General features: G+C 60.0%; 63 protein-coding genes, 1 tRNA gene and 1 pseudogene (1 of these 65 cut by a window edge). 38 read left to right on the forward strand and 27 right to left on the reverse strand.

Going from position 1 to position 55165, the window contains the following annotated elements; genetic code table 11:
- The first annotated feature begins 90 nt into the window (after positions 1-90).
- Together O3A94_08700 and O3A94_08705 are read left to right on the forward strand one after the other, a co-directional pair.
- Positions 91-1596, forward strand: a complete 1506-nt coding sequence (locus tag O3A94_08700; GenBank protein ID MDA1356335.1) for a hypothetical protein — start codon at positions 91-93, stop codon at positions 1594-1596.
- A gap of 18 nt (positions 1597-1614) precedes the next feature.
- Positions 1615-2142: a hypothetical protein gene (locus O3A94_08705; GenBank protein MDA1356336.1), complete on the forward strand. Its 528-nt coding sequence runs from the start codon at positions 1615-1617 to the stop codon at positions 2140-2142.
- A gap of 61 nt (positions 2143-2203) precedes the next feature.
- Here the strand turns inward: O3A94_08705 and zapE are convergent, their stop codons facing one another.
- The 8 genes from zapE to O3A94_08745 form a co-directional block, all read right to left on the reverse strand.
- A complete protein-coding gene (gene zapE, locus O3A94_08710) occupies positions 2204-3367 on the reverse strand; it encodes a cell division protein ZapE (protein MDA1356337.1) in 1164 nt (387 codons plus the stop codon).
- Positions 3368-3376: 9 nt separating this feature from the next.
- A complete protein-coding gene (gene hspQ, locus O3A94_08715; GenBank protein MDA1356338.1) occupies positions 3377-3709 on the reverse strand; it encodes a heat shock protein HspQ in 333 nt (110 codons plus the stop codon).
- Between the two features lie 190 nt (positions 3710-3899).
- Complete coding sequence (locus tag O3A94_08720) at positions 3900-4307, reverse strand: nitrile hydratase accessory protein (GenBank protein ID MDA1356339.1); 408 nt, start codon at positions 4305-4307, stop codon at positions 3900-3902.
- A gap of 7 nt (positions 4308-4314) precedes the next feature.
- The gene (locus O3A94_08725; GenBank protein MDA1356340.1) at positions 4315-4665 is read right to left on the reverse strand and encodes a nitrile hydratase subunit beta; all 351 of its coding nucleotides are present in this window, start codon (positions 4663-4665) and stop codon (positions 4315-4317) included.
- Positions 4665-4985 carry a nitrile hydratase subunit beta gene (locus O3A94_08730; protein ID MDA1356341.1) on the reverse strand — a complete coding sequence of 107 codons (321 nt, stop codon included), beginning with the start codon at positions 4983-4985 and terminating at the stop codon, positions 4665-4667. The genes O3A94_08725 and O3A94_08730 overlap by 1 nt, the downstream gene beginning before the upstream one ends.
- Position 4986: 1 nt before the next feature.
- Positions 4987-5316, reverse strand: coding sequence for a nitrile hydratase subunit beta (locus O3A94_08735; GenBank protein ID MDA1356342.1), 330 nt, complete (start codon positions 5314-5316; stop codon positions 4987-4989).
- Position 5317: 1 nt separating this feature from the next.
- The gene (gene nthA, locus O3A94_08740) at positions 5318-5917 is read right to left on the reverse strand and encodes a nitrile hydratase subunit alpha (GenBank protein ID MDA1356343.1); all 600 of its coding nucleotides are present in this window, start codon (positions 5915-5917) and stop codon (positions 5318-5320) included.
- Between the two features lie 82 nt (positions 5918-5999).
- Positions 6000-7505: an AMP-binding protein gene (locus O3A94_08745; GenBank protein MDA1356344.1), complete on the reverse strand. Its 1506-nt coding sequence runs from the start codon at positions 7503-7505 to the stop codon at positions 6000-6002.
- A 133-nt stretch (positions 7506-7638) separates the two neighbouring features.
- On the opposite strand from O3A94_08745, the gene O3A94_08750 reads away from it, so the two are divergent.
- Positions 7639-8577 carry a tetratricopeptide repeat protein gene (locus O3A94_08750; protein MDA1356345.1) on the forward strand — a complete coding sequence of 313 codons (939 nt, stop codon included), beginning with the start codon at positions 7639-7641 and terminating at the stop codon, positions 8575-8577.
- 159 nt (positions 8578-8736) lie between these two features.
- Positions 8737-10302 (forward strand): peptide chain release factor 3, encoded by a 1566-nt coding sequence (locus tag O3A94_08755; protein ID MDA1356346.1) that lies wholly within the window; start codon positions 8737-8739, stop codon positions 10300-10302.
- 143 nt (positions 10303-10445) lie between these two features.
- Here O3A94_08755 and O3A94_08760 read toward each other — a convergent pair whose 3' ends face one another.
- Entirely contained in the window at positions 10446-10883 is a 438-nt protein-coding gene (locus O3A94_08760) for a pyridoxamine 5'-phosphate oxidase family protein (protein MDA1356347.1), read from the reverse strand.
- A 10-nt stretch (positions 10884-10893) separates the two neighbouring features.
- On the reverse strand, positions 10894-11301 hold the full coding sequence (locus tag O3A94_08765) for a DUF983 domain-containing protein (protein MDA1356348.1): 408 nt from the start codon (positions 11299-11301) through the stop codon (positions 10894-10896).
- Between the two features lie 102 nt (positions 11302-11403).
- On the opposite strand from O3A94_08765, the gene O3A94_08770 reads away from it, so the two are divergent.
- Complete coding sequence (locus O3A94_08770; protein ID MDA1356349.1) at positions 11404-12156, forward strand: SDR family oxidoreductase; 753 nt, start codon at positions 11404-11406, stop codon at positions 12154-12156.
- 6 nt (positions 12157-12162) lie between these two features.
- Here the strand turns inward: O3A94_08770 and O3A94_08775 are convergent, their stop codons facing one another.
- Positions 12163-12489: a hypothetical protein gene (locus O3A94_08775; protein MDA1356350.1), complete on the reverse strand. Its 327-nt coding sequence runs from the start codon at positions 12487-12489 to the stop codon at positions 12163-12165.
- Positions 12490-12838: 349 nt separating this feature from the next.
- Here O3A94_08775 and O3A94_08780 point away from each other — a divergent pair, with 349 nt between their 5' ends.
- The 6 genes from O3A94_08780 to O3A94_08805 all read left to right on the forward strand — a co-directional run bounded on the left by O3A94_08780 (position 12839) and on the right by O3A94_08805 (position 17872).
- Positions 12839-13465, forward strand: a complete 627-nt coding sequence (locus O3A94_08780) for a TetR/AcrR family transcriptional regulator (GenBank protein MDA1356351.1) — start codon at positions 12839-12841, stop codon at positions 13463-13465.
- 129 nt (positions 13466-13594) lie between these two features.
- The gene (gene pxpA / locus O3A94_08785; GenBank protein MDA1356352.1) at positions 13595-14308 is read left to right on the forward strand and encodes a 5-oxoprolinase subunit PxpA; all 714 of its coding nucleotides are present in this window, start codon (positions 13595-13597) and stop codon (positions 14306-14308) included.
- 31 nt (positions 14309-14339) lie between these two features.
- Positions 14340-15701 carry an ATP-grasp domain-containing protein gene (locus O3A94_08790; protein ID MDA1356353.1) on the forward strand — a complete coding sequence of 454 codons (1362 nt, stop codon included), beginning with the start codon at positions 14340-14342 and terminating at the stop codon, positions 15699-15701.
- 68 nt (positions 15702-15769) lie between these two features.
- Positions 15770-16642 carry a carboxyltransferase domain-containing protein gene (locus tag O3A94_08795; GenBank protein ID MDA1356354.1) on the forward strand — a complete coding sequence of 291 codons (873 nt, stop codon included), beginning with the start codon at positions 15770-15772 and terminating at the stop codon, positions 16640-16642.
- Between the two features lie 12 nt (positions 16643-16654).
- Complete coding sequence (locus tag O3A94_08800) at positions 16655-17626, forward strand: biotin-dependent carboxyltransferase family protein (protein MDA1356355.1); 972 nt, start codon at positions 16655-16657, stop codon at positions 17624-17626.
- 30 nt (positions 17627-17656) lie between these two features.
- On the forward strand, positions 17657-17872 hold the full coding sequence (locus tag O3A94_08805; protein MDA1356356.1) for an acetyl-CoA carboxylase biotin carboxyl carrier protein subunit: 216 nt from the start codon (positions 17657-17659) through the stop codon (positions 17870-17872).
- Positions 17873-18012: 140 nt separating this feature from the next.
- Here the strand turns inward: O3A94_08805 and O3A94_08810 are convergent, their stop codons facing one another.
- On the reverse strand, positions 18013-18597 hold the full coding sequence (locus O3A94_08810) for a glutathione S-transferase N-terminal domain-containing protein (protein ID MDA1356357.1): 585 nt from the start codon (positions 18595-18597) through the stop codon (positions 18013-18015).
- A 27-nt stretch (positions 18598-18624) separates the two neighbouring features.
- Complete coding sequence (locus tag O3A94_08815) at positions 18625-18957, reverse strand: DUF1491 family protein (GenBank protein MDA1356358.1); 333 nt, start codon at positions 18955-18957, stop codon at positions 18625-18627.
- A gap of 113 nt (positions 18958-19070) precedes the next feature.
- Here O3A94_08815 and O3A94_08820 point away from each other — a divergent pair, with 113 nt between their 5' ends.
- Both O3A94_08820 and O3A94_08825 read left to right on the forward strand, forming a co-directional pair.
- Positions 19071-19715 (forward strand): class I SAM-dependent methyltransferase, encoded by a 645-nt coding sequence (locus O3A94_08820; GenBank protein ID MDA1356359.1) that lies wholly within the window; start codon positions 19071-19073, stop codon positions 19713-19715.
- A 48-nt stretch (positions 19716-19763) separates the two neighbouring features.
- Positions 19764-21587: an ABC-F family ATP-binding cassette domain-containing protein gene (locus tag O3A94_08825; protein MDA1356360.1), complete on the forward strand. Its 1824-nt coding sequence runs from the start codon at positions 19764-19766 to the stop codon at positions 21585-21587.
- Positions 21588-21619: 32 nt separating this feature from the next.
- Here O3A94_08825 and O3A94_08830 read toward each other — a convergent pair whose 3' ends face one another.
- Positions 21620-22378, reverse strand: coding sequence for an SDR family NAD(P)-dependent oxidoreductase (locus O3A94_08830; GenBank protein MDA1356361.1), 759 nt, complete (start codon positions 22376-22378; stop codon positions 21620-21622).
- A 17-nt stretch (positions 22379-22395) separates the two neighbouring features.
- Positions 22396-23646 (reverse strand): D-amino acid dehydrogenase, encoded by a 1251-nt coding sequence (locus O3A94_08835; GenBank protein MDA1356362.1) that lies wholly within the window; start codon positions 23644-23646, stop codon positions 22396-22398.
- A 97-nt stretch (positions 23647-23743) separates the two neighbouring features.
- Here O3A94_08835 and O3A94_08840 point away from each other — a divergent pair, with 97 nt between their 5' ends.
- Positions 23744-24586 carry an alpha/beta hydrolase gene (locus tag O3A94_08840; GenBank protein MDA1356363.1) on the forward strand — a complete coding sequence of 281 codons (843 nt, stop codon included), beginning with the start codon at positions 23744-23746 and terminating at the stop codon, positions 24584-24586.
- Positions 24587-24644: 58 nt separating this feature from the next.
- Here the strand turns inward: O3A94_08840 and O3A94_08845 are convergent, their stop codons facing one another.
- The 5 genes from O3A94_08845 to O3A94_08865 all read right to left on the reverse strand — a co-directional run bounded on the left by O3A94_08845 (position 24645) and on the right by O3A94_08865 (position 28368).
- Entirely contained in the window at positions 24645-25556 is a 912-nt protein-coding gene (locus tag O3A94_08845; GenBank protein ID MDA1356364.1) for a DMT family transporter, read from the reverse strand.
- A gap of 76 nt (positions 25557-25632) precedes the next feature.
- Positions 25633-27045: an amidase gene (locus O3A94_08850; protein ID MDA1356365.1), complete on the reverse strand. Its 1413-nt coding sequence runs from the start codon at positions 27043-27045 to the stop codon at positions 25633-25635.
- A 146-nt stretch (positions 27046-27191) separates the two neighbouring features.
- Positions 27192-27524, reverse strand: coding sequence for a putative quinol monooxygenase (locus tag O3A94_08855; protein MDA1356366.1), 333 nt, complete (start codon positions 27522-27524; stop codon positions 27192-27194).
- A gap of 105 nt (positions 27525-27629) precedes the next feature.
- Complete coding sequence (locus O3A94_08860; GenBank protein MDA1356367.1) at positions 27630-28163, reverse strand: cupin domain-containing protein; 534 nt, start codon at positions 28161-28163, stop codon at positions 27630-27632.
- A gap of 130 nt (positions 28164-28293) precedes the next feature.
- Positions 28294-28368 (reverse strand) — tRNA-Thr (locus O3A94_08865).
- A gap of 82 nt (positions 28369-28450) precedes the next feature.
- Here O3A94_08865 and O3A94_08870 point away from each other — a divergent pair.
- The 8 genes from O3A94_08870 (at position 28451) to O3A94_08905 (ending at position 35136) form a co-directional block, all read left to right on the forward strand.
- Positions 28451-28633, forward strand: coding sequence for a hypothetical protein (locus O3A94_08870; protein MDA1356368.1), 183 nt, complete (start codon positions 28451-28453; stop codon positions 28631-28633).
- A 194-nt stretch (positions 28634-28827) separates the two neighbouring features.
- Complete coding sequence (gene murA, locus O3A94_08875) at positions 28828-30120, forward strand: UDP-N-acetylglucosamine 1-carboxyvinyltransferase (GenBank protein ID MDA1356369.1); 1293 nt, start codon at positions 28828-28830, stop codon at positions 30118-30120.
- Positions 30117-30701, forward strand: a complete 585-nt coding sequence (locus O3A94_08880; protein ID MDA1356370.1) for a DUF2948 family protein — start codon at positions 30117-30119, stop codon at positions 30699-30701. The genes murA and O3A94_08880 overlap by 4 nt, the downstream gene beginning before the upstream one ends.
- 7 nt (positions 30702-30708) lie before the next feature.
- Entirely contained in the window at positions 30709-31140 is a 432-nt protein-coding gene (locus tag O3A94_08885; GenBank protein ID MDA1356371.1) for a hypothetical protein, read from the forward strand.
- A gap of 9 nt (positions 31141-31149) precedes the next feature.
- Entirely contained in the window at positions 31150-32082 is a 933-nt protein-coding gene (locus O3A94_08890) for a hypothetical protein (GenBank protein ID MDA1356372.1), read from the forward strand.
- 72 nt (positions 32083-32154) lie between these two features.
- On the forward strand, positions 32155-32820 hold the full coding sequence (gene hisG, locus O3A94_08895) for an ATP phosphoribosyltransferase (GenBank protein MDA1356373.1): 666 nt from the start codon (positions 32155-32157) through the stop codon (positions 32818-32820).
- Positions 32801-34105, forward strand: a complete 1305-nt coding sequence (gene hisD / locus O3A94_08900) for a histidinol dehydrogenase (protein ID MDA1356374.1) — start codon at positions 32801-32803, stop codon at positions 34103-34105. Before hisG ends, hisD begins: the two co-directional genes overlap by 20 nt.
- A gap of 131 nt (positions 34106-34236) precedes the next feature.
- Positions 34237-35136: an aminotransferase class IV gene (locus O3A94_08905; protein MDA1356375.1), complete on the forward strand. Its 900-nt coding sequence runs from the start codon at positions 34237-34239 to the stop codon at positions 35134-35136.
- Positions 35137-35208: 72 nt separating this feature from the next.
- Here the strand turns inward: O3A94_08905 and O3A94_08910 are convergent, their stop codons facing one another.
- On the reverse strand, positions 35209-35616 hold the full coding sequence (locus tag O3A94_08910) for a nuclear transport factor 2 family protein (protein ID MDA1356376.1): 408 nt from the start codon (positions 35614-35616) through the stop codon (positions 35209-35211).
- Between the two features lie 155 nt (positions 35617-35771).
- On the opposite strand from O3A94_08910, the gene O3A94_08915 reads away from it, so the two are divergent.
- The 6 genes from O3A94_08915 to O3A94_08940 all read left to right on the forward strand — a co-directional run bounded on the left by O3A94_08915 (position 35772) and on the right by O3A94_08940 (position 39812).
- A complete protein-coding gene (locus O3A94_08915) occupies positions 35772-36929 on the forward strand; it encodes an NADH:flavin oxidoreductase/NADH oxidase (protein MDA1356377.1) in 1158 nt (385 codons plus the stop codon).
- A 226-nt stretch (positions 36930-37155) separates the two neighbouring features.
- The gene (locus tag O3A94_08920; GenBank protein ID MDA1356378.1) at positions 37156-37434 is read left to right on the forward strand and encodes a hypothetical protein; all 279 of its coding nucleotides are present in this window, start codon (positions 37156-37158) and stop codon (positions 37432-37434) included.
- 14 nt (positions 37435-37448) lie between these two features.
- Positions 37449-37889, forward strand: a complete 441-nt coding sequence (locus O3A94_08925; GenBank protein ID MDA1356379.1) for a RimK/LysX family protein — start codon at positions 37449-37451, stop codon at positions 37887-37889.
- A gap of 43 nt (positions 37890-37932) precedes the next feature.
- Complete coding sequence (gene rimK, locus O3A94_08930) at positions 37933-38838, forward strand: 30S ribosomal protein S6--L-glutamate ligase (GenBank protein ID MDA1356380.1); 906 nt, start codon at positions 37933-37935, stop codon at positions 38836-38838.
- Positions 38831-39403: a succinylglutamate desuccinylase/aspartoacylase family protein gene (locus tag O3A94_08935; GenBank protein ID MDA1356381.1), complete on the forward strand. Its 573-nt coding sequence runs from the start codon at positions 38831-38833 to the stop codon at positions 39401-39403. The genes rimK and O3A94_08935 overlap by 8 nt, the downstream gene beginning before the upstream one ends.
- Positions 39384-39812: a succinylglutamate desuccinylase/aspartoacylase family protein gene (locus O3A94_08940; GenBank protein MDA1356382.1), complete on the forward strand. Its 429-nt coding sequence runs from the start codon at positions 39384-39386 to the stop codon at positions 39810-39812. Before O3A94_08935 ends, O3A94_08940 begins: the two co-directional genes overlap by 20 nt.
- Before the next feature lie 132 nt (positions 39813-39944).
- Here the strand turns inward: O3A94_08940 and O3A94_08945 are convergent.
- A pseudogene (locus O3A94_08945) lies at positions 39945-40043 on the reverse strand (winged helix-turn-helix transcriptional regulator).
- 23 nt (positions 40044-40066) lie between these two features.
- On the opposite strand from O3A94_08945, the gene O3A94_08950 reads away from it, so the two are divergent.
- Complete coding sequence (locus O3A94_08950; GenBank protein MDA1356383.1) at positions 40067-40261, forward strand: hypothetical protein; 195 nt, start codon at positions 40067-40069, stop codon at positions 40259-40261.
- A gap of 78 nt (positions 40262-40339) precedes the next feature.
- Here the strand turns inward: O3A94_08950 and O3A94_08955 are convergent, their stop codons facing one another.
- Positions 40340-41437, reverse strand: a complete 1098-nt coding sequence (locus O3A94_08955) for a ResA-like WAxxUGC motif-containing protein (GenBank protein ID MDA1356384.1) — start codon at positions 41435-41437, stop codon at positions 40340-40342.
- Positions 41438-41568: 131 nt separating this feature from the next.
- On the opposite strand from O3A94_08955, the gene O3A94_08960 reads away from it, so the two are divergent.
- A complete protein-coding gene (locus O3A94_08960) occupies positions 41569-42951 on the forward strand; it encodes an FAD-dependent oxidoreductase (protein MDA1356385.1) in 1383 nt (460 codons plus the stop codon).
- Positions 42952-43032: 81 nt separating this feature from the next.
- Complete coding sequence (locus O3A94_08965; protein MDA1356386.1) at positions 43033-43323, forward strand: hypothetical protein; 291 nt, start codon at positions 43033-43035, stop codon at positions 43321-43323.
- Between the two features lie 36 nt (positions 43324-43359).
- Here O3A94_08965 and O3A94_08970 read toward each other — a convergent pair whose 3' ends face one another.
- The gene (locus O3A94_08970; GenBank protein MDA1356387.1) at positions 43360-44400 is read right to left on the reverse strand and encodes an NAD-dependent epimerase/dehydratase family protein; all 1041 of its coding nucleotides are present in this window, start codon (positions 44398-44400) and stop codon (positions 43360-43362) included.
- Positions 44401-44562: 162 nt separating this feature from the next.
- Here O3A94_08970 and O3A94_08975 point away from each other — a divergent pair, with 162 nt between their 5' ends.
- Positions 44563-45198, forward strand: coding sequence for a flavin reductase family protein (locus O3A94_08975; protein MDA1356388.1), 636 nt, complete (start codon positions 44563-44565; stop codon positions 45196-45198).
- 136 nt (positions 45199-45334) lie between these two features.
- On the opposite strand, the gene O3A94_08980 is transcribed toward O3A94_08975, so the two are convergent.
- Positions 45335-46264 (reverse strand): sulfotransferase, encoded by a 930-nt coding sequence (locus O3A94_08980; protein MDA1356389.1) that lies wholly within the window; start codon positions 46262-46264, stop codon positions 45335-45337.
- Between the two features lie 45 nt (positions 46265-46309).
- The gene (locus O3A94_08985) at positions 46310-47653 is read right to left on the reverse strand and encodes an aminotransferase class III-fold pyridoxal phosphate-dependent enzyme (GenBank protein ID MDA1356390.1); all 1344 of its coding nucleotides are present in this window, start codon (positions 47651-47653) and stop codon (positions 46310-46312) included.
- Between the two features lie 140 nt (positions 47654-47793).
- Here O3A94_08985 and O3A94_08990 point away from each other — a divergent pair, with 140 nt between their 5' ends.
- The 3 genes from O3A94_08990 to O3A94_09000 all read left to right on the forward strand — a co-directional run bounded on the left by O3A94_08990 (position 47794) and on the right by O3A94_09000 (position 50404).
- Positions 47794-48798: a Gfo/Idh/MocA family oxidoreductase gene (locus tag O3A94_08990; GenBank protein MDA1356391.1), complete on the forward strand. Its 1005-nt coding sequence runs from the start codon at positions 47794-47796 to the stop codon at positions 48796-48798.
- Positions 48799-48845: 47 nt separating this feature from the next.
- A complete protein-coding gene (locus tag O3A94_08995; GenBank protein ID MDA1356392.1) occupies positions 48846-49799 on the forward strand; it encodes a sulfotransferase in 954 nt (317 codons plus the stop codon).
- Between the two features lie 311 nt (positions 49800-50110).
- Positions 50111-50404 carry a hypothetical protein gene (locus O3A94_09000; protein MDA1356393.1) on the forward strand — a complete coding sequence of 98 codons (294 nt, stop codon included), beginning with the start codon at positions 50111-50113 and terminating at the stop codon, positions 50402-50404.
- A 185-nt stretch (positions 50405-50589) separates the two neighbouring features.
- Here O3A94_09000 and sthA read toward each other — a convergent pair whose 3' ends face one another.
- Entirely contained in the window at positions 50590-52023 is a 1434-nt protein-coding gene (gene sthA / locus O3A94_09005) for a Si-specific NAD(P)(+) transhydrogenase (protein ID MDA1356394.1), read from the reverse strand.
- A gap of 205 nt (positions 52024-52228) precedes the next feature.
- On the opposite strand from sthA, the gene O3A94_09010 reads away from it, so the two are divergent.
- The 3 genes from O3A94_09010 to O3A94_09020 all read left to right on the forward strand — a co-directional run.
- Entirely contained in the window at positions 52229-52804 is a 576-nt protein-coding gene (locus O3A94_09010; GenBank protein MDA1356395.1) for a thermonuclease family protein, read from the forward strand.
- Between the two features lie 24 nt (positions 52805-52828).
- A complete protein-coding gene (locus tag O3A94_09015) occupies positions 52829-53200 on the forward strand; it encodes a PP2C family serine/threonine-protein phosphatase (protein MDA1356396.1) in 372 nt (123 codons plus the stop codon).
- A 228-nt stretch (positions 53201-53428) separates the two neighbouring features.
- On the forward strand, positions 53429-55165 hold the 5' portion of the coding sequence (locus O3A94_09020) for a PAS domain-containing protein (GenBank protein MDA1356397.1). It continues 684 nt past the right edge of the window; only the first 1737 of its 2421 coding nucleotides appear in the window; the start codon lies at positions 53429-53431; its stop codon lies beyond the right edge, outside the window.

Below are 55165 nucleotides of genomic sequence, written 5' to 3' on the forward strand. Positions count from 1 at the left end.
CGATGAGACAGAAACCCTCCCTTATGCAATCCGACTAGTTTGTTCCATAGGCGCTGACGTCAGACAGTCGCCAATCGTGGAAACCGGGACATGCGAATCTCCTTAAAACCCGCTCATCTCGCGCCTGCACTCTTTCTAATCTTGGCCGCGGCGCTGGCTGCACCCGTGGCTGCGCCGGCGGCGGCACAGGATATTGCGACCGCGGAAGCAGCCTATAAGCGCGGCGATTACCCGGCGGCTTTGCGCGAAATTCAGCCGCTGGCCGAGCACGGCGATGCCGCTGCCCAGACCATCCTCGCCGCTATGTATCGCACCGGACGGGGTGTCGCAAAGGACCCGGGAGAAGCGCTAAAATGGTACCGTAGAGCGGCCGACCAGGGCTTCGCCAAGGCACTTTACAGCCTTGGGCTAATGTACGAATCTGGCCAGGGTGTTACTGCTAACGAGAGCGAGGCGCTGCGCTGGTACCGAAGGGCAGCAGACGCGGGCGACGCCGCCGCGCAATCCAATATCGGGCTGTTATATTATGAAGGCCGCGGCGTAGCCGAGAATATTGCCGAGGCGCTCCTCTGGCTCCGGCGGGCCGCCGAACAGGACTACGCCGTCGCCCAATTTAATCTCGGGCTCCTGTACGTTAAAGACCGAGGCATACCGGCAGACCCTGTTCAGGCCTATATGTGGTGGAGCCTCGCGGCCGACCAGGGCGTCGAGCAGGCGGCCACTTACCGCGATGAGGTGGCCCTCGGGATGTTTACCGAGCAAATCGCCGAAGCGCAGAAACTTGCCCTCGAATGGCGCGCCACGCACAGCGCCGCGAAGGCGGATAGCGCGACCAAGGCAGAGAATGCCGCGAAGGCCACAGAAACCAAGAGAGCCGCGAAGGCCACAGAAACCAAGAGAGCCGCGAAGGCCGCAGAAACCAAGAGAGCCGCGAAGGCGGCAGAAACCGAGAAAGCCGCGAAGGCCGAGAAAGCCGAGAAAGCCGCGAAAGCCGAGAAAGCCGCACAAGCCGAGAGGGCCGCGAAGGCCGAGAGCGCCGTCGCACCCCCAACTCAGACATCGCCAGCCGCTGGCGATGCGGTGGCGGATTTTGCCGTTGGAAAAGAAGCCTATCAGCGCGCCGACTATGAAGCGGCGCTAAAACAGTGGCGGCCACTTGCGGAACAGGGTCTCGTCACTGCCCAGTTCGGCCTCGGAGTGTTGTACGCCAAAGGCCAAGGCGTCGCCAAAAATTTCGGCGAAGCGATAAAGTGGTACCTGAAAGCGGCCCAACAGGGCGACGTCTCGGCGCAATATAATCTCGGCAATTTGTACCGCCGCGGCGACGGCGTGCCCGAGGACCCTGCTGCCGCAGTCAGGTGGTACCGCGCCGCTGCAGATCGCGGCCAAGCCGCCTCCCAGGCCATCTTGGGAGTCATGTACGCCAACGGTTTGGGCGTCCCTGGCGACGTGGTGCAGGCCTATGTTTGGCTGACCCTTGCAGCTGGCCAGGGCAATCAGGCCGCGGCCCAAAACCGAACGATTATGGCAAGCCGAATGGCTGCCGCGCAGATTGCCGAGGCCGAAAATCTGGCCCTGGAATGGAAGCCCAAATAACCCCGCAACATCTCGCCCGTGAAACCTGCCGAACAGCCAGTCTATCCGGATTGGGGTTGTCGCCATGGCAAATGCACCTATATGCAAGGGATGCGTATTTTTCTCACCACTGCCGTGGTCGCGCTGGCACTGACGGGCCTGGCGATCACCACCGGCCCCGGCGCAAGGGCCGAAATGGCTGCCCCCGAAGCGTCGCGCCATAGCGGCGAAGTTCAGATTGCGCAGGTCGTGCGTGAGAAAGGCGCCAGCAACCGCTACAAAGAGCAACTCCGGCGAAACCTGTTCAAGGGCCAGCACGGCGACGCCGCGGCGCTGCGCCAAATCGGCTTTCATTATGCCAAAGGCTGGGGCGTGATACGCGATATGACGAAAGCCTATATGTGGTTCACCCTAGCCGCCCAGGAGGGTAGTGACGATGCCCTGGAGAACCGCAAAACCATCGCCTATCGCTTAAGCGATACACAGATCGCCAACGCCGAAGCCATGGCTGCGCGCTGGCTACAAACCTATGAATGGGAAATCGAAGCCGGCTCCTTCGGCGGCTAACCAGTTTGGCGGCTAGCCGGCGCTCTTGCGACGCCGAGTTTACGGCGCTTCGGCCATTTTTCTAGATGCGGTGTGCCTCGGCGATATAGCCTGAGGTTTGCATTTCATTGAGGCGGGACGTGGTGCGGGCGAACTCAAAAACACCGGCGCCTTCGGAATAAAGCACATCTGGTTCCGCCGCCGCTGAGCAGATGAAATTGACGCGGTGTTCATAGAGCACATCGATCAAGGTGACGAAGCGCTTGGCCTCGTTGCGCATATCCGGCCCCATACGTGGGATATCGCTGACGATCACGGTGTGGAACGCGGCCTGCAGTGCGATATAGTCGGCCGGGCCAAGAGGGCGCGCACAGAGCTCCTCGAAGCTTGCCATCGCCACGCCACGCGCAGTGCGCGCAATGGTGAGCGTGCGGCCCTTTACGGTGAAGGTTTCCGGCTCCGGCGGAATACCATCGCTTAGATGCCGGAACATGCGCTCAAGCTCCACCGTCGCCGCCGCCGTGAGCGGCGTGTGATAGAGGCGCGAGCGGCTGATGAATCGGGTGCGATAATCCGTCGGCCCATCCAGCGCAACCAGTTCGAGGCGCGCCTTGACCAACTCAATAAACGGCACGAAGCGCGCGCGGTTGATGCCGTTTTCGTAGAGCGTATCGGGTGTGCGGTTGGAGGTCATCACGACGATCACGCCGGCCTCGATCAATGCCGTGAACAGCGGCCCGAGCACCATTGCGTCACCTATATCGGTGACGTGAAAATCGTCGAAGCACAGCAGCCGCGCCCCTTCCGCGAGGCGCTGGGCGTAGCGCACCAAGCCACCGTCACCGCCGGTCTCCTGGCCGCTGACCAGCGCACGGTTGATCTCTCCATGGGCTTCCTGCATGAAATGATGGTGGTGGACGCGGCGCTTGGGCGTCACCGGCGCGGTCTCAAAAAATATATCCATCAGCATGGATTTGCCGCGCCCGACACCGCCATGGATATAGACGCCACGCGGGCCGTCCGTAGCCTCGCGCGACATGCGGCCGAAAAGTTTGAAGCCGCGCCGCGCCGGCGCAGCGAGCCCCACCGCCAAGCGATCATGCAGCGCCTGCAGGCGCGCCGCCGCCGCTTCCTGGTCAGGGTCGGCAAGGATGCCTTCGGCCGCGTCAGAAAGCAGTGCGCGATAGGCCGCCAATGGTCCGGCCGCGCCGCCCTTAGGCGCCGAATCTTCCGGCCCGGCGCTCACGATTTCGCGTTAATGCGACTGATGATCGACCACTTTATAGTGGCCGTCGCGAAGTTCACCGAACATCATCGACACTTCGGGGTGGGATATCGGTAACCCCGTATCGTCGATCAGCAGATTCTGCTCCGACACATAAGCTTCGTAGGCGATCTCATCGTTCTCGGCCAGGAGATGATAATACGGCTGCTCCTTGGCGGGGCGGATATCCTCTGGGATCGCCAGCCACCATTCCTCGGTATTACTGAACTCCGGATCGACGTCATAGATGACGCCACGGAACGAATAAACGCGGTGTTTGACGACTTGTCCTAAGGCGAATTTTGCGGCTTTCACGGCTTCTATCCAGGCTGTTCGCTCAATTTTAGCGCCTCATTTGCGCCAGATAGCATGATCTTAGCAAATGATTAGTGAATATTCCCCCCACGCCAGAAATAAATTCTAGCTGGCCCGGCGTGGTATCAGCCGCTCGACGACTTGCGTATCGACTTCTAAGAGTTGGTGATCAGCCCGGGCCTCCCTCGGCCACAATAGATTAGTCCGGCTCGGATTTCGCGGCACTGAGTTCGATCGCCTGGCCATGCGGTGTATTCAGATAGGCGTGCCGCCAATCATCCTTACGCCCGGTCATTTCGGCTCGCGAAGCCAGGCCTTTGTCGGCCACCAACTTTTCCAGCGCCGCCAACCATTGGCGGTAGTAGGTGCTGATCGCCTCTTCCGCCCCGCCTCCAGCACCGCCATCAGCTCGCGCGGCCCTTTCACCAGGCTCCGCAGCGATCTCGGCGCTCAGATATTGTGCCCATTCGGGCCAGCTAAAATGCCCCTCGGCGGACAGCCGCACCGCCATGGCAAAGGCCTGGGCCTGCCATGGCTCGGCGAATAGCGGGCCATCTTCAGTGAGAGGAAGCGACGGGGTTGCCGTCAGTTGTGCCTTATCCACCATCTCAGGCTCAGGCCGGGTCGAGATAATCGTCCCACATATCGACATAGAGGCTGTCCCGGGCCGAAGCCTCGGCGCCCCACAATTCCCGCGCCGTAAAGCGCACGCTATAGATATTCTGCGGCGTCTCGCCCCGGCCGTGCGCCATGGTATCGGGTAAACCGAAGACGCCATGCACCTTATGGACGATGCCGCGCTTGCCGCGCAGATAACGCGGCAGGCGGGTGTGGCCGGCCGGATTGATGTTGCGCGCGACGACATCATCACCGGCTTTGAACTTAGGCGCCACGTCGGCGTCGATGCGCGCCGATCCACCGGTCATGAACAGGGGGACGACATCTTCTGCTTTCAGCACCCGCATCAGACGGCTCCTTGGGCAGCTTGGGCAGCTTGGGCCCAAGACGCATGCAGCTCGGCGCCGCTAAATTGGCCTTTCTCGATCATCACTTGCTCCATGGCAATCAGCCAGTGTTCGTAATAGCTGGTCGAGAGATATTCCCCCGGTGCGATGCGCTCGATGGCGTGGCGGAATTCATTGTCGTCATAAATGCCGCAGGCGAACGCCGCCATCCAGAGTGCAAACATGCGGCGCTCCCAATCAGCATGAAACACCGGTTCATCGGTTTCCACATCGATCGGTCCCATGCCGTGCATGCCGCCGAGATCATGAATGCCGTTCATCTCATACCGCCTCTGCCGCAGCCGCGGCCGCAGTCTCTGCCCCAGCCCAAGCCGCTTCCAATTCAGCGCGGCTGATTTGGCCTTTTTCGATCATCACCCGTTCCAGCGCATGCAGCCAATGTTCGTAATAGCTGGTGCTAAGGTATTCCGCCGGCGCCATGCGCTCGACGCTGTGGCGAAACTCATCGACATTAAAGATATCGCTGGAAAAGGCGGCCATCATCACCGCAAACATCCGGCGCTCCCATGGCGCAGAAAAGAGCGGCTCATCGGTGATGGGATCAATCGGTCCCATGCCGTGCATGCCGCCGATATCATGAATACCGTTCATCTTATGTCGCCGCCACGAGCGCGGTGCCGATCATTGAATCTCGTGACACCAATGCCGCCAGCTCCGCTTCACCGAGGCCTTCGGTGCCGGCCGGGCGTTCCGGCAACACCATGTAGCGCACCTCCGCCGTGCTGTCCCACACGCGAACCTCGACATCTTGGCCGATATCGACGCCGAATTCGGCCAACACAGTGCGCGGCTCACTGACGGCGCGGGCGCGGTAAGGCGCCGCCTTGTACCAAACCGGCGGCAGGCCGAGCACCGGCCAGGGGTAACAAGAGCAGAGTGTGCAGACGAGAAGGTTGTGCACTTCCGGCGTATTCTCCACCACCACCATGTCCTCGCCCTGGGCGCCACTATAGCCAAGCTCGGCAATCGCAGGTGTCGCATTCTCCAGCAGGCGGGCTTTGTATTCCGGATCCGTCCAGGCGCGTGCCACCACATGGGCGCCGTTCTGCGGCCCGATATTATGCTCATAAAGATCGATGATAGCGTCGAGCGTATCGGCTTCGACCAATCCCTTCTCGAGCAACAGCGATTCGAGCGCTTTAACGCGGAGCGCGATGTCGGATGGTGGTTCGGTATGATCGTGACCGGCCATGAAGGACCTCCCTTGCGCCGCGTTTCCAAAATAGCGGTGGAAAAAGTTTCACCTATCAGCGCCGCACCCGTCAAGCCACCGCTTAACTGATTTGCCCTTCGCGCCCAGCCCAATAGGGTTTGCGCAGTTCGCGCTTCAATATCTTGCCGGGGCCGGACAACGGCAGCGGCTCATCCCAAAAATCGATTCCCTTCGGCACTTTGTAGCCAGCGATCTTGCCATGGCAAAAAACGATCAATTCCGCCGCCTCGACCGGATAACGCAATTGGATGGCCGCATGTACCGCCTCGCCCCATTTTTTATCGGGAATGCCGAACACTGCGGCCTGCAATACCGCCGGATGCTGGTGCAAAACCTCCTCCACTTCGGCGCAATAGACGTTTTCAGCGCCGCTGACGATCATGTCCTTGGCCCGGTCCATCAGAAAGATGTAGTTGTTTTCATCCGCATAGCCGAGATCTCCGGAGAAATACCAGCCGTCGCGGAGAACTGCCGCCGTCTCCGCCGGTTTGTTCCAGTAGCCCTGCATGACGTTCGGGCCCCGCACCGCGATCTCGCCAACTTCATGCGGCGCGCATTCGCCGTCCGTCTCGTTAACCACTCGCACCGCCACCCCGGGCACCGCCTGGCCGCATGAACGCAGCATATCGGAGTGCGGCATGCGCTCCTCATGGCGCAACCCTGTGGCCAGTGGCGCCAGTTCCGTGGCGCCGTAAAGATGGATGAATTCGGCGCCAGGAAACGCTGTGATGGCGCGCCGGATCACTTCCGTGGCAATCGGCGAAGCGCCATGCGCCACCGTACGAACGCTCGATACATCGCGCGGATTGGCGTGTTGCTCCTCAGCCAGGGCGGCAATCATGATCGGCACGCCGAGCGTCTGGGTGGCGCGTTCGCGCGAAATTTGGTCCAGAATATCGCCAGGATTGAACGCCGGGATCACCAATTGAGCGCCGCCGCTCCATATGCTGGCGATGACGGAATTCGACCCGGCGGCATGAAACAACGGCGCCATCACTGTCGATATATCTTCAGATGTCGGCTGCGTGATGGCTGTCCAGTTATGGCAATTGGCGATCAGATTGCGGTGGCTCAGCATCACGCCCTTGGACGCGCCGGTGGTGCCGCCGGTGTAAAATAGCCCGGCCAGGGTTTGCTCGGTAACGCCCACACCCAGGTCGATTTCATCGGCCTCGCCGATCAAGGACTCGTAGCCGTCGGGGATTTGGATAACGCGCTCGACATGCGCCGCCAAACCGCCAGGCTCGCGGTCGATCAAGAGGATTTTGGCGCCCGAATCTTGCAGCGCATAGACAAGCTCTGCTTCGGCATGGCGGGTGTTGAGCGGCACCACGGCAAAGCCGGCCGCCGGTACCGCCATATAGGTCTCGATATATTGATGTGAATTGGCGGCGAGGATGGCGACCCGATCGCCCGGCGCCAAGCCGAGCGCCTTCAGCGCCCCAGCCAGGCGGCGGCAGCGCGCCGTCATTGCGGTGTAATTCATGCGGACATCGCCGCAAATAATCGCCGGATTATCAGCGTAATGGCGGGCGGCGTGACGCAGCGGATCGGCGAGTGTGTGCATGTTGGGGCCAAAGCTGATTGCAGCGGCTTCAAGCTAACCTGTTCTGCCCCACATCTCCAGATGCTGCGTCATTCATAATTTTGGAACAACGCGCCGAGAAGTGGCAAGCTGGGGCAATTCCGGAAAGAGATAAATGCGAAGACTGCACGCCACGCTGAGCGCCCTTTTACTGATTGCGGCACTGATCGCACTGGCGCTAGCGGCGGCACCAGCTGCGGCCGATTTCGAAACCGGGCGCGCGGCTTATCGCGCCGGCGAATATTCCGCCGCGATCGATGCCTGGCGCGCGCCGGCGGAAGCTGGTGAACCAGCAGCGCAGTTCGCGCTTGGCACGCTTTATGTTACCGGTGAAGGGGTCGAGCAGGATTTTGCCGAAGCCGCTTCCTGGTTCCAAAAAGCTGCCGAACAGGGCCATGCAAGCAGCCAGTATAATCTTGGCCTGATCCTCGATCAGGGCTGGACGGGCATGCCGGATTCCGAGGTCGCTGCGGAATGGTGGCGTAAAGCGGCAGCCCAGCACCATGCCGGCGCAGCCTATCAACTGGGGCTGCAAAACGAGCATGGCTGGGGTGTTGAGCCCGATATCACCGAAGCGATCCGCTGGTATGAGCAGGCGGCGGGTCATAACTATGCCAGCGCGCAATATACGCTCGGCCTGATTTACGCTACGGGCCGCGGTGTCGTGCCCGACGCCGCCATGGCGGCTGCCTGGTACCGCAAGGCCGCCGACCAGGATTTGGCCGAGGCCGCGTACAATCTCGGTGTGCTCTATTTTAACGGCGAGGGCGTGGCTGAGGATCACACCGCCGCCGCGAGGCTCTATCTGCAAGCGGCAGAAAAAGGCCATATCGAAGCGCAGAACAATCTTGCTGGCATGTATGCGCTGGGCATCGGCATCGCGCAGGATTTAGTACACGCCTACATGTGGTCCACCCTCGCGGTCGATGAAGACGCCGATTTGGCGGAGGAAAACCGCGCCCGCCTGGCCAAACTCATGAGCGCCGAACAAATCGCCCATGGCGAGCGCTTGGCGCAAGCATGGCAGCCGCGCCAGCCGGCCGCCGGCGAATAAAACCTCGCCCTGAACAACGGCGCCAGCCGCCTTGCTTGGCGGTTGGTGGTTGCATGCACGCGCTGATGCGCTTATGTGAGCGCCATCGCATTTTCACTTTTCCCTGTTGCACCGCTGCCGCCTATTGCCCTGGCGACAGACGGCGAGGAATGAACTCACGTGTCGCCACGTAAGACGTTTGCCATCATCTCGCATCCGGACGCCGGCAAGACGACGCTGACCGAGCGTCTGCTGCACGCTGGCGGCGCCATTCACTTGGCCGGCGACGTCAAAGGGCGCGGCGAGCGCCGGCGCACGCGCTCGGACTGGATGACGATCGAACGCGAACGCGGCATCTCAATTTCAAGCTCGGTGATGACCTTCGAACATGCGGGAATCACCTTCAATCTTTTGGATACACCGGGCCATGAGGATTTCAGCGAAGATACTTATCGCACCCTGACGGCTGTCGATTCGGCGGTCATGGTGATCGACGCCGCCAAAGGCATCGAGAGCCAGACGCGAAAATTGTTTGAAGTGTGCCGTCTGCGCGATATCCCGATTCTCACCTTCATCAACAAAGTTGACCGCGAAGGCTTGAGCCCGTTCGAACTGCTCGACGAGATCGAGCAGGTGTTGGCGCTTGATGTGTGCCCGATGGTGTGGCCGGTCGGCATGGGCGGCCTGTTTCATGGCTGCTTCGACCTCCGCGGCAACAATTTTCTCAGCTCGAAGACCGGCGCCACGGGGCGTTTTGACACAGTTCGCGCCACCAGCGGCGTGGATGACCCGCATTTTGACACTTGTATTTCCAACGAGGTGCTGCCGGGCTTCCGCGAGGACGCCGAACTGGTGCTGTCTGGCTACGCGGAATTCAATCAGACGAGCTACCGCGAAGGCCATCTGACACCGGTATTTTTCGGCTCGGCGCTCAAGGATTTCGGCGTCAGCGAACTGCTGCAGGCGCTCACCGATCATGCACCCACGCCGGGTCCACAGCCGGCTGAGCCGCGCGATATCCAGCCCGACGAAGACAAAGTCACCGGCTTTGTGTTCAAGGTGCAAGCCAACATGGACAAAAATCACCGCGACCGGGTGGCGTTTTTCCGCCTCTGTTCCGGGCGCTTCAAGCGCGGCATGAAGTTAAAACAGGGACGTGGCGGCAAGACCGTGGCGATCAACAACCCGACCTTCTTTTTCGCCCAAGATCGCCAATTGGCCGAGGACGCTTATCCCGGCGATATTATCGGCATCCCCAATCACGGCACGCTGCGCGTCGGCGATACGCTGAGCGAGGGCGAGGATCTGCGCATTACCGGTATTCCTAATTTCGCGCCGGAAATCCTCCGCCGGGTGCGCCTCGGCGATCCCATGCGAATGAAGCAATTGCGCGGCGCGCTCAACGATCTGGCTGAAGAAGGCGTGACCCAAGTGTTTCGCCCACGTATCGGCGCGCAATGGATCGTCGGCGTTGTCGGCCAGCTTCAACTCGACGTTCTAGTATCGCGCATTCAGAACGAATATCAGGTTGCCGTCGCCCTTGAGGCAGCGCCCTATGAGACCGCGCGTTGGCTCGCCGCTGACGACGCACAAAAGCTAAAAGAATTCGAAAAGAGCCAGCAATCCAACCTCGCCGACGACCGCGACAGCTGCCCCGTGTTCCTGGCGCGCAACGCCTGGGAACTCGACTACATCACCAAAAAATGGCCCGACATCCGCTTCAGCGAAACCCGCGAACGCGGATGAGAGATCACGTAAAGATTCCCGCAAACGGAACCCCCAACAGGAGTGCGATAGCATTCCGGCAAGCGCGACCGCGCGCCCGAGTTAGTACGAGGTAACCAAGAGAGCGAATGCGACCGCCCGGCGATTGAGGGACCAAACAAAAACTACTGCAACCGCGAGAAATTACCGTGCCAGCTCTTGAGTGTCCGAGGCCGGATGAAAATCAGCCAGCGCGGGTCCTTCATGGTGGGTTCGAGATATTTGGGACCGTCCTCGCCAAGATAACGCAGCGCCATGCGGCGCGCGATCGCCACCCATTTGCCGCCGATATTGGGCCGCTCTATGACTTCCGCCGCGCCCTGGACCAGCACTTTGCGCGGCACCGCAACGGTATCGATGCAGAGCGAGACGCGTGGATTGCGCGACATGTACTGCGACCACAGCGATTCCTCACGCCCAACCAGGTAAAACCCGCCATCGCTATATTCGTGCCAAACCGGCGCCGCGTACGGCCAGCCGTCATCGTCGAGGCATGTCGCACGGCAAATCTCGCCGCCGTCCAAAAAAAGTTGCAGTTCCGCCTCACTCATCGGACCGGCCATATTTCCCTCCCTAATGCTGTTCGTCGCCCCTGAGGCCGAGTGCCCACATCAAGCCAAGGCAAAAACCTTTGGCATGGGGCAGCAGCAGAAGCACCAGGATAACGCTAAGCGCGGCCGCGAACAGCAGAATGATCCACAGCGCCGGCGTGAACAGATAATCCACCGTGCCGAGCACCGGCACCAGAATGTGGCCGAGCAGGAGGATCGTCAGCCAGGGTGCGAAATCGTCAGTGCGGATTGCCCCAAGCGCTGCGCCGCAATGGTCGCAGGCAGAGACGGGCTTGAGATAGCGCCGGTAAATGCGCCCGGTGCCGCAACTGGGGCAGCGTTTCCTGAAACCGCGCCACAGTGAGCGTGGAATCGGACGGCGCACCTCTTCTCCGGTTAAATCTTCTCCGGCGAGATTTTTGGTGTGCATAGCAATCTCTCCTTCCCGTGCCATACGAGATAGGGTGGCGGCGGGCGATTGTACATGCGGCATTTCGTCCATGGGCGCAGGCATGGCGAGAGGAGAGAAGAAATGCGGTTGAAGGGTAGGAAAGCGGTCATTACCGGCGCGGCTGCCGGGATTGGGCTTGAGACGGCGCGGCGCTTTGCCGAGGAAGGCGCGCGGGTGGTGTTGTCGGATATCGATAGCGCCGCGGTTGAGGCGGCGGCGGCAAAAATTGAGGGCGGGTTGGCCATCGCGGCCGATGTCACCGATCAGGGGCAGGTCGATGCGCTGGTAGCCCAAGCGATTGCGGCGATGGGCGGCCTCGATATCTTAGTCAATAATGCCGGCATCCCGATGCTCGGCGGTGTCGAGACCCTGGCCGAGGCCGATTGGGACCGCGAATTGGACGTCAATCTAAAGAGCGTTTACCGCACCGGGCGCGCCGTTTGGCCGCATTTCAAGGCACAAGGCCATGGCGTGATTCTCAACACCGCGTCGATCGCCGGGCTCACCGGCAGCGCCGGTCAAGCGAGTTACGGCGCCGCCAAGGCTGGGGTGATCAATCTCACGCGCTGCATGGCGATTGACGGGGCCAATATACCGATCCGCGTCAATTGCATCTGTCCGGGATTTATCGAAACGCCGATGCTGATGGATTATCTCGCCGGTCAGGATGACCCGGCGGCGGCGCGCGCCCAAGTCGATGCGATGCATCCCTTGGGCGGCATCGGCCGGCCGGCGGATATCGCTGGCGGCTTCGTCTATCTCGCTTCCGACGAAGCCGCCTGGATCACCGGCACGGCGCTCACCATCGACGGCGGCCTGACTGCTGGAGTTTAGCGGGGTTTAATCGGCCTCGTTATGGTTTGCCAGCGTTGTCTCGCGTACCCCCAGCCTGTTGAAGCCAATATCACGCAACAGGTGATCGTTAACCACGCCAAGCGATGGCGTCCGGCGGGCTTTACGCGCCTTGCGCGCCTTGGGCGCGGCCCGCGGCGTTACCGTCACGCGCGAACCCGTCATTTGCGTCCCGATCGCATAGGCCCAAATCTGAAGCCCGGAGAGAATGTCGCCGGCCAGCGCGCCGCTCCGACGTATCCAGGGTGTTGGCTGTGCGGTCGGCCGTGGATTTGCCCGCCGAGTAAATGAACCGCCCATGCTCGTGATTGCCATGATTCTCTCCCTTTGCTTCCCATCCGGGTCTCTCGGCGCCCTCAAGCGCCGGCGGGAAACCCTGACGGATTGTTGTGGTGGCAGGCGTTGGCTTTCTCCTTGGTTCACTGCCTAGAGCCGCGACCGCACCATCAAAAATTCAATACATACCAACCAGTCTGTAATGTAATATACAGACCGGTTGGTATGCTGTCAATGCTCGACCGAAAAATATTCATCATTGGTCAAACACCACAATAATATGCCCAAACTAACGGTACTATCTGAACAAATTTATCAGCAATCTCGGCCCTTGTAATTGCTGTGACATTCTATAACATACTGATTGGTACGTTGCAGAAAGGTATAAATGATGGAACGCGGCCACGACACCAAAGAGCGCATCCTTGATACGAGCCAAGCGTTGATCCTGGAAAGAGGCTTCGCCGCCACTTCGCTCGATAACATCCTCAAGACGACCGGCGTCACGAAGGGCGCGTTTTTCCATCATTTCGATTCAAAGGCCGATCTGGCGCAGACCCTGATCCAGCGCTTCGCGGCAAATGATTTCGCCATGTTCGACGAATGGGACCGCCGCGCCGACGCGCTGTCTGACGATCCCCTTCAAGCTTTGATGCTATTTCTCAAGTTTTTCGAGGAGTGGATTGACGGTCTCAGCAAGCCATTCGCCGGCTGCATGTTCGCTGTCTATGTCTATGAGAGTACGCTGTTCAGCGACGATGTGAATGGCTTCGTCCAACAGTCGCTCGATCATTGGCAGCGCTATTACAGGAAGAAATTTGCTGCCATTATCGCCGTGCGCCCACCGAAATTAGAAGTTCGCGCCGCTGAGCTTGCCGAAATGATCGTCGCTATCCTCGAAGGCGCGTTTATTCTCTCCAGATCGAGCGGCAAGCCCGAATTGATCTCGCGCCAATCGCGGCTGTTCCGCGGCTATATCAAATTACTGTTCGACGACACGCCGGCAATCGCCTGATGCGCGCGCCCCGGCCCTCCCCGTTCAACCATCGCAATCCCTCCCCTGCCCGCTTGGCACGGCCCGGGCGCAGCCGTAAACTGTTGTCGCAATGGGGCGGCCAACGCGCCTGAAGGCTGGGAGAACGGCATGAAAGTGGACATCAATTGCGATATGGGCGAGGCCTATAGCATCTACACTTGCGGCGACGATGCTGCGATCATGCCCTATGTCAGCCAGGCCAATGTTGCGTGCGGCTATCATGCCTCCGACCCAAGCGTCATGCAGGCGACGGTGCGCCTCGCGAAAGAGCATGGCGTTGCCGTCGGCGCGCACCCGTCCTATCCGGACCGCCAGGGTTTCGGCCGGCGCGCGATGAAACTAGACCCTGATGAGTTGCTCGACTGTCTGGTCTATCAGGTCGGCGCGCTGAAGGGCTTTCTCGATGCCGAAGGCATGGCGCTCAACCATGTCAAACCGCATGGCGCGCTTAACGGCGTCGCCTGGGACGATGAGGCAACCTGCCGCGCTATCGGCCTCTGCGCCCAATCCTTTGGCGTACCGGTGATGGCGATGTCGGGAACCGGCCACGAAAAAACCTATGGCGCGCTCGGCTTGCCAGTTATCTTCGAGACCTATGTCGATCTCGATTATAACGATGCCGGCCAGGTGGTGATCACCCGCGAGCACACCGCCGTCGCACCTGAGGCAGCGCTTGCTCAAGCTCGACGCGCCGCCAATGACGGCACGGTCATGGCGCTTTCAGGCAAGCTGGTGGCGGTAAAATGCCAGTCCATCTGCGTCCATTCCGACACCCCCGGCGCCGTCGAGGTGGCCAAGGCGATCCACGCCGAACTGGCCTAACCCCCGGCCACACGAAACGAAAAAGGCACCCATGAAGAAAGTTCTCATCGCCAATCGCGGCGAAATCGCCTGCCGTATTATCAAGAGCTGCCAGGCCCTCGGGTTGCAGACCGTCGCCGTCCATTCTGAGGCCGACGCCAATGCCAAACATGTGGCCGCGGCAGACGAGGCGCGCGCCATCGGCCCGTCGGCGGCCAAGGAAAGCTACCTCGTTGCCGAAAACCTGCTCGCCGCGGCGCGCGATACTGGCGCCGACGCCGTGCATCCGGGCTATGGCTTCCTTGCAGAAAACGCTGGGTTTGCCAACGCCGTCGCCGATGCCGGCATGACCTGGATTGGCCCGCGTCCCGAAACCATCGCCGATATGGGCGACAAGGAGCGCGCCCGCATGCTCGCGCATGGCGCTGGCGTGCCGATCGTGCCCGGCAGCGCACGCTTCGCCGTGGGCGACAATGCCGGCCTGGAAGCGGCCGGGGCGGAGATTGGCTTTCCGTTGCTGGTCAAGGCGACGGCGGGCGGCGGCGGCATCGGCATGAAACGCGTGGACGCGGCGGAGGCCCTGGTCGGGACCGTCGAAGCGACCCAGAGCATGGCTGAAAAAGCCTTCGGCAACGGTACGGTTTATCTCGAAAAACTGATCGACCGGCCGCGCCATATCGAGATTCAAGTGTTCGGCCTCGGCGATGGTGGCGCGGTGCATTTATTTGAGCGCGAATGCTCGATCCAGCGGCGCTTTCAAAAGATCATCGAGGAATCGCCCGCACCCGGCCTCGCGCCCGAAACCCGCCAGGCCATGGCCGAAGCGTCGATCGCCTTGACCAAGGCGGAGCGCTATCGGGGCGCCGGCACAATCGAATTCATCATGGCGCCCGACGGTAATTTCTATTTTCTCGAGATGAATACCCGCATCCAGGTCGAGCATCCGGTGACGGAAATGATCACCGGCGAAGATCTGGTCAGTCTGCAATTGCGCCTGGCGCGCGGCGATGATTTGTCGGCGCTCAATCAAAACGACATCAGCACGCGCGGCCACGCCATCGAATGCCGCATCTATGCCGAAAACCCGGCCAAGAATTTTCTGCCCTCACCGGGCCCGCTGGAAATCTTCCGCCCGCCGGCTGAGAGCACAACCATCCGCGTCGATACCGGGTTCAGAGAAGGCGACCAGGTAACCTATTTCTACGACCCGATGATCGCCAAGCTGATCGCTCACGGCGCTGACCGTGCGGCTGCAATCGAGAATATGTTGGCGGCTCTCGGCGAATTCCGTATAGAAGGCATCGTAACGAATATTTCCTTCCTCAAGCGCGTCTTGGCCCATCCGGCATATCTGGATGGAGAGACGCATACCGGTTTTGTCGACCAGCACAAAGCCGAGTTGATGGCGGAATAGACCGCCCGTTCGGGCGGCGCGAAGGAAAGCTAGACCGCTCGTTCAGGGCGGATTGGGGGAAGCTACATATGATTTATGACGAGCCCAAATTTTTGCCCGGCGGCGACCGCTACATCACGGTCGAGTTCGGCAATGAAATGAATCTGGAACTCAATTTCAAGGCCCAGGGGCTGGCCGCTGCGCTGGCGCAATCCGGCACCAAGGGACTGGTGGAATCGGCGCCCTGCTTCGCGACCTTGCTGGTGCATTACGAACCGCGCGACATTTCCTATGACGATATGGTGCGCGAGCTTAAAAGCCTGTGCGCCTCCCTCGGCTCGGCAGAAGAGATTGAGATGGACAGCCGGCTCTTTACCTTCGAGACGCTCTATCTCGATCCCTGGACCAAAGAATGCATCGACGATTACCGCGAAAAAATTAACCCGGACAAGGATTACGATCCAGATTTCGTTGCCCGCCTGAACGGGCTGGAGGATCGCCACCAATTGGTGCGTGTCCATTCGGGCACGGAATATTGGGTCGCGTCGCTCGGCTTCTGGCCCGGCCTGCCGTTCCTGCAACCGCTCGATCCGCGCACCATGATCACCTGCCCTAAATATAATCCACCGCGCACCTGGACGCCGCAAGGCGCGGTTGGCATGGGCGGCTCGGCTTCCTCGATCTATCCGGTGGCGACGCCCGGCGGCTACCAGCTCTTCGGCCGCACGCCAGTGCCGATTTGGGACACCACCAAGCGCTTCGACGTCTTTGCCGGCGATATCGTGCTGTTCCGCCCTGGCGACCGGATCAAATTCGTGCCTGTCACCCGCGACGTTTATGACCAGGCCGAGCGCAAGATCAAAGAGGGCACGTATATCTACAACGTCATCGAGTATCAGAAATTTTCGGTGCGTAATTACAATCAATGGGTCAGCAAGCTCGATAAGAGCGAACGGTTTTAGGAGGGTCCGGATATGTTGGAAGTTATCAAACCCGGCCTGGAAACTTCGATCCAGGACTTCCCCGGCCGCATTGGATATTGGAACCAAGGCTTTCCGCCATCGGGACCGATGGACAGTTGGTCATTCCGCCTGGCCAATATATTGGTTGGTAACGACGCCGGCGCGCCCGGTCTTGAAGCCCAGTTCATGGGCCCGACCCTGAAGTTTCAGAACGATGGCGTGATCGCCGTCACCGGCGCCAATATGGCGCCGAAGGTGGACGGCGAGGAAATCCCGTTGTGGCAGAGCGTTGCCGTCAAAGCTGGCCAAACCCTGGTGATGGGCCCGGCGTTCCAGGGCGCGCGCGGTTATTTCGCCGTCGCCGGCGGCATCGACGCGCCCGAATGGCTGGGCTCGGCAGCGACCTTCCACAAAGCGAGCGTCGGCGGCCTCGACGGCAGCGCCATCAAGGCCGGGCAAGTGCTGCCGGTGAAAGCCGGCACCGGCCAGGCCGGACGCCGGGTAAAGGATTCCTGCCGGCCGAAATTTGCCAGCGACAAACAATGGCAGATCGAAGCGGTGGCCGGGCCAAATGACGATTGGATCGACGAGGCCGGTCATCAACGCTTCCTCACCACGCCGTGGAAACTAGAAGCGCGCAGCGACCGCACCGGCTACCGGCTCGACGGGCCGGATTGGACCTTCACCGAAAAAGCGACCAACAAACCGCCGGAAAACGGCGTGTTCCCGTCCAACATCGTCGACCATGGCTATCCCATGGGCGGGGTTAATCTATGCGGCCAAAAACCCATCATTTTGGTCAATGACGGGCCGTCCATGGGCGGCTTCATTGTCCCCTATACGGTGCCGTCGGCGGCGTTCTGGAAACTCGGCCAGATGAAGCCCAATGAATTTATCAATTTCAACCGGGTCAGCGTTGCCGAAGCGCAGGCGCTCCGCATCGAACTCGACGATCTTTGCGATGAAAATTCTATTGAATCGTAGCAGACCGAATCATAACAGGGAGACCGCAACATGGCAGAACAGGTAATGACCCAGGCGCCCGGCAATGTGTGGAAGGTGCTGGTCAAGGAGGGCGATAGTGTGGCGGTTGGCGATACGCTGTTCATCCTCGAAGTGATGAAGACCGAAGTCCCGCACGACGCCGAATCCGCCGGCAAAATAACCAAGCTGCACATCGCCGAGGAAGACGCCGTCGATGTCGGCCAATTGGCGGTCGAGATCGAATAGCGAGACGACCGCTCTCTGACGACAGCCGATGGCGTGGGCTGCCGTCAAACGCCGCCTCACAGCCACGGCAATATTTCGCCCTTAACCCCTCCTGCCCACGAGGGTGATTTCGAGTTCCTGCTCGAACGCCTGCGCCTGAATTAATTCGGGTCGGTCGCGGCAAAGCTTGGGCGTGCCATCGCATCGTCGTACCAGGCGGCGAGATTGGGAGCGTCACCGCGCCAATCTCCACCATGGCGAAATTCCATATGGCCGATGCCCATGACCGCACAAATCTTATCCATCCGCATCTCGCCTTCGGCCAACGCGTCGGCCTGGCCATCAAGCGCCGCTACAGCGCGCGCCATGCGCTCCGCATAGCGCGTCTTCAGCGTCGCGCTCTGCTCACCATCGGGTAGCACCTGTTGCAGACGAAGCTGCACGCTGGCCTCGGCCAGGCCATGACCGATCATCATGCGCGTGCGCCACAGCCAGCGGTTGGCTTCAGGATAGAGTGTCGGGCCGGTGCCGATGGAATCGAGATATTCGCATATCAAATGGCTCTCAAGCAGAACCGCGCCGTCATCCAGCACGAGCACGGGTATGAGCTTCAGCGGATTAATCCGCGCCAACTGATCCGATTCGAACGGATTGGTGGTTTCTTCGTCGAGTTTGATGCCGTGCTCGCGCGCGACGATCGCCGCCTTGCGCCCAAACGGCGAAGTCGGTGCATTGTAAAGCTTCATATTTTCATCTCCCTTGTGGCTCTTTATCTAAGTTAGTTCTTCGAACGGATTCTCGCCACCCGGATTTTCCACCTCAACGATCCAGAGGTCCGGATCAAAGCGGATTTCCGATTGCAGGCGTTTTTCGATGTCGGCGTCGGGCAGCCAATCCTCGCCGCTTGAACGCTGCCATTCGGTGCCGCCGGAAAACGACGTGACGCGGGCGAAGAGTGCGGCACTGCCGTCTAGGCGGTTTACTTTCACGAACAGCGCGCCGGCATCGGCGTCACCGCGCCGGCGCAGCATGGCGGTGATCAGCTTGCCTTCGCAAAAACGGATTCCCGCCTGCACCAACAGGCCGGTTTTTATGCGTGCTTCCATAAATACTCTTAACACCCGATTGCGCCGACGTTGCAAGCCCTTCCTCCTCAACGGGGAAGGAGGATTGTTAGCGTATAGCCAATCCCGCACTCCCAAGTTAGTTTGCACCCGCCATGACAAACCAACAGGACAACAGCAATACTGACGCCGCGCTGAACAGCGCGATGGCGGAGACGCTGGCGCATTACAACAGCTCGCCGGAATCCTTTTGGCAGGGCACGCGCGACCATGATGTGAGCCAGAATATCAACGCCCTGCTCAACGCCATCGAGGGCGAGGCGCCGTTCGCCATTTTGGATTTTGGCTGCGGGCCGGGGCGCGATTTAAAGCGCTTCGTCGAGCTCGGGCACAATCCCGTCGGGCTCGACGGCTCAGGCGAATTCGCCGCCATGGCGGGCGCCCATTCGGGCTGCGAGGTCCTGCAACAAAATTTCATCGCCCTCAACCTGCCGCCAACGCGCTTCGACGGCGTGTTCGCCAATGCCTCGCTGTTTCATGTACCGAGCGCTGCGCTGCCACAGGTTTTGGCCGACTTGTTTGCCACGCTAAAGCCGGGCGGCGTGCTGTTTGCGTCCAATCCGCGCGGCGACAACCAGGAAGGCATGGAGCGCGGCCGCTATGGCTGTTTCCATGATTTCGAAAGCTGGGGTGCTTATGTCTCAGGCGCCGGCTTCACGGAGATCGACCATTATTACCGCCCGGCCGGCCTGCCGCGCGAACGCCAGCCCTGGCTGGCGACCGTCTGGCGCAAACCTTAGATCGAGAATCCTTGCCCCTTGAGGGCGAGACATTGTAAAGGCGCCGGGATGGCCCCACCGCTTCTGATTCTACGTGACATCAACCTCCGCTTTGGCGCCGAGCCGCTGTTGGAGGGGGCGGAGCTATCTGTATCTGAAGGCGAGCGCTTGTGCCTGGTCGGGCGCAACGGCTGCGGCAAATCCACATTGCTGAAGATCGCCGCCGGAACGGTCGAGGCTGACACCGGCGAGCGTTTCGTCCAGCCCGGCGCGACCCTCCGCTATCTGCCGCAGGAGCCCAATTTGAGCGGCTTTGCCACCGTGTTGGCAGCGGTCGAAAGCGATCTCGGCCCAGGCGACGATGTGCACCGGGCGCGCACCCTTGTCGAGCGCCTCGGCCTCACCGGCGACGAAGACCCGGCGCATCTATCGGGCGGCGAAACCCGGCGTGCCGCGCTGGCCCGCGCGCTCGCGCCATCGCCGGATATTCTGCTGCTCGACGAGCCCACCAACCATCTCGATTTGCCGGCGATCGAATGGCTCGAGAACGAGCTTAAATCGATGCGCGGAGCGCTGGTGCTTGTCAGCCATGATCGGCGCTTCCTCGAGAACCTGTCGCGGGCCACGGTGTGGCTCTCCGACGGCGCGATCCACCGCATCGACCGCGGCTTCGCCGAATTCGAACCCTGGCGCGACGATTTCATCGAGCGCCGCGAAAGTGAGCGCCACAAACTGAAGCGCAAGATCGCGGCGGAGACCATGTGGCTGCACAAAGGCGTCACGGCGCGGCGAAAACGCAATCAGGGCCGCCTCCGGGCATTGATGTCGCTGCGCAAACAACAAAGCGAGCAGCGCGCACAGGCCGGCAATGTCAATTTGGAAGCCAGCCAGGCCGCTAGCTCCGGCAAGCTGGTGATTGAGGGCAAACATCTCACCAAGTCTTACGCTGGGGTGCCGGTGATCGAAGATCTTTCGGTGCGCATCCCGCGCGGTGCGCGGATCGGCATTGTCGGTCCCAACGGCGCCGGCAAGACCACCCTCATCAACCTGCTGTGCGGAACTTTGACGCCGGATAGCGGCACCATCCGCCTCGGCGCCAACCTCCAAATGGCCACCCTCGATCAAAAGCGCGACCAGCTCGATAGCCACGCCACCCTGCAGGACGCGCTGACCAGCGGCGGCGGCGAAATGATCTCAGTGAATGGCAAGGCGCGCCATGTGGTCAGCTATATGAAGGATTTTCTGTTTCTGCCCGAACAGGCGCGGACGCCGGTGAGCGTGCTATCCGGTGGTGAGCGCGGGCGGCTGATGATAGCGCGTGCTCTGGCGCGGCCGAGCAATCTTCTTGTGCTCGACGAGCCGACCAACGATCTCGACCTCGAAACCCTCGACCTGTTGCAGGAAACCCTTGCCGAATATGGCGGCACGGTGTTGCTGGTGAGCCATGATCGAGACTTTCTCGACCGCGTGGCGACCTCAGTGATCGCCTGGGAGGGTAGCGGAAAATGGCTCGAATATGCCGGCGGCTATAGCGACATGCTGGTCCAGCGCCGGGGCGCGGCGGCACCGGTACGGCGCGGCGTTGAACTACACAAGAGCAAGCGCCAGGCGGGGTCAACACTTGCCCCAATCGCCGGCGCCGCGCCGAGCCAGGTCAAGCTGTCCTACAAAGACAAATTTGCGCTGGACAATTTGCCCAAGCGCATCGCCACGCTGCAAGACGAAATCAAGGCACACAACAAAGCGCTGGCCGATGGCGGATTGTTCGCCCGCGAGCCAGACGCCTTCACAGCGGCAGTGAGTGGGTTAAAGCAAGCCGAAGCGGCGCTGGCAGCGGCCGAAGATCAATGGCTCACCCTGGAACTGGCGCGCGAAGAAGCGGAGAGCGCGTAGCCAGCCCTGGGCACCAAGCGCCGTGTCCGTGCCTAACGGATGTAGGAGCCGCCCGTGACATCCACCGTGATGCCCGTGGCGTGACGGGCGCGCCCGGAAGAGAGAAAGGTGATGATCTCGGCGACATCCTCGGGCGGCGTTATTTCGCCGAGCGGCATGTCCCGCACCGCCGCCGCGAGATGTTCGGGCGTCGCGCCCTGGAGCGCCATATCCGTTGCCGTCCAGCCAGGTGAAACCGCATAGGCGAGCACGCCGTCTTTGCCGAAGGCGCGGGAGATGGTGCGTGTCAGAGAGCCGAGCCCGCCCTTGGAGGCTGAGTAGTGGCAGTATTCGGGCTGCTCGCCGCGATAGGCACCGCGGCTGGTTACGTTGACGATGATGCCGCCGCCACGAGTGCGGTAATGTTGGATGGCGGCACGGCAAAGATCGCCCGGCGCCTGAAGATTGACTTGCAGGGTACGTGCCCAGCTGGCGTGCCAATCCTCAAGATTCGAATCGACAGCGGCTGGCTCATAGACCGCAGCATTGTTGACCAACACGTCGATCCGCCCCTTCCAGGCGAGCGCCTCATCCCACAAGCGGGCGACTTCCTCGGGCTTGGCAAGGTCGGCGGAGATCGCCTTGCTGCGCTCCGCTCCTGCCGCATCGACCAGGCGCGCCGCCGCGTCATGGCTCTTGCCGTAATGCAGGATCACTTCGCCGCCGGCGGCGATAGCCTGCTCGAAGGCCGCTTTGCCGATGCCGCGCGATGCGCCGGTGATAAGAATTACTTTGCCGTCCAACTCAGCCATGGTGTCGCTCCCTAACGTTACAAGAATCTGTTGATAGTAAACCCGTCCAATGAAACCGCCGGCGGGCGGCCCGAGATTATATCTGCGATTACCCGCCCAGAGCCACAGGCCAATGTCCACCCGAGGCTGCCATGGCCGGTATCGACGTAAAGATTGTCGCAAGGTGTCGGTCCAATGATCGGGGTACAATCGGGCGTCAGGGGCCGCAAGCCGGTCCATAGCTCTGCTTTCGAGGGATCGCCGCAATTCGGCAGGATCGCCATGAGATCGTCGAGCAGGGCGGCGGCGCGGCGCGGATCGGCACGTTTGTTGAAGCCGTCCAGCTCCGCCGTGCCGGCGATGCGCAAGCGGTTGCCGAACGGCGTGATGCCGGTTTTATGCGCGACATCCTGTAGCGCCATTTTGGGCGCACCGGCCCCGTCGGCTAGAAGCGTCTGGGCGTACCCCTTGACCGGATAGATCGGCACGCGAAGTCCGAGCGGGCGCAACAATTGGGCGCTGTGGCAGCCGAGCGACAGCAGCACGGTATCTGCCGTAACATCGCCCTGATCGGTTTCCACGCCCGTCACCATGGCGCCCGAATGCCGCAATCGTTTGACGGTGCAGCCATAGTTGAATGTCGCACCGAGGCGCTCGGCGGCGGCGGCCAGGGCGCGGCTGAACTTATGTGCATCGCCGGTCTGTTCCTGATGGTAGTGCAAGCCGCCGGCGAAGCGGACACGGCTAGCGCTGAGCGCCGGCTCGATGGCGAGGCATTCCTGCCACGTCATTTTCACCGGTCGGCGCGCCGGATCATCTTCGCCGAGCGCGGCATTTGTGGCGGCGGTATATTTACTGGCGTCGCGGTAGAGCCTCAGCACGCCGAGGCCGCTATGGTCAAAATCAAGCGGCTCGGCTTGGCGCAATTCCGCCAGCACCGCCATGCTGTAAACCGCGAGGCGCCGGAGATCAGCGGTGATACGCGCCACCCGCGCGGCGGTGCAATTGCGCAAAAACCTCGCGCCCCACAGCCAACGCTCGGGCGCTGGCGAAAAGCGCACCCGGTACGGCGCATCAGCACGGGCGAAATTGCGCAGCACCATACCCGGCACGTCGGGCGCCAACCACGGGTGGATGGTCTCACCAAGAAGCTGGCCGCCATTGGCGTAACTGGCCTCCAAGCCGGGTCCTTCGCGGCGCTCCAGCACCTGCACCTCATGCCCGGCGCGCACGAGATAATAGGCTGCCGCCACGCCGACCACGCCCGCTCCCAGCACCAGTACTTTCATCGCCACCGCCCCAGATCGATTTGCATTGGCGCGATGGTAGTACAGCCCTAAGATCGGCCCTAGGAAATTGCAGATAATTCAACGGGGAGACTTCAAGATGGCATTTACGGAAGTGAACGGCGCCAACCTCTGGTACGAGGTGACGGGCGAAGGCGATCCGGTGATCCATATTCACGGCGCCGGGTTCGGCCATTTCAATTTCGCCACGGCGACGCCGATCGAATCGAAATATTTCCAATGCGTCGATTTCGATCAACGCGGCTACGGCCAATCCGACAAGCCGATCCAGGATTACGATATGGAAGTGTGGGCCGACGATGTCGCCGGGCTAATGGACTTTCTCGGCCTGGAAACCGCGCATATACACGGCACCTCCATGGGCGGCATGGTGGCGCAAGTGTTTGGCGCTAAATACGGCCACCGCACGCGCCGCCTGATCATCAATTGCTCCGCCGCCAAGCTCGATCTCGCCGGCCGGCTCACCTTCAAAACCTGGATCGATATCGCCGAATCGATGGGTTGCGGCAGCCGCGCGCTGGCCGAGCTGTTGGCGGTGCAGGCGCTGTCACGCAAATTCCTCGACGGTCCTGACGGACCCGGCGCCGTCAATATGATCCAGGACATTCTCGAGCGCTCCAATCGCAAAGAGGTCTTTCAACGCGCCTGCCAGGCGATGATCGACATGGATCTGAGAGACTGGGCGACCAGCATCGCCGTCCCCACCCTGATCATCGGCGGCGATGAGGACATCATGACGCCCTGGGAAGTCGGACCCGACGGCTGCGGCCAGGAATGGCTGGCGCAAAACATCCCGGGCGCGGTGAAATATGTCGTCAAGGGCTCGAACCATTCGTCCCTGTTCGACGGCACCGAGGAAAACATGCGCGTGGTGGTAAACTTCCTCCAAGCCAACAACGACCTGACAGCGGCGTTGCGTTAGACCCCGTCAGCTCACTTGAAGGCGCCGCGGCGGGTCATTTGGGCGCGCCGCGGCGTTCTCACTTGTACGCAGCGCGGCTAAACGCGTCGCGGCGCGCAAAGACCGGGAGCGCGATGGCGGCGAGGACCAGGGCGAGGGCGGCAAACTCGGCCAGTCCAAGCGGCTCGCCGAGAACGGCGGCACCGGAAAAAACACCGACCACGGGGGCGATCATCACGCCGATAGTGGTCATGCCGACGGGAAAGATGCGCACCACCTCAAAATAGGCGTAGAAGCACAAAGCGGTGGCGATAAAAACATTGTAAAGCACGCCGAGAATCGGCCACAGGCCAGGAAACTCAACCCCGTCGTAATCCACCAAGGCCGCACCGATGGCAAGCGGCACCGAGTTCAACAGCGATTGCCACGTAACCAGCACCAGGGTCGGAATGGTCCATTCGAGTTTCTTGAGGGCGATGGTGGCGCCAGCCCAGATGAGCGCCGTCACCAGCATCAAAGCCATGCCGATCGGCGCGCCGCCCAAGGTATCGATATCTGTGATCAGCAACAGTGCCATGCCACTTAGACCGAGCAGCAGGCTGGCGAGTTTGCGCCAGGTGATCCGCTCGGCCAAGAATAACACGCTCAGGGGAATCGCCCAGACCGGCATGGTATAGGCCATCACAGCGGCGCGGCCGGAGTCGGTTAGCAGCACGCCATATCCCGACAAGACGGTAAAACCGAAGATCAGCACCGTTACCAACAGAAGCGGCGCCCACTGATCGCGCGGAACTTTCAGCGAATATCCCATATGCCGGCAAACCGCCGCCAGGCAAAGGCCGCCGAAAAATATCGCGATGGCGCGGAAGGTGAAGACCGGAATGGCCGCCATGCTGATCTTCATGATCGGCCAGTTGACGCCCCAAAACACGCCGACCGCGAGCAGCAAAATAAGCCCCCGCAACGGATAGGATGTGCCGCGCCATCTCACCGGATGGCGCGGTTCCGGCAGGTCCGGTATCACCGGGTTACTGTCCGCTGATCGAAGCGCGCGCGGGGTGGCGCTACTATTCTGCGCAGCGTGGCGGCGTTCCGAGACGCTGACGTGCGGTGCCGAGGACCTTCTCGCAGGCAAGTGCGGCGGCGAGCAGGCGTTCCTCGCGCCCACCGCAAGAGATCAACTGCAACCCAACCGGCATACCGGCGCTATCGAGCGCCACCGGCATGGTGATCGAGCACAGCTCGAGCAAATTCACCGGATGGGTGTTTTGCGTCATGCGGCCGAGATGATGCTTGTAGCTGTCCACATCCGCGACCTCCTCCACCGTCGGCGGAGTTACCGCCAAGGTCGGCGTGATCAGGACATCGACATGGCGTAGCTTGTCATTGGCGATACGGGCGAAGCCGGCGATGCGCCGCAGCGCCTTGAGATATTCGATCGCCGTGATATCGCGCCCCTCGTCGAAGCGCGCGGCGACGAACGGGTCCAGTGTGGCGACGCGATCGGGATAATACTCCTCAATGAAAGACAGCCCCTCGGCGCCGAAAATGCCGCCGCGGAGCGAACTTTCTCGCGCCAACGTGGCTTCAGGCAATGACACCGAACCCATACGCGCACCCTTGGCGCTAAGCTCGGCAATTGCCTGGCGCACGCCTTCGGCGATGCCGGGCGAACAGCCGTCCCAAAAATGCTCGTCACAGAGCGCGAATGCAATGTCGCTAACTTCCGCGCCATTGGCGTGCTGGAAGAACGCCTCGGCGTCCGAATGCGCCGGGTCGATCGCAGCAAAGGCCAGCGCCGAATCGGTAACATTGCGGGTGAGCGGGCCCGGCGTATCGAAGGTATGGCTCAGCGGCACGATGCCTTCGAGCGACCAGCGGCCGGCGGTGGTCTTCAAGCCAACATTGCCGGTGACGCTGGCGGGAATACGCACCGAACCGCCGGTATCGGTGCCCATCGCGACCAGTGCCGAGCCTTGGCTGAGGCTAACGCCGGCGCCCGAGCTGGAGCCGCCGGTGACGCGGTGATTGTCAGCGTCCCAAGGATTAACCGGCGCGCCCCAATGGGCGTTGGTGCCGATGCCGCCATAGGCGAATTCCACCGTGTGGGATTTGCCCATGATGACGCCGCGGGCCACCCGCAGCGCCTCGGTCACCGGCCCCTCTTCGCGCCATTTTTCCGGCAGTTCGGCAGGCGAGCCGCCGAATGTCGGCATGCCGCGCACGCCATACAGATCTTTTAGCGAAATCGGCATGCCCATCAGCGCGCCAGCATCATAGCCCGACGCCAGCAGCGCATCATTTGCTTTGGCCTCGCGGCGCGCCCGTTCGGCGTCCCAATATTTGTAAGCGTTGAGCGCCGTTCCATATGCCTGGTGCCGCCGTGCGGCTTCGTCGATCAGCGCCTCAGAGCTGGTATCGCCGTCCCGCATCGCGGCGGCGATGACGCGCATGTCGCTGTCTAAAATATGATCGCTCACCTTGATCTCCCATTTTGATTTGCCCGCATGTTACAGCGAAAGCGCGATCAAGCGAGTGCTTTTGCCGCGCCGCGCTTCACCGCTTCCGCCGCGCTAGGGCGCCACGGCGCCACAACATCAGCGCGCCAAAAAGCAAGACTGCCTGTTTACGCCGTCGGCAATACGAAGCCCATGTCGCGCTTGCCGGCAATATCGTAGATCTCAGCCGAATAATTCTTGATATCGCCGCGTATATTGGCCGCGCTCAGCGCCGCGACGAGGGTATCCATATAAGGATGGGTGAAATGCGCATCGAGCGCCGCCTGATCGTCCCACACCTCGAAAATAATCGCCCGGTCAGGCGCCGTCACATCGAGCGCCCAGTCATATATCCGCGCCCCTTTTTCTTTCCGCGAATTCTTGATCGCATCCAAAATCTCGCCCTTGATACGCTCGAACCCACCCGGCACAAAATCAAACACCACAGCAACGATCAGCATAAGTTATCCCCCTCGAATGATTGTTTTTTGAACGTCTTAATCACTGACTATTCCACGCTCCGCCCAAATATTCCTCTCAATTTCCCGAACCATCCAGCCTCGTCATCAATCCGCGCGCTCCGCACCGATCTGAACGGCAATGAGGCGGCATGGCACCTCGCCGGGGTTGCGCCAGGCATGGCGCGTGCCGCTTTGGACGATCGTGTCGCCGGCGGCGAGATGCACTTCGGCGCCGTCGTCGAGCGTCATGATGACTTCGCCGGAAATCACATAGATGAAATCAATGCTATCAGTGGTGTGCATGCCGGGCGTATCGGGCTCCATCACTGCAAGCAAGCCCGGCGCAAAGGCTTCCAGTTCCGCCACGGCCGCGGACTCATCGGTGATTTCGGGCGCTTCGTCCGAAGCCGGCGGCAGGGTGACGGCAAGGAAGCGAAAGCCGCCGAGCGGTGGGAACCAACCATGCTGCGGCAAAGGCGCGCCGGCATCCGGGTAGGTCGGCGCCTGATCGCCGCCCCATAGCGCATGAAACTCCATGCTGGGGAACAGTTGCGGCCGAAAACCGTCAATCACGCTATCGCTCGCGACGATTGCCTTGCCATCGCCGGAATGGCCCGTTACCACGCGTCTGATCTGCATCGCACAACTCCCACATCGGCCCAATTTCCCGCAACTTTACGCGCGCCGCCACGGCGCGTCGAACGCAGAAAACAGGTGCTGCCACGCTTGAGCGCGTTCAGGTTAAACTCTGGCAAGAACGGGGGAAGGCTGGTGCCGCCGGGGTGGATCGAACACCCGACCTCGCCCTTACCAAGGGCGCGCTCTACCACTGAGCTACGGCGGCGAATAATCGCCGGGAACATGGCATATTGGCTGCCGGGCAGCAACATTCCTGGCGACCCTCACAACATAGAAAAGAGATACCCATGAACGGCAAATGGCAAGATAAGAAGGGCCCGACGAAAGCGCCGGGGCGGGCGCAGGAGCAAAAGGAGCATAAACAGCGCCTGGCTGAGGCACTGCGCGAAAATTTGCGCAAACGAAAAGACCAAAAGCGTGAACAGGCGCAAACCCCAGCGCTTACAACGGACGGCAACGATAAAATTTGACACCACGCCGACGCATTCTGCGCCGCCATACTCACCGCCGGGCGCATCGCCGCCGCTTGTTCGGCGCATTTCCCTGACATATCTTGACTCGGCAACCGGCGCCGCATGGCAATCGACGTTGCACCGCAACCGAACTTGTAGCGCGACAGAAATTGCCCGGAAGCCAGGAAGAAGCCGAAAGGCCAGGATCAGGCATGGATAAGATTCGCATCCGGGGGGGGCGCCCACTGCACGGCGACGTAAAAATCTCCGGTGCCAAGAACGCTGCGCTGCCGCTAATGGTTGCCGCACTTCTGACCGATGAGCCCGTCACCTTGTCGCGCGTGCCCCGCCTTGCTGATATCGACACCCTGGCCAAGCTCATGGCAGAGCTCGGGGTCAACATCGAGACACGGGAAAATAGCGCTGATGACGGTGTCGGCGTTGGCGGTGGCTATGCCCTTACTCTGACCGCTGGGCGGGTCACCAGCACCACAGCGCCCTATGACCTTGTGCGGCGCATGCGCGCCTCCATTCTGGTGCTCGGGCCGCTGGTGGCGCGCTTCCGCGAAGCCGCCGTGTCGCTGCCGGGTGGCTGCGCCATCGGTACGCGGCCGGTTGATCTCCACCTCGCCGGATTGGAACGGCTTGGCGCACGCATTGATTTGGAAGAGGGCTACATCCGCGCCAGCGCGCCGGGCGGCCTCAAAGGCGCCGAAATTCATCTTGCTTCGCCGTCTGTCGGTGCCACGGAAAACTTGATGATGGCGGCGACGCTGGCGGCGGGCGAAACCGTATTGCACAACGCCGCGCGCGAACCGGAGATCACCGATCTAGCCGAATGCCTGATCGGCATGGGCGCCGTGATCACCGGCGCCGGCAGCGATTGTCTGCGCATCCACGGCCAGCCGAGTCTGCACGGCACCCAACATCAAATCATGGCCGACCGCATTGAGGCCGGCACCTATGCCATCGCCGCCGCGATCACCGGCGGCGCGGTGACGCTGCACGGCGCTCAGGCCGGGCATTTGGCATCGCCAATTGAGTGCCTGCGCCAGGCCGGAGTCACGGTCGAGGAGAGCGCCGATGGCTTCCACGTCGCGGCAAACGGGCCGCTTCGCGCAGTGGACTTAACCACGCACCCCTACCCCGGCTTCCCAACCGATCTGCAAGCTCAGATCATGGTGCTGCTGACGTTGGCCGACGGCGCCTCGCTGATCGGCGAGACGGTGTTCGAAAATCGCTTCATGCATGTCCCCGAATTGGCGCGCATGGGCGCCGATATATCTGTCAGCGGTGGCAACGCCCTGGTGCGCGGCGTCGCATCCCTGCGCGGCGCACCAGTGATGGCGACCGATCTGCGCGCCTCGTCCTGCCTGGTCCTCGCCGGGCTGGCGGCGGTCGGTGAAACGGTGATCAGCCGGGTTTATCATCTCGATCGCGGCTATGAGCGGATCGAGACCAAACTCGCGGCGCTTGGCGCCGATATCGAGCGCATCGCGTCATGAGCGATATAAGGGCGTTGAAACTGCGCGCCGTGGACGATGAAGACTTGGGTATCATTGCCGCCTGCCTGCACGGCGCCATCGGCTGCCTGAATGAAAAGGCCTACGACCGGGAAGCACGGCGCTTCGCCGCCATATTGGTGCGCCCCCTGTGGGAATCGGGGGTGGAAACTTCAGCACCGGAAACTTCAGCACCGGAAACTTCAGCACCGGAAACTTCAGCACCGGAAACTTCAGCACGGGAAACTTCAGCACGGGAACCGGCGGTTACGCCAGAAGCACCAGTAGAAATGCCGATGCTACCGCAATTGCCGGCGCTCAAGCGCATGCGCGCCGGCCTCCATTTCGATCACGTCAATGCCGTGCGCTATCGTCGCCTCGACCGGCGCGCGCCGCACGCCTTGCTGCATCTCATTTCGATCGTCTCGGCGCCCCTGTCCGAGCGTTTCGGTATAATCCTCTCTTTCCAAGGCGGCGGCGAAGTGTTCTTAGAAGTCGATAAACTGAGCGGCCAATTGCGCGATTTAGACGCGACACCGAACGAAACGCCGCCACAAGCCAAATCGCCACCGCCAGCAACATGAGGCCGATATGATCCCGAGTGACGTCCGCACGATCAAAGACCTGCACCGCATCGTTGAAGAACGCGATGCCAAAAACGTCACCATCGCGCTTACTGACACCAACGGCCTGTTGCGCGGCAAATATGTCTCCCGCGACAAGCTATATTCGGTGCTCGAAAACGGCTGGGGCATGCCACCAGTCGTGCTGGCGCTGGATTTCAGAGACATCATCATGGAGGCGCCGCTGATCGCAGATGGCTCGGACGGTTTTGCCGATACCATGACCCGGGCGTTGCCCGAGACATGCCGCGAAATCCCGTGGGAGACGCCGGGACGAAACCTTCTCGTGCTGGCCGAGTTCGCCGGAGAGCATGAGGAGATCTGTCCGCGCGGGATTTATCGGCGGATCGAGAAAATGGCCGGCGATATGGGGTATCAGCCCTATCACGCGCTGGAATAGGAATGCACCATGTTCGAAGAAACCGCGCTCAGCGCGCATGAAAAAGATTACCGCGACCTCAAGGTGGCGACCCCGTTGCTCACCTATGAAGTGATTCAGCGCCAGGCCGTCTGGTCAGAATTTTATAATGAATTGCTCGATTGTTTCGCCACCATGGACGTCGCCGTTGAGACCGCCCATGAGGAAATGGGCCCTGGTTTCATGGAGTGCAGCCTGGCACCACAAGCAGGTGTACGCGCCGGCGACAACGCCATTCTGTTCAAAACCTACACCAAGGCCTTGGCCCAGCGCATGGGGCGCTTGGTCACGTTCATGGCGCGCTGGAGCAACGATGCCGATGGCCAGAGCGGCCATATCCATATCTCGCTCAAGGATCTGGAAGGCCAGCCGGTATTCCGCGACGACAGCGCCAAAGACGGCATCAGTGCGACCATGCGACATTTTCTCGGCGGCATGCAGGCGCTGTTACCAGAACTATTGATCATGCTGGCACCGAACGTGAACAGCTTTAAACGCTACGCGCCCAATATTTTCGCGCCGATCGCCGCCACTTGGGGCTTTGACAACCGCACCTGCGCCTTACGGGTGATCCGCGGCGCCGCCAAATCTCAGCGCATCGAATGCCGTGTGCCGGGCGCCGACGCCAATCCCTATCTCGCCCTCGCCTGCGTGCTCGGCGCCGGGCTCTACGGCATCAAACATGAGCTCGAGCCACAAGCGCCGATGCAAGGCAATGTATATAACCAGGAGGTGCCGGAGGTTCAGCGCTTTCCAGAGAGCTTCCGCGCTGGCATCGAGCGTTTCCGCGCGAGCGAGGCGGCGCGCGAACTGTTCGGCACGCGCTTCGTTGAAACCTACGCCGCGACCCGTGATTTCCAAGAACGCGAATTCCGCGCCAAGGTGACCGATCAGGAATTGCGCCGTTTCTTCGAGCTGGCGTGAAAAGAATCAGCGACAAACCGGGCCAGGCCCAGTATATCCGCGTGCCATACAGACACCGGTGACGCAGACGCTATGACGGACGAGCTTATTTTCGCCCTGCCGAAAGGCCGCATCCTCAAGGAGGCCGCGCCGCTGCTGGCGCATGCCGGAATCGAACCGGAGGCGGCGTTTTTCACCGATGAAAGTCGCAAGCTGCGCTTCGACACTAATATCGCCGGCCTTAGCATCATCCGGGTGCGCAGTTTTGATGTCGCGACCTTCGTAGCCTTTGGCGCGGCGCAATTAGGCATTGCCGGCTCTGATGTGCTGATGGAATTCGATTACCGCGAGCTCTACGCGCCACTCGATCTCGGTATCGGCAAATGCCGCATGGCGGTCGCCGAGCCCACTCAATTGGCATCGGAAGATGATCCATCGCGTTGGAGCCACGTGCGTGTCGCCACTAAATATCCGCACGTCACTCAGCGCCATTTCGCGGCGCGCGGCGTGCAGGCCGAGTGTATCAAACTGCACGGCGCGATGGAGCTGGCGCCCGGCCTTGGCCTTTGCCGCCGGGTCGTCGATCTGGTGCATTCAGGCGCGACGCTCGCGGCCAACGATCTGGTCGAGGTCGAACATATCGCTGATGTCTCCGCCCGCCTAGTGATCAACCGCGCCGCGATGAAGACCCGCGCCGAGGAAATGCAAGGCTGGGTGCAACGCTTCCGGGAAGCCGTCAATGTTGCGCAGGCTCAATAGCGCCCAAGCCGGCTTCGAGGCCGAATTCGCCACATTGCTGGCGGAGAGGAGCGACGGGCCGAGCGACAATACCGCCAAGGTCGCGGAAATCATTGCCGACGTGCGGGCGCGCGGTGACGCCGCGCTGTTGGAATATACCGCCCGCTTCGACGACCTTGATTTAAGCGCGGCGGAACTCCGCCTCAAGCCAGAAGAAATCGCGGCAGCAGCAGCGCAATGCCCGGCTGAAACCCGGGCTGCACTCGTCTTCGCGGCGAAACGCATCGAAGATTTTCACCAGCGGCAAATGCCGGCCGATCTCGACTACGTCGACGCTTCGGGCGTGCGCCTCGGCGCGCGCTGGGGCGCGCTCGCGGCAGCCGGCCTCTATGTGCCGGGCGGCACCGCAGCTTATCCGAGTTCGGTGCTGATGAATGCCATTCCCGCCAAGGTGGCCGGCGTGGCGCGTATCGTCGTGACCGTGCCGACGCCGGGCGGAGCGCTCAATCCGGCGGTGATGGCAGCGGCAGAGATCGCCGGCCTTGATGAAATCTACCGCATTGGTGGCGCACAGGCGGTAGCAGCGCTGGCCTATGGCAGCGCGACCATCCGGCCGGTCGATAAAATCGTCGGCCCGGGCAATGAGTGGGTGGCCGAAGCCAAGCGCCAGGTGTTCGGCACCGTCGGCATCGACATGATCGCCGGCCCGTCGGAAATCCTGGTGGTCGCGGACGGCGCCAACAATCCCAAATGGATTGCCGCCGATCTCCTCTCCCAGGCCGAGCATGACAGCGCTGCTCAAGCGATACTCATTTGCGACGATCCGGGCTTTGCCAATGCGGTGGCGGCAGCCATAGAGAAAATCCTGGAAACCCTGCCGCGCCGCGATATCGCCAGCGAAAGCTGGCGCCAACACGGAGCGATTATACTTGTCGGCAGCCTCGACGAGGCTCCCGCCCTGGTAGACCGCATTGCGCCTGAGCATCTCGAGCTTGCCGTGGCCGAGCCTGAGGCTCTGTTCACGCGTATCGCCCATGCCGGCGCGGTGTTCCTCGGGCGCCACACGCCGGAAGCGGTCGGCGATTATGTCGCCGGACCCAACCATGTGCTGCCGACATCAGGCAGCGCACGCTTTTCCTCCGGCCTGTCGGTCTATGATTTTCTGAAGCGCACCAGCTTCGCTGCCTGCGACCCAAGCGGCCTGGCCAAGATCGGCCCCGCCGCTCACACGCTGGCAGAAGCTGAGGGCCTACACGCCCACGCCCTGTCTTTGGCGCTCCGTCTCGAAGTGGATGACGGTAAATAATTCGCGGCACGCGCCACATATTTGCGCCTTGACAAGTTCCCAACATTGGTCTGAATAATAGACCATTCAAATTCACAGCGCGCCGGAGTGACCAGTGAAGCGTCGCGCATGGCTCGCAAAGGGAGGGCACTATGTCTGCCGGTTGCGTTCATATTAATGGCGAGTTCGTCACGCTCGAAGACGCCAAGATTTCGATTTTCGATACGGGATTCCTGCACTCAGATGTGGTCTATGACGTCACCACTTCGTGGAAGGGATACATCTTTAAGCTCGATGAGCATCTTGAGCGCTTCGCCGCGTCCTGTGCCGGGTTTAAGCTAAAAAACCCCTATTCCGACGCCGAGACCAAGGCGCTTCTGGCCGAATGCACGACGCGCGCTGAATGCGAGGATGGCGCCTTCATCCACATGCATGTCACGCGCGGCGAATATGCCGAGGGCTCACGCGATCCCAGGCTCTGTGAAAATCAATTCGCCTGCTATGTGGTGCCCTATGTATGGCTGTGGGGCGAGGAAAAGAGCAAAGCCGGGATCAACATCCACATGGCCGATATCGAGCGCATCTCGAGCAAGTCGGTCGATGCACGCTACAAAAATTTCCATTGGGGCGACCTCATTCAGGCGCAATTCCAGGCCTATGAAGCAGGCCGCGACGATGCCGCGCTGCTTGCCGCCGATGGCAATCTCGCCGAGGGCCCCGGCTTTAACATCTGGGTCGTCAAAAACGGCGTGTGCGCAACACCGGACGCCAACTGCCTCTTGGGCATGTCGCGGAAATCCGTGATCGAGCTATGCGGCATGGAGGGCATCCCGTTTGAAACCCGCACCGTTCACCCCGACGAGCTACGCGGCGCCGACGAAGCGTTCGCCACTTCTTCAGCCGGCGGCGTACTGCCGATCACAAGGGTCGACGACAAGCCGCTAGGCAACGGCGGACCTGGCATCGTCACCTCGCAGCTGTTCGACGCCTATTGGCGCAACCGCGAAGCCGGTTGGTGCGGCACCAAGATCAGCGATTTGCTTGATTCCTAACCTCCCCTGACAAGCCCGTCTTCCTCTGCGGGGAAGGCGGGTTGGGGGAACGGGCAAACCAAGGGCGCGGTGCTACCCGAACGCCCGAAACATTGCGTGCGTGTCGTTATATTCTCTTACGTAAGTAAAGCGACCATCGTCGTCGGTCTTAAATATCCAAACAAACGCGATGTCTCGGCGATTACCCGTCGACAGCGATTTGCCGTTTGCCTCAACGCCGATTGCCGCACAGCGTTTCCCGTCTCCACTGACAATGACTTCGGCAATGTCTAGCGTACCGATTTCCCAGTTGTTCGCGAGCTGATCGAAATAGCGTTTCATTCCCTCCGCGCCTTCATAGCGCCCGCCAAACGGCACATTTTCGGGCAGCCGATTCTCCCATGCGAAACCATCGGCCATCATCTCGGCGGCCGCGTCCATATCGCTGGTCAACAGCGTAACGAACTGAAGGATTTTGTCTTTGAAGCCTTCCTCCGTCATGTCGTTCTCTCCTCTCGTAAATTATCGGTGCAGGCGAGTGTAGCGCGGAACCGGCGCCCGAGTTGGCGTCTCAATATCGCCGGTGCTAGCCTGCCCGCCGCAAGGGCTGCACCGGGTAACCTTCCAGAAAAACAAACCGCACAAGGGAGCATGCATTGAGCCTGTTCGAACCCCTCACCATTGGCGATGTGACGTTGAAAAACCGCATTGCCGTCTCTCCCATGAGCCAATACGCCGCCACCGATGGCGTCGCCGACGAATGGCAAATTGTCCATCTCGGCCGTTTCGCGATGGGCGGTGCCGGGCTGGTATTTACCGAGGCGGTCGGCGTCGAAGCGCGGGGCCGGCGGACCCCTGGCGACCTCGGCCTGTGGCAGGACGATCAAATCGCACCTATGGCACGCGTCGCCGAAACCATACGCATGTTTGGCGCGGTGCCGGCGATCCAACTCGGCCATGCCGGGCGCAAGGGAAGCGAGCGGCGGCCCTGGCACCGCGACCACTGGGTTGACGACGAGGATGTGGCGCTGCGCGGCGAAGCGCCGTGGCAGACCATCGCGCCGACGGATGAGCCGTTTGCCCCCGATTGGCACACGCCGACGGTTATGACGGAATCCGATATCGCGGTGGTGATAGAGGCGTTCGGAGCAGCGGCGGCGCGCGCTAAGGACGCCGGCTTCGAGGTCCTAGAAATTTACGGCGCGCACGGTTTTCTGTTGCATCAATTCTTGTCACCGCTCGGCAACAGACGGACGGACGAATATGGCGGCTCGGCGGAAAACCGCATGCGCCTGCCGTTGGCAGTGGTGGACAGCGTGCGCCGCGCCTGGCCGGCGCCGCGTCCGCTGTTCTACCGTCTCTCGGCCGTCGATTGGGCCGAGGGCGGGTTGTCGCTGGCGCACACTATCCCGTTCGCCGCCGCATTGAAGCAGCATGGTGTCGATGTCGTCGATTGTTCCTCCGGCGGAATCGGGGGTGCTGCGCAAAGGCAGCAGATTCCGGTGGGGCCTCTTTTCCAGGTGCCGTTTGCCCAAGCCATTCGCCACGACGCGGACATCAAAACAATGGCGGTTGGATTCATCAGAACGGGTGCTGAGGCAAACAGTTTGATCGAGGACGGGCGCGCAGATATCGCGGCGATCGGCCGTGAGATTCTGTTCAATCCCAACTGGCCGCACCACGCCGCCCGCGAGCTCGGCGTAGACCTGGAATACCGCGCCTGGCACCCACAGTTCGGCTGGTGGCTGAGAAATCGCGACCGCGCCCTCAATGCCACCAAGGGCACCACCAGCCAATGGGCGGCGGCAGGTTAACTGGCATCGCCAACATGGCGGCCCTTCCAACAACCATCCCCCGCAGGTGAATTTCTCCTCGGCGATTTTGTGCAGGGGTTCGGATGCGATGTGTACGGCCGAGAAGAGCACCATGACGGTAGTGCCGCCTCCGATGTGCCAGATTGGTTTGATAAATAGTAAGAAAAATTTATCTATATGAAAAATAATATTGCTATAGATAATTTATTATCATACATAGCGCGCCATGATCGAACGTCCCCTAGCTTCTGAAGTGGCGCGCAGACTGGCTGAATTCTATGAACAGCCATTTGGCGGCAAAGCCAATGGGCGCTATCGCGTCTCGCCCAAACTTCTTCGCCGTTTGGCGCAGCGCCGACGTATATCCGATGAATTCGCCGCGCAGCTCGCCGAGGAAATGTTTGAACTGGGATATGTCTTTATCGACTTGGAATCTTTTTACGTGGTGACCGGCGCGCGGACGTACACAAATTATCGCCGCCTGGCCGAATCATCGATCAAATAGCCGAATCTACCGACATGAAAAAGAAAAAATCTGAGAACTCGCGCATTGGCTGGCGGGAATGGGTCAGCTTTCCCGATTTCGGCATCGACCGGATAAAAGCTAAAATCGATACGGGGGCGCGAACCTCGGCGATCCACGCATTTCGCGTTCGCAAAATTTTCGGCGGGGCCGGCCAGCAGGTGGAGTTTTACCTCCACCCCATCCAGCACAGGCGCCGCCCGGAGCTGCGCTGCGTCGCCAATCTCGTTGGCGAGAGAGCTATCAGGAGTTCAAACGGAGAAGCTGAGACCCGATATGTCATTAGAACGCCGATGCGCCTCGGCGACGATATCTGGCCGATCGAACTTACCCTGTCCAACAGAGATCAAATGGGATTCCGCTTGCTGATTGGACGATCAGCGATTCGCAAACGATACATTGTTGACCCAGGCTCATCATATTTATCTGACCACTAACTTTTATTTTTCTAACCACTAGTTTTTAGATTTGGAGAAGATCATGAAAATCGCCCTTATGTGCCGCAATGCGGAACTGTACTCGCACAAACGGATTATCGAAGCGGCCAGGCAACGAGACCATGAGATTGAGGTAGTCAACCACTTACGGTGCTACGTCAACGTTACCTCGCATCGCCCACAAATCCACTACCAGGGAAAAATTCTGCCACAATATGATGCGGTTATTCCGCGTATTGGCGCGTCGGTCACGTTTTTTGGCACCGCCGTATTGCGCCAATTCGAGATGATGGGCGTTTATCCGGTCAACGAATCTGTTGCGATCACCCGGTCGCGGGACAAACTCCGCAGTCTGCAACTGCTGGCGCGCAAGGGCGTTGGCATGCCCGTCACGCTATTCGCCCACCGCACCGGCAATGCCGATGAATTGCTCGAAATTATTGGCGGTGCGCCAGTGGTTATTAAATTGCTCGAAGGTACGCAGGGCATCGGTGTTGTGCTCGGCGAGACGCATGACGCCGCCGCCAGCATCATTCAGGCATTTGGCGGGGTAAAGACGAATATTCTTATTCAAGAGTTCGTCAAGGAAGCGAAGGGCGAAGACATCCGCTGTTTGGTGATTGGTGACAAAGTCGTCGCGGCGATGCGGCGGCGCGGCAAGGAAGGTGACTTTCGCTCCAATTTGCATCGCGGCGGCACGGCAGAAACGATCAAAATTTCCCCGGCGGAACGTCAAACGGCAGTTTCTGCGGCGGCTATCATGGGGCTCAATTTTTGCGGCGTGGACTTGTTGCGGTCAAATCATGGCCCGGTGGTGATGGAAGTTAATTCCTCGCCCGGTCTCGAAGGTATCGAGAATGCGACCGGCATCGATGTCGCGGGCAAGGTCATTCAATTCATAGAACGAAATGCCAAACCCGGAAAAACAAGGACAAGAGGTCATGGTTAGACCGGACCACAATAAGCTTGTTCTTGGCGGCGTGCAGGTCGCACCCGGGACTCGGGCAACGATTGATCTTCCGCTAAGCCTCCTGTCAGACCACACACCGAGCACTCTAACGGCCCAAGTTGTACGCGGACGGCGGCCAGGCCCGACGTTGGTCGTGAACGGCGCGGTTCATGGGGATGAAATAAATGGCGTCGAAATCATCCGCCGGATGCTGCGCCACTCTTTAATCAAAAATATAGCGGGGACCCTGATCGCGGTCCCGATCGTCAACGTCTATGGATATTTGACGCATACGCGTTATCTGCCTGACCGCCGCGATCTCAACCGAAGTTTTCCGGGCTCTCCTGCTGGGTCTCTGGCTTCTAGGCTGGCCCATCTCTATATGAGCGAAATCGCTATCCATGCTAGCCATGGCATCGACCTGCACACGGGCGCTATCCACCGCTCGAATTTTCCGCAGGTTCGCGGCGATCTATCGAATCCCGACGTGCGGTCCATGGCGATCAATTTCGGCGTTCCGGTTGTGTTGAACCGGCATACCGTTCTTGGTCTACGAAGCCGGTGAGGCTTTGCGCTTCGACGAGGTTTCAATCCGCGCGGGGGTTAAGGGAATCATCCGCGTCATGGCTGGATTGGGCATGGTCCGGCAACGCACGCGAGACAAAGTGCCGCTGGAGCCTGTCATTTCGCGAAGAAGCACCTGGGTGCGAGCACCAGAAGGCGGCATTTTTCGTGTTCAGACAAAGCTCGGCGCTCGGGTCTTTGCCGGTAGCCAGCTCGGCCTCATCGCAAGCCCGTTTGGCGACAATGAATTTCCTATCGTCTGCCCGGCGGACGGCATCGTGATCGGCCGGAACAATTTGCCCAACGTCAACCAAGGCGACGGTATTTTCAATATCGCCTTGGTCGAAGATCCCGGAGCGGCCGCCGACGCGGTAGAAATATTCCAAGACGATTGGGAGCAGAACGAATAACGGCAAATCGCCGATGCTTGCCAGCACCGCCATATGTCCATCTGACGCGCTTTGTCGCTTTGCGGCGTGAAATAATTGGTCGCAAACTTGAGCCGGGGATGCCTCTGTCTGCACACAGTCCGGCGGCATCGATTAATCCTCGTATTTTTCTCCCCGTTCGCGCATCGCGCACACCACGGGGCCAAGATCGCGGCCTTTTCGCGTCAGGACATATTCAGCGCGCGGCGGATGCTCGGAGTAGAATCGCCCTCAGCATGGGCGCCCTGACCTCGCCCGGGCGCATTCAGCTATTGGCGAACGACGCGCCAAACGCGCTCATTTCAGCCTATCCCCTGGTGATGATCCCGACGTTTGCCGTGCCGTTGTCAATTATCCTGCCCGGCCTTTGCATTTGGAAACTACGCCGCATGCGGGCTGACCGGCAAACCGCACAGGCCGTCCCCGCCTGAGGCCAATATTGGCCGGGACGTCGTGTCCCGACCAATAGCGGACGCCGATGGGATGACCTGTGGTCGCCCGCCCGCGCCCTATTTTGGCATGCCCGCAAGTTCTACCGGCGGGTAATAATGGTCGTCGCCCAAGGCCTGCACACGATCCCAAAATTTGGCACTGGCGGCGAGGCCGGTTTCGTTCTTTTCTGCCGCCTGGCGCCAAATGTTCCACGAGGTTGGGTGGAGACGCGAGGCTTCCGCCAGGTGTTCCCGCGCTTCCGTCTCGCGGCCCTGACGAAGCAGATATTGCCCGAGATGAAAATGGCAATGCGCCTGCGCTGACTCCTTGCTCGGCAAGGCGGTCCGGGCTCTGGCTTGATCGGAATTGAACAAATGGCCACTTTCTGCACCTAAACGGACCCAATCTCCCACCGCCGCAAAATAGGTAGCCTGGGCGCTGATGGTGGTGGCGAGTTCACCATCCGGCATCGTCCAAGTTTCCAGATCCATTGCCCGGAAGCCTTCATAGGCGCCAGCATTTTCAGCCGGGCGCACGATTTTTCCGGTTTCGTCGATCCAAACCGCTTGCGGTACATTGACCATATTATAGAGCTCGGCCACGCGATGATCGCGGTCAATCAGGGCCGGATAACCCGGCGCCGCCGCCTCGATCCAGGGTCGTGCCGCGTCCGCCTCACTATCCATGGCAATGGCGATAATGGTGAAGTTCTGGTCTTTCAGCTCGTCGTAAAGTTTTTGCCACACGGACAAATCGTTACGACAGCCTCACCAGGACGCCCAAGTCGCTAATAAAACTTTCTTGCCGCGATGGTCCGAGAGGCTGTGCTGAACACCGGCCAAATCCGGCAGCGTGAAATCCGGCGCCTCAAGCGATCGCAGCTCGGCGGCGCGGTTCTCAGCGCCCTCACCAAGCGCCCACACATCACCGTCGGCACTTTGAGCAATCGGCATGCCCATATGATCCCATAACGCGGCAAGGTTGATCTTGCCATCGGCAACCAGCGTCTCCGCTTTGCTCGGCGGCACCGGCACGCAGACATCGCCGCGGCACAGACCCTCTGGCCGCAATTCCCAACCGCTTACCGCGGTCGCTTGCTCCGGCTCAAGCCAGAGTCCCCCCGGCGGTCCGGCGGGCACCTCAAATTCGCCCAATTGCGACAATATTACTGTCATCGTACACCCTCCTATTTCGGTATCACTCACGATGTTAGCCCGGAACAGGACGCCAAGGGAACGCTATTCCGCCGTTTGCCAACCCTGTCGGGGGCGCTATTGTAAGTGCAAAGCAATACCGGAGAAGAATCATGGAAAAAGCCTTTTTCAATCGTCGCCAGTTCATCAAGGCGGCGCTTTATGGATCGACGGCGGTGGCGGCGCTGGCGCCATTTTCAATCGGACGGGCGCGGGCGCAAGCGCTAGCGGGCTCCAAAGTGATCGTCGTCGGCGCTGGCCTCGCCGGCCTCGGCGCCGCAAAAACCCTCGCCGAGCAGGGTGCCGAGGTGGTGGTTCTCGAAGTTAAACCACATATTGGCGGGCGCCTTTTCACCGATTATTCCATGGGCGCGCCGTTCGAATACGGCGCCGGCTGGATTCATGGGCCGAGCGAGGAGAACCCTTCCAAGCAATTGGCCGACGCGGTGAACGCGCAAACTATCGTCACGGATAACGATTCCATGATCGTCTTCGACGACGAAGGCGAGGAATTGGATGACGAAGAACTCGAGGAAATCGATGAGGCTTGGGTTGGCGCGCTCAGCGCCGTGGACGAACAACTCGAGCTCAACGACCCGCGAAGCTTGCTACAGGCGGTCAAAGATCTGGTCCCCAATGCGATGAACGACGAAGGACTCGTGTGGGCGCTCTCGGCCTTTACTGAATTTTCAAAGGGCGGGCCGATCGAGAATCTATCGGCGGTCCTGCACGATGATGACGATGCCTTCGATCTGCCCGATGTTGTGGTGACGACGGGCTATGACAAGATCCTCGGGCCCATCGCCGAGGGGCTCGACATTCGCCTCTCGACCAAGGTGACGGCTATCCAATATGGCGAGGACGGTGTGACAGTCACCACCGATCAAGGCGATTTCGCGGGCGACTATGCCGTCTGCAGCCTGCCGCTTGGGGTCTTAAAAGCCGGGACCGTCGCTTTCAATCCGCCGCTTCCCAGCGACTACCGCAAAAACATCAATAAAATCGGATTCGGCAGCGTCACCAAGATCGCATTCAAATTCGAAAAACCCTTCTGGGATATCGAGACGCAATATTTCGGCGTCATGACGCAGCCCAAGGGGCGCTGGAACTATTGGCTCAATTACCGCACGTTCTCCCCGGAAAACATCATTCTCGGCCTCAGCGTCGGCGCCTACGCGCCGCTGGCCGACCAGATGAGCGACGAGGAGATGAAGGCCGATGCGCTTGAGGTGCTGCGTGACGTTTGGGGCGACGCGGTCGGTGAGCCAACAGAAATGCTTGCCACCCACTGGTTTGTCGATCCGGCAAGCCTTGGCGCCTATGCCTTCCCAACGCCGGGCTGCCGCCCCAGCCAATATGATGATCTGGCGGAGCCGGTTGAAGACGTTTTGTTCCTGTGCGGCGAGCACACTGTTTTTGATTTCGCCGGCACCACCCATGGCGCATACATGTCCGGCCTGCGCGCCGCTGAAATGATTATCGACAAGGAGGGCTAGAATCGGCAATGGCAAGAGGCGTCCGGAGGCCAAAAAGTGCCCAGTGAAGTGAGAGCCATCAAGTTCTCAAATGAGGAACTGATGACGGCCCTCTTCAGGTATGGCCGGCGTAATGACGTGTTCCAGAAAGGCGGCATGCCGTCCAAAGTCGAGCTGTCATCGAAAGGCGAAATCTCGGCGCGGCTTCACGCGTCCCTTCAGGACCCGATCGATTGCAATGCTGCCTACATCGCCGCGGCCCTGATATTGCTTTGCGTGCGGCAAAGAATTCCGATGCCCAAGATGGCGAAGAAGTCCATCCACGTTGAGGGCGGGTTCGTCGTGCTCGTCTTGACCTCCGGAGACTCACCGCCGACACAATTTCCGTCGTAACGCGCCGCCCGGCTGCTCGTCCTCGGCGCCGGCGTGCTACACCACTTTGTGTTCGATCATGCTCTCGGCCATTGACGTCACCATTTCCTCGGCGCCGCGCGGCTCCCAGTCGAGCACTTCCTTGATGCGGCTGTTGTCGACCTCGGCTAGTGTGTCGAGTTCGTAGAGAATCAGGCGGACCGGCTTGTCGAACAGAGAGACCAGGCGCACCAGGAAACTGGGCATGACGCGGGTCGGTATTTTGTAACCGCGCGCGGCGAAATTCTTTTTCAAAATGCGGGCGACATCGGTCATCCAGAGTGACTCGGCGACGCAGCAAAAGCGCTGGCCCGCCGCTGCCGCCACAACCATGGCCTTCACGTGGGCGCTGGCCAAATCGCGCACATCCACTGAGCCCCAACCGAGCTTCGGCACGCCCGGCATGTCACGCCGCATAAGTTTGCGCACCACCTCGCCGGAGGTGCCATAATCGGCCTCGAGAATTGGGCCATAGACCGTGCCGGAATTGATCACCACCAGTTCCAACGCGCTGTCGTCTCCAAGGCTTACCATATAGTCCCAGGCGGCACGCTCGGCGATGGTCTTGCTCTTTGGGTAAGGCGGCAGTGGCTTATCGAGATTGGTCCAATCCTTCTCGCTGTAGAGATAGGTTTTGGCGTGGCTGTGGCCATTAATAATGGCGGCAATGGACGAGGTTAGCACAACCCGGCTAACGCCGGCGGCGTTGGCCGCGGCGAGGACGCGGAGCGCGCCGTCGCGCGCCGGCACGATCAAATCATCTTCGTTCTTGGGCACGGCGCGCGGAATTGGCGACGCGACATGCAGCACATAGGTGCAATCCTTGAGCGCTTCGGCCCAGCCCGCGTCGCGGGTCAACTCAGCGGCCACAAATTCCAGCCGATCGCCGATCTCGACATGTTTTTCCAGCGCCTGGCGCAACCTTTGGGCGCGCCCGAGATCGCGCAGCGTGCCACGCACGCGATAGCCCTCCTGCAGCAGCGCCAGCACGCAATGCAGGCCAACAAAGCCCGATGCGCCGGTTACCGCAACAAGCGTCGCGCTCTTGCCGTTGCTCATGTTCACGTCACCTCTCGCCGTCTCCTACACCTAGGATATTGTGCGTGGCCGACACGACGTCAAGTTTGCTAATCTTGAACATTGCGCCACAGGACTATACGGCTATACGGCTATACATATGTCCGGACTCGGAAATAGACACCTAAGGGGTGGGAGAACAGAATGTTTTACGAACCAAAAAAAGGCGATCACGGCCTGCCCAAGAACCCGTTCAACAGCTTGGTGATTCCGCGCCCGATCGGCTGGATCACGTCGCTCGACGCAAACGGCGTGGTCAATCTCGCGCCGTACAGCTTTTTCAATGCCGTGTCGTACCGCCCGCCAACGGTGATGTTCGCGGCCGGCGCCGGCCCGAGCACGTCGGAGGGCGGTGATTGGAGCAAGGATTCCAGGCGCAATATCGAAGCCACCCGGGAGTTCGTCTGCAACCTCACCACCTGGGATACGCGCGAGCAAATGAACAAGACCTCGGCCAGTGTCGGCATGGATGTCGATGAGATGGCGCTCGCCGGCCTAACGCCAGAGCCGTCAGCCCTGGTCAAACCGCCGCGCGTCGCCGAAGCGCCAATTCATCTCGAATGCCGCTACGTCACCAGCCTGGAGATTCCCGTTTGGGATGAGGCGGATCAATATTTCGTGGTGTTCGGCGAAGTGGTCGGCGTCCATATCCGCGACGACATGATCACACCCGAGGGCCTCATCGATGTCGCCAAACTCCGCCCCATCGCCCGCCTCGGATACAACGATTATACCGTCGTCAATCCCGACAATATTTTCACCATGCTAAGACCCGATTAAGCCGAAACTGCCCGCAAACAGCCCGCCTTCCTCAGAGGGAAGAAAAGTTGAGAAGAACGGCAATATAGGCGCGTATGGCACGCTTAGCTTCGACGGGTGTCGGGGAATAACGTCGATCTGGACCGGCACCCGGCCCTCACTTCGTTTTCACCTGCGGACGAAGTGCCAAATCATCGAGGCTGTAGCCGAAATTTCTTACTCGACCGCCGAACTGCGCGATCGCGTCCTCCGCTTCGAATGTGGGGTTGGTCAATAGCATTTCGCTCGGCCCGGCAAACAACCCGCCCGAGCCCTGCGGCACACGCACCAGGTAGTGCATCCCTTTCGAGGGCAACGGCCTGTCCGCCGGAGGGGCCGTGACTCGTCCCTGATTTACAATGGGATTATTTCGGCCTGTCTTGGTGCGAAAATGTTTGTTCCAAATATTGAAATAATTTTCGTTTAGGTGCTTATCCAAGCGGAATTTATAAGCTGATTTCCGCAACCCCAACACGCTTTCTATGGTGCGCAGGACAGGCTCTGGGTCTGCCATAAATATCTCGTATGGCAGGATGGTGAATCGCGGCAGGAACTTCAGGTCATCTCTCAGAGTCTCATGGGCGACAAGCCAATGATTGATGAGCGCATAGATGCTGGTGCCGGACCATTTCTGCGTGGCGATCGAGACCGCGATCGGATGGCGGATCAGGAAAATGAAATGACTGTCGGGAAATACTTCGTTCAAGAACCTGGATTTCAAGATATTCATCGGCGTTTTTTCGACAAGAACCGCCTTGTCGAGATCCCAATGCTCGTTCCATTCACGCTTCAGGGTAGCTTTGTTGTCCTTGGTCAGCAGCGGCGAAGCTTCGGTAAAATGCGCCGCCGCATCAAAGGCAAAGCGGCCCGGCCCGCCATAGGCGTGACTGCTGACAGGAAATACAGATTGAAGAAATTGGCCCTCGTCCTGGATCACACCGGTATTGCTGAAGGCGCTCACATCGGGGTGCTGGCCTAACACGCGCGCGAAAAGCGTGGTGCCGCTTCGCATTAAGCCGCCAATGAAAACGTGACGCGGCCGCGTCATGGGTTGAATTTCTGGCTTCGCCGCGGAGCGCCGATCCCTGGTCGCCTAGCTAAGGCCCTTGGCGATTTCCAGGATCGCCTGTTCAGTAATATCGACGCAATGATCGAGCTGGTCGCGGGTGGCGGTGAAAGCTGGGGCGAATTCAATCGCCGTGCCCTCCTCGCCGCCGAGCACGCCAAGCTCGGCCATGCGGTTGGCGATGGCCTTTACCGTATCGTCCCTGAACGGTGCTTTGGTCTTCTTGTCCATGGTGAAATCGACACAGGTCCACGTGCCGATGCCGCGCACATCGCCGACGATGGGAAGCTCGCGCAGGCGCTGCATGCGCTCGAGGAAATAGGCGCCGTTTTCACTGCCCTTGGTGAGCAGATCGCCCTCCTCCAATATCGCGATCGTCTCCAGCGCCGCGGCGCAGCCGCCGGGGTGGCCGTTATAGGTCTGGACATGGACATATTGCGACAACGCATCATGCACTTTGGCCGAAACCGTGGAGACGCCGAGCGGGAAATAGCCAGCTGAAATGGCCTTGCCGGTCGACATAATATCGGCCTCGATGCCCCAATGCTCCATGGCGAACCATTTGCCGGTGCGCCCGAAGCCGGTGATCACTTCATCGGCGATCAGCAGCACGTCGTATTTGTCGCAAATGGCGCGCACACGAGCGAAATAATCGTCCGGCGGCACCTGCACGCCGTCACCTTGCATGACCGGCTCAGCGATGAAGGCGGCGACATAATCGGGGCCCTCATGGAGAATCTGTTGCTCGAGATAGGCAGCGCAGAACTCGCTCACTTCCGAGGCATCCATGTCGAACGGCGTGCGGTAGAGATTGGGCGCCGGGATATGGCTGTAGCCCGGCACGCCGGGCTCGGTGATGTGGCGGGTGCCGAGATAATCGGTTGCGGCGAGGGCGCCCATGGTGGCGCCGTGATAGGCGTTCCAGCGCGCGATGATCTTGTGGGCGCGCGGCTTTACGCCGTTGAGCAAATGATATTGCTTGGCCGCCTTGAACGACATCTCATTGGCTTCCGAGCCCGAGCCGGCGAACACGCTGGCGGTGAGGGTGCCAGGCGCAAGTTCGGCGATCTTGGCCGCGAGACGCACCGTCACATCGACGACATTGGCGAAGGTGCCGCCATAATGCAGGCCGACAAGCTGATGGTAGATCGCCTTAGCGATGCGGTCCTGGCCGTAGCCGAGCGAGGAAGCGCGGGTTTGCGTGCTCATCATGTCGAGATAGGTCTTGCCCGACGCGTCGGTAATCTCCAGCCCCTTCGCCGAGACGAAGATCGTGGCGCCGTCGGTGCGCATTTCGTCCTTGCGCGCGAGCGGGAAAAGATAGTGATCGAGCGCGTTTTGCGTCAGCGTGTCGATATTGGGCAATGTCATGTTGCAGCCTCCCTGTTCCTGGGATCGATCTTGCGGCGTCGCCAGCCGGCGCGCAAGCGCGGTGGTGAGGCGATGCGTCACTTTGCTTCGCCGCCGCACATGACTATTCTCTGTCGCGCAAAATTCAATGAGGAAATGCCATGGCCGCCGTCCGCTGGGGAATCTTGAGTAGCTCCAACTTCGCCGTCGAACATATCGTTCCGGCACTGTTGCAATGCGAAGGTCTCGAACTCTGCGCAATCTCCAGCCGGAGTGCCGATACGGCGCAACAATTGGCGGCGAAATTCGCCATTCCGCGCGCCTATGGTTCCTATCAAGAGCTGGTGGACGACCCCGAAATCGACGTGGTGTACAATCCACTGCCCAATCATTTGCATGTGCCGTGGTCGATCAAGGCGCTCGAGGCCGGCAAGCATGTGTTGTGCGAAAAGCCGCTGGCGATGAACGCGGCGGAGGCCGAGCAATTGATTGCCGCGCGCGACAAAGCCGGCCTGTTGGTGCAGGAAGCGTTCGTCATCCGCCACCACCCGCAATGGCGGCGCGTGCGTGAATTGGTTAAGAGCGGGCGGATCGGCACGCTCAAAGGCGCGCAAGGGTGGCTCAGCTATCGCCTCGAAGACGCCGGCAACTTCCGCAACAAGCCCGAGATGGGCGGCGGCGGCCTGTTGGATATCGGCGTCTATCCGATGGTGACGTCGCGCTATATTTTCGCCGAGGAGCCGACCCGCGTGTTCGCCGCCATCCGGCGCGACGGCGAAACCGGCGTTGACTGCCTGGTGAGCGCGATCCTCGACTACCCGGCTGGGCAGGCGGGCTTCACCTGCTCTACCGAGCTTGCGGTGCAGCAGCATATGGCATTTTTCGGCAGCCATGGCCGGATCGAGCTTACTGACCCGTTCGCCCAAGCGCCCGACCGCAAAGCGCAAATTCTGATCGGCGGCGACCGCGGCATCTGGGACGACGCCGTGGAGGAGTACGAGACCTTCGAGCCGCTCAATATGTATGTTAATCAGGCCGAAGAATTCAGCGCCGCAGTGCGCGGCGGAACGCTCGAATTTCCGCTCGAAGACGCGCTCGCCAATATGCGGATTCTCGACGCACTGTTCCGCTCCGGAAAAAGCGGCGCCTGGGAAAATGTTGCATAAATTTGCCCACGAACGGGCCACGCATCGGATCAAAAAAGGCCGCTCAGATGGCTGAAAAGAATAATAACGTCAACCTGTGGCAAAACCTCCGCGAAATCGCCGACCGCGTGCCGCCGCCGGAAGCTTTGGCGGCGCTCCACAAAGGCGCCGATGCGGCCACCTCTAAGCCGCTATTCTTCATTTGCGGCGCGCTGAAATCAGGCACGACGTGGCTGCAACTCATGTTGAATGCCCATCCGGAAATCGCCTGCCGAGGCGAAGGGCATTTGCTAAACTTTCTGCTCCCCGGCTTGGGAAAAGCACTACAGGAATACAATAGCAAGATCGGTTTTAAGAACCGCTCCATCTTCAACGAGATCGAAGGATATCCACGTTTCGCTGAACCGCAGCATTACGCGTTGTTGCAAATGGCCGTGAGTCTCCTGTTGGCCCAGTATGACGGGGAGAACATCCGCATTATCGGTGAGAAATCACCGGACAACGTGCTCGGACTGCACTTGTTTGCTCGCCTTTTTCCGCATGTGAAATTTCTTCATCTCATCCGCGACGGTCGTGACGGTGCGGTCTCGGGCTGGTTCCATAATTTACGCGTGTCAAAGGAATGGGCGGAAACTGGGTTCGGTGACCTCAAAGGTTTTGCCGAGAATTACGCGAAATCATGGGTCAGAAGCATACGCGCCGGGCAAGAATTCGGAGCCGAATTCCCTGAAAGCTATTATGAAGTTAGATATGAAGACCTATTGTCCGATGGCGAGACTGAGCTGCGCGGTATCTTGAAGTTTCTCGGTGCCAGCGCAGACAAGGAGGAAATAATAAACTGCTTGCAGGCGAGCAGTTTTAAAAACCTGGCCAAGGGACGCGGCGCCGGCAAGGAAGATCGTGACTCTCATTTCCGCAAAGGCGTTCAGGGTGATTGGCGGAGCCATTTCGATGACCAAACCCACGCCAACTTCCGGTCTCACGCCGGGGCGCAATTGGTTGCGCTCGGATATGACGACTAGCGCCCCGGGGGGGGGTGCCGCGGGACAAAGCCGCGGCATAGGACTTTCCTGCTCGGCAGCGGAGAAACTCCTTATAAGAGCGCAACGAAATCCGAACCGATCGATGTAATATTTATCTAGTTATAGGCATATTTACTGATCAATTGGCCGCAACCCCTGCATCGGCTATGGGAATTGAAAAATGCGCATGGAATCATTCCAGCTGCTAGAATTCCTATTTTTGACAGTTATAAGAAATAATGTTTGTCATTTCGCACCATTCCGTATACGTGAGGTTTAGTAAATAACCCTTACCCAAAACGAGTGTGAGCATGGCTAAGAAATCTTCCGGAAAATTTGACGAAAGCAGCCTCAACAAGGGACAAATGCGCAAACTAAACGCGCTCAGAAAGTCTCTTGGTGCGGACATCGCCAACAAGGCCTTTGGCGAATGGTTTGAGAAACAAACGAGCGAGCCCGACAGCTCACCAATCGACCCCAACGCCACGCTGATCACCGACACGCTTGAGCCTTTGGCCAAGCAGGGAAAATTGCGAATTCCACGTGGCGGCTATCTGGTTCGGCGCGGTAGAGGACGGGTGATCGTTGAGCGTGTGCGCGCCTAAGCGCCGTTTGAGATCCCTTTATAAGAACGATTCGGATGCCATGTCGTAATCCATTTCGGATTCCTGTGGCGGTCGTTACGTGCAACAGCCACGGGAATCGGTGCAGGAATCGGCACAGCGCTTTGAACTGATAACAAGAAGGCGCCCCCCGACCGGGCGCCTTTTTCAATTCTTATTGCGATTTTCTATTCGAGCCGATTGAGGCCATCGAATGCGGCGGTTTTGTAGCATTCCGCCAAGGTCGGATAGTTAAATACCGAATCGATAAAATATTCGATGGTGCCGCCGAAGCTGAGCACTGTCTGGCCGATATGCACGAGTTCGGTTGCGCCTTCGCCCATAATTCCTACGCCGAGCAATTTATGCGATTCGATATCAAACAGCAATTTTAGAACTCCGGTAAGGTCGCCCATAATTTGGCCGCGCGCGATTTCCCGGTAGGTCGCCTTGCCGACCTCATATGCGGTTCCAGCTTGAGTAAGCTCGATTTCGTTCTTACCCACCACGGAAATCTCCGGAATGGTGTAAATGCCATACGGAAAGAATTTCGGGAAACTCTTAACGGTCGCACCGCACGCATGCGCCGCCGCATGGCGGCCCTGTTCCATGCCGGTTGACGCCAGACTCGGAAAGCCGGCAACATCGCCAACCGCATAGATATGCGGAACTTTGGTCTGGAAATCGTCATTGGTCTCCAGCATGCCGCGCTCATCCACACACAGGCCGGCCACATCCAGATTGAGGCGTTCGGTATTGCCCATGCGCCCGGCTGCATAGAGTGCCTTGTCCGTATTGATGCGCTTGCCGCTCTCCAGATTTATGCGCACCCGCTCACCGGTGCGGTGCTGGTAGGTTTCCACGCTCGCCACTGCTTCGCCGAGCCTGAGCGTCAGGCGGTTTTGCCGCATGTGATAGACAAGCGTATCGACCAGTTCATAGTCGATGAACGGCAGCAGGCGGGTGCGCTTGTCGATCAGCGTGACGCGCACGCCGAGCGTGGCGAAAATGGATGCGTATTCGCAGCCAATCACGCCGGCGCCGATGATGGCGATCGTGGAGGGTAGATCCTCCAGGCCGAGGATATCGTCACTGTTGAAGATTCGTTGGCCGTCGAATTCCACCGTATCTGTCCAAGGCGCCTGGGTGCCGACGGAAATAATAATCGCTTCGGCGCTGATTTCGCGACGACCGCGATTGCCGCTAAGGTCCAGGCTGAGGCGATGCGGTCCGGTAAACGAAGCACGCGCGTTGAACATTTCGACATGGTTACGCTGCAATTGATGCTGCGTCACGTCGATCTCATTGCTGATTACTTTTTCGGCGCGATACAGGAGATCGGCCATGGTGATACTGCGCTTAAACGCGTAGGACGCGCCGTAAACACTGCGTTCGCGATATCCCGAGAGATGCAGCGCCGCTTCACGCAAGGTTTTGCTCGGAATGGTGCCGGTGTTGATGCAGGCGCCACCAACGACCGATTTCATTTCCGCCACCGCCACCCGCTTGCCGAGCTTGGCGGCCTGAATGGCGGCGCGCTGGCCGGCCGGGCCTGAGCCGATAACGAAAAGATCGTAATCATAACTTTGCGTCACCGCCGAGCGCGCTCCGGCGGAGCCCATGTCGCCGGTCGTATTTTCGAATGTGCCGGTGCCCAAAGACTGCATGATCGAACCAAACTTTCATTTGCCGCCCGCGTAAACGCGGACGGTGAGACAAACCCATTGAAAGTTAAGCAAAATTGGTAAATTAAGCCTTTAGATTAAAGCCGCCGCCGGGCGCTGCGCAGGTTGCGGCAATCTGCGCCTCACCCTTCCTTGCTCTTCAATGTCCAAATTGAACGGTTTGGTGCTAGGCTGGCTCATGTTTGGCTATTCAAGCTTTTCCGCCTACCGGGCGGGTATGGTCGGGGCTGCAGCCGCGGCCGTCACAATGCTGGCGCTTCTAACGCAAGCCGCCATGCCAGCTGCGGCGCAGGATATCGCCGGCCAGGCACAGGTTATCGACGGCGATACGATCGTCATCGAAGGTCAAGTCATCGACCTTTTCGGCATCGACGCGCCCGAGCTAGATTTTAACGGCCGCGAACAAATCTGTTTTAGGGACGGTCACCCTTACCGCTGCGCGCTGATCGCCGCCGGCAGGCTGGCCGAAAAGATCGCCGGCCGTACGGTTTCATGCGAAGGCCATTCGACCAACGCCGAGGGCCGGCTGATGGCCTCCTGCTTTATCAAAAAGCGCGAAAACCTTAGCGGCTGGCTGGTCAATAAGGGCTTTGTCGTAATCGACAGCCGCTACAGCAGTGAATTTGAGGATTGGGAGATTTGGAACACGGGATCTGGGACCGGCTTGTGGTCCGGGCAGTTCGAGCTGCCTTGGCTATGGCGCGCGCAAAACGAATAGCGGCAAAACGAACAGAGATCAGAAGTGAGGAGCGGAGCTATCGCCGACACCGACTTAACACTGGCCAATGCGGTTGCGCGGGCGATGGATAAATCGGCCGAACTGCTGCGCGCCGCTGTTGAGGCCGGCGACAATGACGCACGGTTTGCCCTTGGCCTGCTCTATTTGCTCGGTCGCGGGGTCGAAAAGGACGCCGGCAAAGCGTTGTTTCTGTTCAGCCTCGCGGACGAGGCCGGCGATTCCCAGGCCGCGCATTTCCGCGACATGGCGACCGAACATCTGGCACAGGAAGAAAATAAGAAGAGCGAAAGCGATAAATCAACGCGCGCGGCCATCAAAGAAGCCCAGCGCCGCCAACGCTTCCCGAAGCCCCAATTGGTGATGAAAGAAGATTAAAGGCGGCGAGCAGCCTGGCCGCGAGAGATTATCCAACTGAAGAGCGTCGGGCGTGCGGCCGCAGCTCGTGAAACCGATGCAACGCCGAAGTGACGCTCTAAGCGACTTTCCCGGGTAATCACCACTTTATTAGCGATTGGTAAACCCTTAAGCTGCTCATATATAGAGACCCCAGGTTTTGAATTATTAGAACTATCAGAAAACGTAAAACTTGATGTTCGGACCTTGATGACGCGTGCCAACAAGCCAGTTCAGCGCCCGGCAAAAGACGCATCTAGTGCGGCGAAGTCGCATGGCGCGTATCTTGATGGGACACAAGAGTCGGAGGCACAGTTCGCGGAACGCTTCGACTTAGTCTTATGGGCAACCAGTACCGAAGTCTGGGATTGGGATATAGAGCGCAAGCTGCTCTGGAGTAAGTCCCGCAAGCAACCTCTTCATGGCGAAGGCGACACCGAAACCACGCGGCATTTCGATATAGACGATGCTGAAGAGGTGTGGGCGAAGCGCCTGCATCCCGAGGACCGGGAGCGTGTATTGCAAAGCATTCGCGCGCATCTCGATCACAACGACCCGTTTGACGTCGAATATCGCCAACGCCAATTGAATGACGACTACATGTGGGTGCGTAGTGTCGGGCGGGCGGTCCGCGACGCCGATGGCAGTCCGGTGCGCATGGTGGGAACGCATAGCGACATCACCACACAAAAACTGGCCGAGATCGAAAAACAGCAATTGCGCGACGCGGTGGACAGCGCGTCGGAAGGCATTGTTCTCTTTGATGCGGATGAGCGTTTCGTTTACGCCAACAAAAGATATCGCGAACTTTTTCCCCGAATCGGACAATTCCTGGTGCCGGGCACGCCACGCGACAATATTCGCCGGGCATATTTTGCGATCGGCGCGATGACCGCGACCGTCGGCAGTGTGGACGATTATATTCTCGAAGTGCGCCAGCACATTGACGCCGGCGAGGCGTCCGAGGTTTGCCTCACCAACGGCACCTGGCTTAAACGCAGCGACCACGTCCTACCGACCGGCTACGCTGTCAGCATTCGTACCGACATCACGGCAATGAAGGAGCGCGAGGAAGCGCTTGGCGCCAGTGAAAAGCGCTACCGAAGCCTGGTGGAGGACCAGCCCGAATTCGTCTGCCGCTACAAGCCGGACGGCAGCCTGCTGTTTTCGAACGCAGCTTATGCCAAGCAATGCGGCTTCGATCTTGAAGACATCAGCGGGATAAATATTTTCGATTTCGTGCCGCCGGAAGAGGTCGCGGCGCTCAAGCGTTATGTCGCCAGCCTGGGGCCGGACAAGCCGTTCGCCACGGTCGAGCACCGCTTGGACTTGCAAGACGGCTCGGTGCGCTGGCAGGAGTGGAGCGATAGAGCCTTCTTCGATGAATCGGGCCGCGTGTTCGAGTTTCAGGCGTTCGGCCGCGACGTGACGGACCGCAAAATCGCGGAAGAGGAATTGCGAAAGAACGAAGCGAGCCTGACCGAAGCACAAGAGACCGCCAATGTCGGCAGCTGGTCCCTAGAAATCGAGGACCAGAATCAAATGCGCACGCTGTGGTCGGCGCAGCTATGCCGCATATTTGGTATCGAGCCAGATTCGGTGCCACAAGAATTTGATGCCTATATGCAGTATACGCATGCCGATGATCGCGAGCTGGTTGGGCGTAGGTGGACGCATTCGCTGAAAACCGGAGAGCCCTACGATTTGGAACACCGAATTGTCTGGCCCGACGGGCAAATACGCCACGTCCATACGCGCGCGCGCGCGATGAAGGATCAGTTTCACCACACCACTCGGTGGAGCGGCGCCAGGGTCGATATTACGTACCGGATCGAGGCCGAGCGCGAGATTCTGGAAGCGAAGGAGCGTGCCGAATTCGCCGATCAGCAAAAATCTGAATTCCTGGCCAATATGAGCCACGAATTGAGAACGCCGCTGAACGCAATC

This window comes from Pseudomonadota bacterium (assembly GCA_027624955.1).
In the GTDB taxonomy this organism is placed as follows: Bacteria; Pseudomonadota; Alphaproteobacteria; order UBA828; family UBA828; genus PTKB01.

Bases quoted from the DNA above. Each gene is read 5' to 3' on its own strand.
- rimK (MDA1356380.1), top strand. From the start codon at position 37,933: ATGAAAATCGCCCTTATGTGCCGCAATGCGGAACTGTACTCGCACAAA.
- O3A94_08840 (MDA1356363.1), top strand. From the start codon at position 23,744: ATGGCATTTACGGAAGTGAACGGCGCCAACCTCTGGTACGAGGTGACG.
- O3A94_08725 (MDA1356340.1), bottom strand. From the start codon at position 4,665: ATGCGGGTGCTGAAAGCAGAAGATGTCGTCCCCCTGTTCATGACCGGT.
- O3A94_08760 (MDA1356347.1), bottom strand. From the start codon at position 10,883: ATGGCCGGTCCGATGAGTGAGGCGGAACTGCAACTTTTTTTGGACGGC.
- O3A94_08730 (MDA1356341.1), bottom strand. From the start codon at position 4,985: ATGAACGGCATTCATGATCTCGGCGGCATGCACGGCATGGGACCGATC.
- O3A94_08975 (MDA1356388.1), top strand. From the start codon at position 44,563: ATGTTTTACGAACCAAAAAAAGGCGATCACGGCCTGCCCAAGAACCCG.
- O3A94_08795 (MDA1356354.1), top strand. From the start codon at position 15,770: ATGATTTATGACGAGCCCAAATTTTTGCCCGGCGGCGACCGCTACATC.
- O3A94_08825 (MDA1356360.1), top strand. From the start codon at position 19,764: ATGGCCCCACCGCTTCTGATTCTACGTGACATCAACCTCCGCTTTGGC.
- O3A94_08970 (MDA1356387.1), bottom strand. From the start codon at position 44,400: ATGAGCAACGGCAAGAGCGCGACGCTTGTTGCGGTAACCGGCGCATCG.
- O3A94_08750 (MDA1356345.1), top strand. From the start codon at position 7,639: ATGCGAAGACTGCACGCCACGCTGAGCGCCCTTTTACTGATTGCGGCA.
- O3A94_08885 (MDA1356371.1), top strand. From the start codon at position 30,709: ATGATCCCGAGTGACGTCCGCACGATCAAAGACCTGCACCGCATCGTT.
- O3A94_08950 (MDA1356383.1), top strand. From the start codon at position 40,067: ATGGGCGCCCTGACCTCGCCCGGGCGCATTCAGCTATTGGCGAACGAC.
- nthA (MDA1356343.1), bottom strand. From the start codon at position 5,917: ATGGCCGGTCACGATCATACCGAACCACCATCCGACATCGCGCTCCGC.
- O3A94_08910 (MDA1356376.1), bottom strand. From the start codon at position 35,616: ATGACGGAGGAAGGCTTCAAAGACAAAATCCTTCAGTTCGTTACGCTG.
- O3A94_08935 (MDA1356381.1), top strand. From the start codon at position 38,831: ATGGTTAGACCGGACCACAATAAGCTTGTTCTTGGCGGCGTGCAGGTC.
- O3A94_08965 (MDA1356386.1), top strand. From the start codon at position 43,033: ATGACGGCCCTCTTCAGGTATGGCCGGCGTAATGACGTGTTCCAGAAA.
- O3A94_08720 (MDA1356339.1), bottom strand. From the start codon at position 4,307: ATGGTGGATAAGGCACAACTGACGGCAACCCCGTCGCTTCCTCTCACT.
- O3A94_08745 (MDA1356344.1), bottom strand. From the start codon at position 7,505: ATGCACACACTCGCCGATCCGCTGCGTCACGCCGCCCGCCATTACGCT.
- O3A94_08995 (MDA1356392.1), top strand. From the start codon at position 48,846: ATGGCTGAAAAGAATAATAACGTCAACCTGTGGCAAAACCTCCGCGAA.
- O3A94_08800 (MDA1356355.1), top strand. From the start codon at position 16,655: ATGTTGGAAGTTATCAAACCCGGCCTGGAAACTTCGATCCAGGACTTC.
- O3A94_08810 (MDA1356357.1), bottom strand. From the start codon at position 18,597: ATGAAGCTTTACAATGCACCGACTTCGCCGTTTGGGCGCAAGGCGGCG.
- O3A94_08990 (MDA1356391.1), top strand. From the start codon at position 47,794: ATGGCCGCCGTCCGCTGGGGAATCTTGAGTAGCTCCAACTTCGCCGTC.
- O3A94_08765 (MDA1356348.1), bottom strand. From the start codon at position 11,301: ATGCACACCAAAAATCTCGCCGGAGAAGATTTAACCGGAGAAGAGGTG.
- O3A94_08805 (MDA1356356.1), top strand. From the start codon at position 17,657: ATGGCAGAACAGGTAATGACCCAGGCGCCCGGCAATGTGTGGAAGGTG.
- O3A94_08855 (MDA1356366.1), bottom strand. From the start codon at position 27,524: ATGCTGATCGTTGCTGTGGTGTTTGATTTTGTGCCGGGTGGGTTCGAG.
- O3A94_08780 (MDA1356351.1), top strand. From the start codon at position 12,839: ATGATGGAACGCGGCCACGACACCAAAGAGCGCATCCTTGATACGAGC.
- pxpA (MDA1356352.1), top strand. From the start codon at position 13,595: ATGAAAGTGGACATCAATTGCGATATGGGCGAGGCCTATAGCATCTAC.
- hisD (MDA1356374.1), top strand. From the start codon at position 32,801: ATGTTGCGCAGGCTCAATAGCGCCCAAGCCGGCTTCGAGGCCGAATTC.
- hisG (MDA1356373.1), top strand. From the start codon at position 32,155: ATGACGGACGAGCTTATTTTCGCCCTGCCGAAAGGCCGCATCCTCAAG.
- O3A94_08770 (MDA1356349.1), top strand. From the start codon at position 11,404: ATGCGGTTGAAGGGTAGGAAAGCGGTCATTACCGGCGCGGCTGCCGGG.
- O3A94_08735 (MDA1356342.1), bottom strand. From the start codon at position 5,316: ATGAACGGTATTCATGATATCGGCGGCATGCACGGCATGGGACCGATT.
- O3A94_09010 (MDA1356395.1), top strand. From the start codon at position 52,229: ATGTCCAAATTGAACGGTTTGGTGCTAGGCTGGCTCATGTTTGGCTAT.
- O3A94_08925 (MDA1356379.1), top strand. From the start codon at position 37,449: ATGAAAAAGAAAAAATCTGAGAACTCGCGCATTGGCTGGCGGGAATGG.
- O3A94_08700 (MDA1356335.1), top strand. From the start codon at position 91: ATGCGAATCTCCTTAAAACCCGCTCATCTCGCGCCTGCACTCTTTCTA.
- O3A94_09000 (MDA1356393.1), top strand. From the start codon at position 50,111: ATGGCTAAGAAATCTTCCGGAAAATTTGACGAAAGCAGCCTCAACAAG.
- O3A94_08870 (MDA1356368.1), top strand. From the start codon at position 28,451: ATGAACGGCAAATGGCAAGATAAGAAGGGCCCGACGAAAGCGCCGGGG.
- O3A94_08830 (MDA1356361.1), bottom strand. From the start codon at position 22,378: ATGGCTGAGTTGGACGGCAAAGTAATTCTTATCACCGGCGCATCGCGC.
- O3A94_08905 (MDA1356375.1), top strand. From the start codon at position 34,237: ATGTCTGCCGGTTGCGTTCATATTAATGGCGAGTTCGTCACGCTCGAA.
- O3A94_08815 (MDA1356358.1), bottom strand. From the start codon at position 18,957: ATGGAAGCACGCATAAAAACCGGCCTGTTGGTGCAGGCGGGAATCCGT.
- O3A94_08835 (MDA1356362.1), bottom strand. From the start codon at position 23,646: ATGAAAGTACTGGTGCTGGGAGCGGGCGTGGTCGGCGTGGCGGCAGCC.
- O3A94_08960 (MDA1356385.1), top strand. From the start codon at position 41,569: ATGGAAAAAGCCTTTTTCAATCGTCGCCAGTTCATCAAGGCGGCGCTT.
- O3A94_08775 (MDA1356350.1), bottom strand. From the start codon at position 12,489: ATGGCAATCACGAGCATGGGCGGTTCATTTACTCGGCGGGCAAATCCA.
- murA (MDA1356369.1), top strand. From the start codon at position 28,828: ATGGATAAGATTCGCATCCGGGGGGGGCGCCCACTGCACGGCGACGTA.
- sthA (MDA1356394.1), bottom strand. From the start codon at position 52,023: ATGGGCTCCGCCGGAGCGCGCTCGGCGGTGACGCAAAGTTATGATTAC.
- O3A94_08820 (MDA1356359.1), top strand. From the start codon at position 19,071: ATGACAAACCAACAGGACAACAGCAATACTGACGCCGCGCTGAACAGC.
- O3A94_08860 (MDA1356367.1), bottom strand. From the start codon at position 28,163: ATGCAGATCAGACGCGTGGTAACGGGCCATTCCGGCGATGGCAAGGCA.
- O3A94_08880 (MDA1356370.1), top strand. From the start codon at position 30,117: ATGAGCGATATAAGGGCGTTGAAACTGCGCGCCGTGGACGATGAAGAC.
- O3A94_08985 (MDA1356390.1), bottom strand. From the start codon at position 47,653: ATGACATTGCCCAATATCGACACGCTGACGCAAAACGCGCTCGATCAC.
- O3A94_08890 (MDA1356372.1), top strand. From the start codon at position 31,150: ATGTTCGAAGAAACCGCGCTCAGCGCGCATGAAAAAGATTACCGCGAC.
- O3A94_08790 (MDA1356353.1), top strand. From the start codon at position 14,340: ATGAAGAAAGTTCTCATCGCCAATCGCGGCGAAATCGCCTGCCGTATT.
- O3A94_08920 (MDA1356378.1), top strand. From the start codon at position 37,156: ATGATCGAACGTCCCCTAGCTTCTGAAGTGGCGCGCAGACTGGCTGAA.
- O3A94_08980 (MDA1356389.1), bottom strand. From the start codon at position 46,264: ATGACGCGGCCGCGTCACGTTTTCATTGGCGGCTTAATGCGAAGCGGC.